The sequence below is a fragment of the Geitlerinema sp. PCC 7407 genome, from assembly GCF_000317045.1.
GTDB lineage: Bacteria > Cyanobacteriota > Cyanobacteriia > PCC-7407 > PCC-7407 > PCC-7407.
The window spans coordinates 169,053-224,075 of record NC_019703.1 but is presented as its reverse complement, the minus strand read 5'-3'; the positions used below and the strand labels follow the sequence as shown (position 1 = coordinate 224,075).

At 58.6% G+C, this 55,023-nt stretch carries 56 protein-coding genes and 2 tRNA genes (2 of these 58 running past the window's edge); 21 read left to right on the top strand and 37 right to left on the bottom strand.

The window, feature by feature from the left end; genetic code table 11:
- On the top strand, window positions 1-10 hold the end of the coding sequence (locus tag GEI7407_RS01025) for a CPP1-like family protein (protein ID WP_015170275.1). It extends 593 nt beyond the left edge of the window; 10 of the gene's 603 nt are visible here — the last part of the coding sequence; its start codon lies off the left edge, out of view; the stop codon is at window positions 8-10.
- Here the strand turns inward: GEI7407_RS01025 and GEI7407_RS01020 are convergent.
- The 3 genes from GEI7407_RS01020 to GEI7407_RS01010 form a co-directional block, all read right to left on the bottom strand.
- The gene (locus GEI7407_RS01020; RefSeq protein WP_015170274.1) at window positions 2-706 is read right to left on the bottom strand and encodes an HAD family hydrolase; all 705 of its coding nucleotides are present in this window, start codon (window positions 704-706) and stop codon (window positions 2-4) included. The two genes, GEI7407_RS01025 and GEI7407_RS01020, sit on opposite strands and share 9 nt — an antisense overlap.
- A 203-nt stretch (window positions 707-909) precedes the next feature.
- Window positions 910-2,025: a 4-hydroxyphenylpyruvate dioxygenase gene (gene hppD, locus GEI7407_RS01015; protein WP_015170273.1), complete on the bottom strand. Its 1,116-nt coding sequence runs from the start codon at window positions 2,023-2,025 to the stop codon at window positions 910-912.
- Window positions 2,026-2,296: 271 nt separating this feature from the next.
- The gene (locus GEI7407_RS01010) at window positions 2,297-2,731 is read right to left on the bottom strand and encodes a hypothetical protein (protein WP_015170272.1); all 435 of its coding nucleotides are present in this window, start codon (window positions 2,729-2,731) and stop codon (window positions 2,297-2,299) included.
- Between the two features lie 243 nt (window positions 2,732-2,974).
- On the opposite strand from GEI7407_RS01010, the gene GEI7407_RS19240 reads away from it, so the two are divergent.
- Window positions 2,975-3,952: a hypothetical protein gene (locus GEI7407_RS19240; protein WP_015170271.1), complete on the top strand. Its 978-nt coding sequence runs from the start codon at window positions 2,975-2,977 to the stop codon at window positions 3,950-3,952.
- Between the two features lie 23 nt (window positions 3,953-3,975).
- Here GEI7407_RS19240 and GEI7407_RS01000 read toward each other — a convergent pair whose 3' ends face one another.
- Window positions 3,976-5,487, bottom strand: coding sequence for a UbiD family decarboxylase (locus GEI7407_RS01000; protein ID WP_015170270.1), 1,512 nt, complete (start codon window positions 5,485-5,487; stop codon window positions 3,976-3,978).
- Window positions 5,488-5,597: 110 nt separating this feature from the next.
- On the opposite strand from GEI7407_RS01000, the gene GEI7407_RS21275 reads away from it, so the two are divergent.
- Entirely contained in the window at window positions 5,598-5,765 is a 168-nt protein-coding gene (locus tag GEI7407_RS21275) for a hypothetical protein (protein ID WP_015170269.1), read from the top strand.
- Between the two features lie 309 nt (window positions 5,766-6,074).
- Window positions 6,075-6,869, top strand: coding sequence for a hypothetical protein (locus GEI7407_RS00995; RefSeq protein WP_015170268.1), 795 nt, complete (start codon window positions 6,075-6,077; stop codon window positions 6,867-6,869).
- On the opposite strand, the gene GEI7407_RS00990 is transcribed toward GEI7407_RS00995, so the two are convergent.
- The gene (locus GEI7407_RS00990; protein WP_015170267.1) at window positions 6,781-7,554 is read right to left on the bottom strand and encodes a cation diffusion facilitator family transporter; all 774 of its coding nucleotides are present in this window, start codon (window positions 7,552-7,554) and stop codon (window positions 6,781-6,783) included. The two genes, GEI7407_RS00995 and GEI7407_RS00990, sit on opposite strands and share 89 nt — an antisense overlap.
- Before the next feature lie 275 nt (window positions 7,555-7,829).
- Between GEI7407_RS00990 and GEI7407_RS00985 the strand changes: the two genes are divergently transcribed.
- Complete coding sequence (locus GEI7407_RS00985) at window positions 7,830-8,714, top strand: alpha/beta fold hydrolase (RefSeq protein ID WP_015170266.1); 885 nt, start codon at window positions 7,830-7,832, stop codon at window positions 8,712-8,714.
- Window positions 8,715-8,840: 126 nt separating this feature from the next.
- Window positions 8,841-9,455, top strand: coding sequence for a DUF3318 domain-containing protein (locus tag GEI7407_RS00980; protein ID WP_041268571.1), 615 nt, complete (start codon window positions 8,841-8,843; stop codon window positions 9,453-9,455).
- Here the strand turns inward: GEI7407_RS00980 and GEI7407_RS00975 are convergent.
- Complete coding sequence (locus GEI7407_RS00975; RefSeq protein ID WP_015170264.1) at window positions 9,452-11,197, bottom strand: hypothetical protein; 1,746 nt, start codon at window positions 11,195-11,197, stop codon at window positions 9,452-9,454. The two genes, GEI7407_RS00980 and GEI7407_RS00975, sit on opposite strands and share 4 nt — an antisense overlap.
- A 207-nt stretch (window positions 11,198-11,404) precedes the next feature.
- Window positions 11,405-12,535 (bottom strand): TRAP transporter substrate-binding protein, encoded by a 1,131-nt coding sequence (locus GEI7407_RS00970; RefSeq protein ID WP_015170263.1) that lies wholly within the window; start codon window positions 12,533-12,535, stop codon window positions 11,405-11,407.
- A 56-nt stretch (window positions 12,536-12,591) separates the two neighbouring features.
- On the opposite strand from GEI7407_RS00970, the gene GEI7407_RS21270 reads away from it, so the two are divergent.
- The 3 genes from GEI7407_RS21270 (at window position 12,592) to GEI7407_RS00960 (ending at window position 13,417) form a co-directional block, all read left to right on the top strand.
- A complete protein-coding gene (locus GEI7407_RS21270) occupies window positions 12,592-12,750 on the top strand; it encodes a hypothetical protein (RefSeq protein ID WP_190274164.1) in 159 nt (52 codons plus the stop codon).
- Between the two features lie 44 nt (window positions 12,751-12,794).
- On the top strand, window positions 12,795-13,244 hold the full coding sequence (locus GEI7407_RS00965; protein ID WP_015170262.1) for a PPC domain-containing protein: 450 nt from the start codon (window positions 12,795-12,797) through the stop codon (window positions 13,242-13,244).
- A 100-nt stretch (window positions 13,245-13,344) separates the two neighbouring features.
- Window positions 13,345-13,417: transfer RNA gene (locus GEI7407_RS00960), tRNA-Phe, on the top strand.
- A 128-nt stretch (window positions 13,418-13,545) separates the two neighbouring features.
- On the opposite strand, the gene GEI7407_RS00955 is transcribed toward GEI7407_RS00960, so the two are convergent.
- The 7 genes from GEI7407_RS00955 to GEI7407_RS00930 form a co-directional block, all read right to left on the bottom strand.
- Window positions 13,546-14,463: a tyrosine-type recombinase/integrase gene (locus tag GEI7407_RS00955; protein ID WP_015170261.1), complete on the bottom strand. Its 918-nt coding sequence runs from the start codon at window positions 14,461-14,463 to the stop codon at window positions 13,546-13,548.
- Entirely contained in the window at window positions 14,447-16,849 is a 2,403-nt protein-coding gene (locus GEI7407_RS00950) for an AAA family ATPase (RefSeq protein ID WP_015170260.1), read from the bottom strand. Before GEI7407_RS00950 ends, GEI7407_RS00955 begins: the two co-directional genes overlap by 17 nt.
- 79 nt (window positions 16,850-16,928) lie before the next feature.
- The gene (locus GEI7407_RS00945; protein ID WP_015170259.1) at window positions 16,929-17,228 is read right to left on the bottom strand and encodes a hypothetical protein; all 300 of its coding nucleotides are present in this window, start codon (window positions 17,226-17,228) and stop codon (window positions 16,929-16,931) included.
- The gene (locus GEI7407_RS00940) at window positions 17,225-17,446 is read right to left on the bottom strand and encodes a hypothetical protein (protein ID WP_015170258.1); all 222 of its coding nucleotides are present in this window, start codon (window positions 17,444-17,446) and stop codon (window positions 17,225-17,227) included. Before GEI7407_RS00940 ends, GEI7407_RS00945 begins: the two co-directional genes overlap by 4 nt.
- Window positions 17,443-17,646 carry a hypothetical protein gene (locus GEI7407_RS20860; RefSeq protein ID WP_015170257.1) on the bottom strand — a complete coding sequence of 68 codons (204 nt, stop codon included), beginning with the start codon at window positions 17,644-17,646 and terminating at the stop codon, window positions 17,443-17,445. Before GEI7407_RS20860 ends, GEI7407_RS00940 begins: the two co-directional genes overlap by 4 nt.
- Before the next feature lie 34 nt (window positions 17,647-17,680).
- On the bottom strand, window positions 17,681-18,013 hold the full coding sequence (locus GEI7407_RS00935) for a hypothetical protein (RefSeq protein WP_015170256.1): 333 nt from the start codon (window positions 18,011-18,013) through the stop codon (window positions 17,681-17,683).
- A gap of 24 nt (window positions 18,014-18,037) precedes the next feature.
- The gene (locus tag GEI7407_RS00930) at window positions 18,038-18,265 is read right to left on the bottom strand and encodes a helix-turn-helix transcriptional regulator (RefSeq protein ID WP_015170255.1); all 228 of its coding nucleotides are present in this window, start codon (window positions 18,263-18,265) and stop codon (window positions 18,038-18,040) included.
- 106 nt (window positions 18,266-18,371) lie between these two features.
- Between GEI7407_RS00930 and GEI7407_RS00925 the strand changes: the two genes are divergently transcribed.
- Both GEI7407_RS00925 and GEI7407_RS00920 read left to right on the top strand, forming a co-directional pair.
- A complete protein-coding gene (locus tag GEI7407_RS00925) occupies window positions 18,372-18,602 on the top strand; it encodes a hypothetical protein (protein ID WP_015170254.1) in 231 nt (76 codons plus the stop codon).
- A gap of 105 nt (window positions 18,603-18,707) precedes the next feature.
- A complete protein-coding gene (locus GEI7407_RS00920; protein ID WP_015170253.1) occupies window positions 18,708-19,238 on the top strand; it encodes a hypothetical protein in 531 nt (176 codons plus the stop codon).
- Between the two features lie 67 nt (window positions 19,239-19,305).
- Here GEI7407_RS00920 and GEI7407_RS00915 read toward each other — a convergent pair whose 3' ends face one another.
- The 9 genes from GEI7407_RS00915 to GEI7407_RS00875 form a co-directional block, all read right to left on the bottom strand.
- Window positions 19,306-19,776, bottom strand: coding sequence for a hypothetical protein (locus GEI7407_RS00915; RefSeq protein WP_015170252.1), 471 nt, complete (start codon window positions 19,774-19,776; stop codon window positions 19,306-19,308).
- The gene (locus GEI7407_RS00910) at window positions 19,773-20,246 is read right to left on the bottom strand and encodes a hypothetical protein (protein ID WP_015170251.1); all 474 of its coding nucleotides are present in this window, start codon (window positions 20,244-20,246) and stop codon (window positions 19,773-19,775) included. Before GEI7407_RS00910 ends, GEI7407_RS00915 begins: the two co-directional genes overlap by 4 nt.
- The gene (locus GEI7407_RS00905; protein ID WP_015170250.1) at window positions 20,246-20,461 is read right to left on the bottom strand and encodes a hypothetical protein; all 216 of its coding nucleotides are present in this window, start codon (window positions 20,459-20,461) and stop codon (window positions 20,246-20,248) included. Before GEI7407_RS00905 ends, GEI7407_RS00910 begins: the two co-directional genes overlap by 1 nt.
- Before the next feature lie 2 nt (window positions 20,462-20,463).
- Window positions 20,464-21,030, bottom strand: a complete 567-nt coding sequence (locus tag GEI7407_RS00900) for a hypothetical protein (RefSeq protein ID WP_015170249.1) — start codon at window positions 21,028-21,030, stop codon at window positions 20,464-20,466.
- Between the two features lie 43 nt (window positions 21,031-21,073).
- Window positions 21,074-21,439 (bottom strand): hypothetical protein, encoded by a 366-nt coding sequence (locus GEI7407_RS00895; protein WP_015170248.1) that lies wholly within the window; start codon window positions 21,437-21,439, stop codon window positions 21,074-21,076.
- 98 nt (window positions 21,440-21,537) lie between these two features.
- A complete protein-coding gene (locus GEI7407_RS00890) occupies window positions 21,538-22,359 on the bottom strand; it encodes a hypothetical protein (RefSeq protein WP_015170247.1) in 822 nt (273 codons plus the stop codon).
- A gap of 2 nt (window positions 22,360-22,361) precedes the next feature.
- Window positions 22,362-24,734, bottom strand: a complete 2,373-nt coding sequence (locus GEI7407_RS00885; protein ID WP_015170246.1) for a collagen-like protein — start codon at window positions 24,732-24,734, stop codon at window positions 22,362-22,364.
- Entirely contained in the window at window positions 24,731-25,402 is a 672-nt protein-coding gene (locus GEI7407_RS00880; protein ID WP_015170245.1) for a hypothetical protein, read from the bottom strand. Before GEI7407_RS00880 ends, GEI7407_RS00885 begins: the two co-directional genes overlap by 4 nt.
- Window positions 25,403-25,412: 10 nt before the next feature.
- Window positions 25,413-25,742, bottom strand: a complete 330-nt coding sequence (locus tag GEI7407_RS00875; RefSeq protein ID WP_015170244.1) for a hypothetical protein — start codon at window positions 25,740-25,742, stop codon at window positions 25,413-25,415.
- Window positions 25,743-25,784: 42 nt separating this feature from the next.
- Here GEI7407_RS00875 and GEI7407_RS20855 point away from each other — a divergent pair, with 42 nt between their 5' ends.
- Both GEI7407_RS20855 and GEI7407_RS00870 read left to right on the top strand, forming a co-directional pair.
- On the top strand, window positions 25,785-26,126 hold the full coding sequence (locus tag GEI7407_RS20855; RefSeq protein ID WP_150109701.1) for a hypothetical protein: 342 nt from the start codon (window positions 25,785-25,787) through the stop codon (window positions 26,124-26,126).
- Between the two features lie 260 nt (window positions 26,127-26,386).
- Window positions 26,387-26,941: a hypothetical protein gene (locus GEI7407_RS00870; RefSeq protein WP_150109700.1), complete on the top strand. Its 555-nt coding sequence runs from the start codon at window positions 26,387-26,389 to the stop codon at window positions 26,939-26,941.
- A gap of 89 nt (window positions 26,942-27,030) precedes the next feature.
- Here GEI7407_RS00870 and leuS read toward each other — a convergent pair whose 3' ends face one another.
- On the bottom strand, window positions 27,031-29,628 hold the full coding sequence (gene leuS / locus GEI7407_RS00865; RefSeq protein WP_015170242.1) for a leucine--tRNA ligase: 2,598 nt from the start codon (window positions 29,626-29,628) through the stop codon (window positions 27,031-27,033).
- A 107-nt stretch (window positions 29,629-29,735) separates the two neighbouring features.
- Complete coding sequence (locus GEI7407_RS00860; protein WP_015170241.1) at window positions 29,736-30,635, bottom strand: M48 family metalloprotease; 900 nt, start codon at window positions 30,633-30,635, stop codon at window positions 29,736-29,738.
- Between the two features lie 502 nt (window positions 30,636-31,137).
- On the opposite strand from GEI7407_RS00860, the gene GEI7407_RS00855 reads away from it, so the two are divergent.
- Complete coding sequence (locus GEI7407_RS00855) at window positions 31,138-31,632, top strand: gamma-glutamylcyclotransferase (RefSeq protein ID WP_015170240.1); 495 nt, start codon at window positions 31,138-31,140, stop codon at window positions 31,630-31,632.
- 60 nt (window positions 31,633-31,692) lie between these two features.
- Here GEI7407_RS00855 and GEI7407_RS00850 read toward each other — a convergent pair whose 3' ends face one another.
- Both GEI7407_RS00850 and GEI7407_RS00845 read right to left on the bottom strand, forming a co-directional pair.
- Complete coding sequence (locus tag GEI7407_RS00850) at window positions 31,693-32,274, bottom strand: anti-sigma factor (RefSeq protein WP_015170239.1); 582 nt, start codon at window positions 32,272-32,274, stop codon at window positions 31,693-31,695.
- A gap of 163 nt (window positions 32,275-32,437) precedes the next feature.
- Entirely contained in the window at window positions 32,438-33,097 is a 660-nt protein-coding gene (locus GEI7407_RS00845; protein ID WP_015170238.1) for a sigma-70 family RNA polymerase sigma factor, read from the bottom strand.
- Between the two features lie 1,002 nt (window positions 33,098-34,099).
- Here GEI7407_RS00845 and GEI7407_RS00840 point away from each other — a divergent pair.
- Entirely contained in the window at window positions 34,100-34,735 is a 636-nt protein-coding gene (locus GEI7407_RS00840) for a L,D-transpeptidase (RefSeq protein ID WP_051030651.1), read from the top strand.
- Window positions 34,736-34,757: 22 nt separating this feature from the next.
- On the opposite strand, the gene GEI7407_RS00835 is transcribed toward GEI7407_RS00840, so the two are convergent.
- Window positions 34,758-35,315: a late competence development ComFB family protein gene (locus GEI7407_RS00835; protein ID WP_015170235.1), complete on the bottom strand. Its 558-nt coding sequence runs from the start codon at window positions 35,313-35,315 to the stop codon at window positions 34,758-34,760.
- Between the two features lie 357 nt (window positions 35,316-35,672).
- Here GEI7407_RS00835 and radC point away from each other — a divergent pair, with 357 nt between their 5' ends.
- From radC to GEI7407_RS00815, 5 genes are all read left to right on the top strand, one after another.
- On the top strand, window positions 35,673-36,404 hold the full coding sequence (radC, locus tag GEI7407_RS00830; RefSeq protein ID WP_015170234.1) for a DNA repair protein RadC: 732 nt from the start codon (window positions 35,673-35,675) through the stop codon (window positions 36,402-36,404).
- A 56-nt stretch (window positions 36,405-36,460) separates the two neighbouring features.
- A tRNA-Val gene (locus GEI7407_RS00825) sits at window positions 36,461-36,532 on the top strand.
- 344 nt (window positions 36,533-36,876) lie between these two features.
- Window positions 36,877-38,181: a hypothetical protein gene (locus GEI7407_RS20850; protein WP_015170233.1), complete on the top strand. Its 1,305-nt coding sequence runs from the start codon at window positions 36,877-36,879 to the stop codon at window positions 38,179-38,181.
- A 392-nt stretch (window positions 38,182-38,573) separates the two neighbouring features.
- On the top strand, window positions 38,574-41,039 hold the full coding sequence (locus GEI7407_RS00820; RefSeq protein WP_015170232.1) for a GH116 family glycosyl hydrolase: 2,466 nt from the start codon (window positions 38,574-38,576) through the stop codon (window positions 41,037-41,039).
- Between the two features lie 136 nt (window positions 41,040-41,175).
- Window positions 41,176-43,884: a zinc-dependent metalloprotease gene (locus GEI7407_RS00815; RefSeq protein WP_015170231.1), complete on the top strand. Its 2,709-nt coding sequence runs from the start codon at window positions 41,176-41,178 to the stop codon at window positions 43,882-43,884.
- Window positions 43,885-44,321: 437 nt separating this feature from the next.
- Here the strand turns inward: GEI7407_RS00815 and GEI7407_RS00810 are convergent, their stop codons facing one another.
- From GEI7407_RS00810 to GEI7407_RS00780, 7 genes are all read right to left on the bottom strand, one after another.
- Window positions 44,322-45,029 carry an HAD family phosphatase gene (locus tag GEI7407_RS00810; RefSeq protein ID WP_015170230.1) on the bottom strand — a complete coding sequence of 236 codons (708 nt, stop codon included), beginning with the start codon at window positions 45,027-45,029 and terminating at the stop codon, window positions 44,322-44,324.
- Entirely contained in the window at window positions 45,026-45,913 is an 888-nt protein-coding gene (locus tag GEI7407_RS00805) for a class I SAM-dependent methyltransferase (RefSeq protein ID WP_015170229.1), read from the bottom strand. Before GEI7407_RS00805 ends, GEI7407_RS00810 begins: the two co-directional genes overlap by 4 nt.
- A gap of 45 nt (window positions 45,914-45,958) precedes the next feature.
- Window positions 45,959-46,192 (bottom strand): hypothetical protein, encoded by a 234-nt coding sequence (locus GEI7407_RS00800; RefSeq protein WP_015170228.1) that lies wholly within the window; start codon window positions 46,190-46,192, stop codon window positions 45,959-45,961.
- 86 nt (window positions 46,193-46,278) lie between these two features.
- Window positions 46,279-47,280, bottom strand: coding sequence for an arsenosugar biosynthesis radical SAM (seleno)protein ArsS (gene arsS, locus GEI7407_RS00795; RefSeq protein WP_015170227.1), 1,002 nt, complete (start codon window positions 47,278-47,280; stop codon window positions 46,279-46,281).
- 42 nt (window positions 47,281-47,322) lie between these two features.
- Window positions 47,323-48,291, bottom strand: a complete 969-nt coding sequence (arsM, locus tag GEI7407_RS00790) for an arsenosugar biosynthesis arsenite methyltransferase ArsM (protein ID WP_041268221.1) — start codon at window positions 48,289-48,291, stop codon at window positions 47,323-47,325.
- 93 nt (window positions 48,292-48,384) lie between these two features.
- Entirely contained in the window at window positions 48,385-49,560 is a 1,176-nt protein-coding gene (bioF, locus tag GEI7407_RS00785) for an 8-amino-7-oxononanoate synthase (RefSeq protein ID WP_015170225.1), read from the bottom strand.
- Between the two features lie 129 nt (window positions 49,561-49,689).
- A complete protein-coding gene (locus GEI7407_RS00780) occupies window positions 49,690-52,158 on the bottom strand; it encodes an ATP-dependent Clp protease ATP-binding subunit (RefSeq protein WP_015170224.1) in 2,469 nt (822 codons plus the stop codon).
- A gap of 866 nt (window positions 52,159-53,024) precedes the next feature.
- Between GEI7407_RS00780 and GEI7407_RS00775 the strand changes: the two genes are divergently transcribed.
- A complete protein-coding gene (locus GEI7407_RS00775; protein ID WP_015170223.1) occupies window positions 53,025-53,738 on the top strand; it encodes a hypothetical protein in 714 nt (237 codons plus the stop codon).
- A 7-nt stretch (window positions 53,739-53,745) separates the two neighbouring features.
- Here GEI7407_RS00775 and GEI7407_RS00770 read toward each other — a convergent pair whose 3' ends face one another.
- Entirely contained in the window at window positions 53,746-54,576 is an 831-nt protein-coding gene (locus GEI7407_RS00770; RefSeq protein WP_015170222.1) for an SWIM zinc finger family protein, read from the bottom strand.
- Window positions 54,576-55,023 carry the final stretch of a DEAD/DEAH box helicase gene (locus tag GEI7407_RS00765; RefSeq protein WP_015170221.1) on the bottom strand. The gene runs 2,738 nt beyond the window's last position, so only the last 448 of its 3,186 coding nucleotides appear in the window; the start codon falls outside the window, past its right edge — the gene reads right to left on this strand; the stop codon is at window positions 54,576-54,578. The genes GEI7407_RS00770 and GEI7407_RS00765 overlap by 1 nt, the downstream gene beginning before the upstream one ends.

Here is a 55,023-nt window from a genome sequence, read left to right as displayed (position 1 = left end):
CCTACGCTAGTCGGGCAGACTGCAGGGCGCCGTCGAGGAATCGATCGAGCGCTTCGCTGAGGTCCTGAACAATGAGGTCAGGACCATGCTGCTCTAGGCGATCGCGATCGCGGATTCCCGAGAGGACGGCGATCGCCGGGATGTCTTGGGACTTGGCTGCCGCAATGTCAGCTTCGGTGTCGCCGATCATGCAGACATAGCTGGCGGGCGGCAGCTCCTCGATGGCGCGCGCCATCAGGAGAGGCTTGTCGCGTACGTCCCCGGTTTTGACGTAGTCATCGGGCAGGCAGTAGCGACGATCGGCGGGAAAAAAGCGGGCCAAGTCGTTCTCTTCGAAGGCGTGGTTCAGTTCGCGCACCCGACGCATGGTCATCACCACCAGGTCGATTCCGGCTTGCTGGATGCGCTCTAGGGAGGCGATCGCCGTTTCGGTGGGGCGATCGTAGCTGAGATAGGGCAGGGTATGGACCGTCTCGCGACGCAGGCGGGTAAACTCAAGGGCCTGCTGATCATCGAGGCCTGACATGCGGCCAATTTCTCGCTCAGGCACCTGAGCCCGCTTGCAGCGCCAAAATTCCGCCTTGGACAGGCAGCGGACCGTCTGCTCAGAGCGGCGAACCTCGTCCAGGCAGAACTGGTACACGCGATAGTAGCGCTCTGAAACGTCCATGATTGGACCGTCGAAGTCAGTAATAATTCTCAGCATGGGGCGGCCTAGAGCGAAGAGACGTTTAGCGACTTGCGCTTGGCGCAAAGCGTAAACTTTTATGACTCCACATTACAAAACTTCTCTCGCAAACCCCAACGTATTTTCCCTAGATTTGTACTTATAGCGCCGATTAGTAGGGGCTATCACGGTCTTGAGAGCTGTCCAAACAGCGCTTTAAAAGAAAGAAGAGTGATCACTCCTCACAAACTGCCGCGCTGCATTTGCTCACGCTCGATGGCTTCAAACAGCGCCTGAAAGTTGCCTTCGCCAAAGCCCTGCACTTGGTAGTGCTGGCCATTTTGCAGGCAGATCCGCCGCTCGATCAGCTCAAAAAAGAAGGTGGGCTGACCAAAAATAGGCTGAGTGAAGGTCTGCAAGAGCAAAGCTTCGGGGCAGTCCTCTTGCCAATCCACGAGAATTTGCTGCTCGGCGATCGCCCGCCAATCCACGGCGGGCAGCGGCTGATCGTAGCGCTGGTGGAGCTGTTGGTAGTAGGTCGGCGGGACAACAAGAAAGGCAAGGCGCGATCGCAGGGTCGCGACGGTTTGGATCAAGTTCGGCGTTGCCAGGGCAATGTGCTGAATTCCCGGCCCCCCGTGGAAGTTCAAGAATTCCTGCACCTGGGAATTGGGCGAGGTCGGCTCATTCACGGGTAGACGCATGCCGGAGGCGGGATGCATCAGCACCTGGCTCCGGAGCGACGATCGCTCCGTCTGAATCGCGAAGGACTGTTGGCGCTCAAAGCCCAGAGCCCGCTCGTACCAGCCCAGAGCCCGATCCAGATCCCCCGGCGCAACGTTTAGCACCGTGTGGTCAATGTGATCAAAGAGAGCAGCCTGGGTCGAGCTGTGGCGGGCGCGATCGCCTTCGAGGGGGTCTGCGATCGCGCCAGTCTCTAGGCCCCAGTCCGGCAGCAGGGGCGTGACGCCCTGGCGCTCGATCAGCGTGTGGCGCAGCGATCCCCAGCCCTGGATTTGGGCCAGTTTCAGGCAACCCTGCGAGGTTCGGGCTTCGGTCCAGGGGCGAGTCACCTTGGCTTGGGCGGCGATCGCCCGCTCCAGCACAGGATGCAGCGTCGGAACCTGCCAGGCCACATCGGCCACCCCTGGCGAATAGTGGTGCAGAAACGCCGCGACTGGACTGTCGAGAGTCACTGCTGAGGAGAGCAGAAGGGTAATGGGGCCGCTACGGACGACTTCCGTTTGAGAGTGGTCGCTAGAGCCCCGCGCAACGAACTGAAACCCTAAAACCTGCACAAACCAGTCCCGAGAGGCGATCGCATCCTCTACAAAAAAATGAACGTGGTCGATTTTCATGGTGGCTGGAAATTCAGTCTGAATGCTGCGCTATGTTCTAAATTTTGCGATTTTTATCAACTTTTCAGTTCTTTCCGAGGACAGAAACCTGAGCGCGAAGGCGATCGCCTCTGAGCAACTACACCCCCAGCATAGGCGAAGGATCACGGCTATCCCGGATCGCGGTTATCGCCATCACATTCTTCGCCCAACAAAAAAGGTGCGCAAATTTGCGCACCTTCACTACAAGGTTGGATGGATTCTTGAGATCCGCAGACTCGGCGATCGCACCTTAAGAGCGCTTAATGTCGCGAGCCATGTTGCGGAACATATCCATACTGGTATCAACGCGTCGGCGTGCCCCAGTTTCGCTGCTGGTTTCAATTTTTGGAGTCTGGGACTCAGGGGTCGGAGTCGGAGCCGCGGCCGCGGCAGCAGCAGCCTGCTGAGCCCGGCGCGTCATTTCCATCGAAGAAATCTCATCGGGCAGCTTATTTTCAAATTCAGAATTCAGCTTGCCCTTGGGAAACGTCTTTTTCACGCGCTTTGCAGTGCGCATGTAGTCGATGTCCCCGTAGGTTTTAGCAGCATCGGCTTCCAGGAAATAAGCACTCGCTTTTTCATTGGCTGGCTGGGCCGGAGCCGCTTGTTCTGCTTGAGGTTCTGGCGCTGCGGCTGCCTGGTCCTTCGCTTTTGAACCAAAAATCCCTCGAATAAATCCGGTCACAAGCGTCTCCTGAAGATTTGGGCTGAAGTTGATACTTTTTGTTAAATAGTATCAAGATTCATCTCAGCTTACGGCAGAAGTGTAGTGAACTCATGGAGCAAATTTCTAGTTCTCAGGCACAGGCAGCGAACTCTAGGCCCAGTTGCGAGCAAAATTTCGCTTAATTACGCCAATTTCGCCGCAGAGTGCGATCGCGCTTCCTGACCTGGGAACCCTAACACCAAGAGCTAAACACCTTGCATCATGACTTCGCCCAGTCTGTTGAAACAGGCCCAGGAGGGCGACCCGAGGGCGATCGCCGCCCTCCTCAATCAAGCCCTAAAAGCCAAAGGAGCCCACGCCACTGCCAATCTTCAAGGCACCTGCCTACGGATTTATCTAGAAGGGGCGATCGCCCCCGACCAGAGCCAATCAATTGCCCTAATCAGACAAGGACTGCAGCGCCTGCATCCTGATCGCATCCAAACCTTGCGGGTGTACGGTCAGGCAGCTGGGGCGGAGTTTCCAGACTGGATTGAGGAGGTCGTGTTATCAGAGCCGACGGCCGCCGTCCCCAGCCCAGCCCCCGAGCCGCTCCCATCTCCAGCGCCTCAGTACCCCACCGAGAGCGCCACGCGTCTCCAGACGCCTCAGCGGGCCAGTGTCTCCCGGCGTCCTGTGGTGCGACCTCGCGCCAAGCCACGCTTTGAGCTGCGCTGGTCAGACTTTGACCCAGCCAAGTTTGGCATCATGGTCTTCATTGCCATCTACGGCTTTTTGGGGGCGCAAAACCCAGGCTACGACGGGCCGTTTTTGTGGCTACACTACCCCGATCTCGCCATCCACGAAACCGGGCACCTGCTGTTCATGCCCTTTGGCACCTTCTTGCATATTCTGGGCGGGTCGCTGACCCAGATTCTATTTCCGGCGGTGTTTACGGCCTACTTTTTTGGGTCAGGTCAGCGTTTTTCCAGCGCTCTAGCCCTGTTTTGGACGGGCCAAAACTTTATGGACGTCGCCGTCTACATCGCCGATGCCCAGGCGCGCAACTTGCCGCTTACGGTTGATGATCCTGACGCCCACGACTGGTGGAATCTGCTGGGTATGATGGGCCTGCTGGAGCACGATCAGGCGATCGCCGCGGTCGTGCACGGTATCGGCGTCCTGCTGTACCTAGCCGCTGTAGCCGCCGGGTTCTACTTCGCCTACCTTGGTCCCCAAGCCAGAGCCCACCATTCCTGAGCAGGGGAGCTCTGTCCCGCGGCCTAGCGAATGTCGTAGCCAAACAGGTTGGGATCGACCTCGCCCAAACTCAGGTCTGCCAACCCATATTCAGCCCAGCGCCGCTCCACGAGCGCCGCCGTCTCCGGGTCCGACTCGAGGGGCTCATTCCAGACGCGATCGGTTTCGGGGTAGACCTTGGTCGTGGCGTCGATGCCCATGCGGCCGCCCAGACCGGCCTTTTCCGTCGCGAAGTCCAGCGAGTCAAAGGGCGTATCGGGCAGGATAAACACGTCGCGCGCCGGGTCGACTTTGGAGGCGATCGACCACACGACCTGGCGAGGATCTCGGATATTGATGTCCTTGTCCACCACCACCACGAACTTGGTGTAGTTGAACTGGGGCAGGGCGCTCCAGAAAGCGAGGGCCGCTCGGCGAGCCTGACCGGGATAGGACTTGTCGATGGAAATCACCGCGGCCTTGTAGCTGAGGGTCTCCATGGGCAAGAAAAAGTCGACGATCTCCGGCACCTGCTGGCGCAAAATCGGCGTGTAGATGCGGTTGAGGGCCAGGGCCATCATGGCGTCCTCTTTGGGAGGGCGGCCGCTGAAGGTGGTGAGATAGATCGGGTCTTTGCGGTGGGTGACGCAGTGGAAGCGAATCAGGGGCGCGGCTTCGTTCACGCCGCCATAGAATCCCATGTGATCGCCCGCGGGGCCGTCTACTGCCGTCTCGCCGGGGGTGATGGTGCCTTCGAGAATCATCTCGGCGTCGGCGGGCACTTCGAGGTTGAGGGTTTTGCACTTGGCGAGGTGAACGCCGGTCCCGCCATAGATGCCCGCAAACAGCCACTCCGAGAGGTCGAGGGGCAACGGAGTTGCGGCAGCTAGGATGATCAGGGGATCGACGCCCAGGGCGATCGCCACCTCCAGCTTTTGGCCCCGCTCGGCGGCCTTGCGCAGGTGCCGCGTCGCGCCCCGGATCGACAACCACTGCACGGTCATGGAGTTCTGGGACTGGAGCTGGAGCCGGTAGACGCCCACGTTGGGGATGCCGGTCTCGCAGTCCTTGGTGATCATCAGGCCCAGGGTGACGACTTTGTTGGCGTCGCCGGGGTAGACCCGCAGCAGCGGCAGCTGGGTGAGATCGACCTGGTCGCCTTTGAGCACCACTTGCTGGCAGACCGGAAACAGGTCGCGATCGGGTTTGGCCTTGAGGACATCAAAGAGGGCCTTGCCAAGGTCGATGGCCTGGGAGAGCTTTTTGGGGGGGCGGGGCTGGTAGAGCAGGGCGAGTTTTTTGCCGAGGCCTTCGAGGTCTTCGGGCTTGTCCATGTTGAGAGCCCAGCAGACGCGCTCGACGGTGCCCAGGAGATTGACGAGGACCGGCTGGGTTGAGCCCTTGACGTTTTCAAACAGCAGGGCGGGACCACCGGCCTGGAGCATTCGGTTGGCAATCTCGGCGATCTCTAAATCGGGATCAACCAGGGTTTTGATCCGTCGCAGTTGTCCGCGCTGTTCCAGCAGTTCGATGAATCCCCGCAGGTCTCTCGGCATGGTGAAGCAATGTAAAGCGTTTCCTTCCCCATTATGGCCATAGACGCGATCGCGGCTACTCTTGGGCTGTTGTTTGCTTAATTCTCAACGGGAACTTTATAGGTATTGAAGTGATTGCTAAAGTTTTGAGCGATCGCTTCCATAAAGGAGTCAGCCAAATCCTGAGGGAGGACTTGCAGCAGACCGGCACTTTCATCAAGTTTTTGCACTCTCATTCCAAACTACAAGTGACCTATACCGGCCAGCGCTGGCTGGTGGCGATCGCCCCTGGCCACTGAGAAAGTTTTGTTCGGCTCGCCAAACTAACAAGAATCAATGCAAAACGTTGCAAATCAAGGCACAACTGCACGGCCAGGGATAGCACCGGGAATAATGGAGTAGTGTCTGACCTCTAGAGGAGGTTTGAGGCCCCGGACAAAATCAGTGTATCGAGCAATACACGGATGAGTTTGTGGGACCGACGGCGCTGCTGCGGAGCTCTAGCATCCAAGCGCCGAGAGCTTTTCAGACATCCTAGGGGCTTCTTCTCGTGCCTGGAAAAAGTCGAGCAAGCGATCGCTACGCTGCACTACCGGAACTATCGGTCTATGTCCATCCAAAAAATTCCTGTTGACGCCATCCAGAAGATTCAAAAGTATGTCCAGCAGGTGTTGAATATTCCCGAATCCGAAAACCGTCCTCGGTTTCCTAGTTCCCTAGAAGAGTTGGACGACGGCGACGCTCCCGACTCCCTCGATGCCCTGGGCGACTGGTTCAAGGCAGCCAGCGTGATCGAGGCAGACAGTCCCGCGCCCAACGTAGAAGGCTCCTGGTTTTTGAGCAGCATCAATCCTGGCGACGCTCTGCTCAAGCTGCCCGGCCTCCGGCTCAAGCCGGGATTTCGGCTGGTCACCTACCTCAACCGCAACGGCAAGGATGGCGTGGGCGCAACGTGGGCTGTGCCTGAAGAGATGAGCACCACAGCGCTGCTAGAGGTGGCGATCGGGCGCAGCGGCGATCGCCATCAGCCGCCCCACCCCGAGGGCGCTTTGCCAGATGTCATGCTCGCGACCACCGGCGATCGCTCTCCGGCCTCCTTTGTGGTGGCCTCGATCCTGGCCCGAGAGCTGCGGGAACTGGGCGCGCTGGGGACTTCGTGCAACTGGAGCGTGCACCGGCTCGTGCAGGCACTGCCGACCCAGGTGAAATGGGACTGGCAGGTCGCAGCGATTCAAGACCTTTCGCCGAAGGTGCGCATTTTCCCCGATGGTCGAGCCGCAGTAGAGTTCTTCACCTGCCGAGTGGCTGCGCCGATCAACTTGTTTCGCCACCTCGATCAGTACCCTGCGAGCAGCTACCAGCCGACCCATGCAGACCGGGTCGTGGCGATCGCCACTCGCTGAGGAGCGCGGCGCTGCTCTCGCGAATCAGGGGCACTGCCCCCACCAAAATCAAAACGGACACCAGCAGGCTGACCGCGCCATCGGCCCACAGCCAGTCCAGCGCCCAAACCGCGATCGCCGCCACAATCACGCCCACGGAGCTCACGGCGTCGGCAATCACGTGCAAAAAGGCCCCGCGAAGATTCAAATCCTGGTGGCTGCTGTCGTGAAGCAGGGCAGCATTGAGGCTGTTGATGCCCAGGCCAAATCCCGCCGTCACCATCATGGGCACGCTCAGGATTTCGCTGGGCGGGGATTGGAGCCGCTCCACCGCTTCCCAGCCCACCCCCAGGGCGATCGCCACCAGTCCCAGGCCATTGGCCAAGGCCGCAATGGTCTCCAGCTGGCGCGACGCGGTTCCCAGCGCAGCTCGCCGAGTCAGCCAGGCCGCCCCCAAGGCCAGCCCCAGGGCCAAGCCATCGGCCACCATGTGGCCCGCCTCCGCTTGCAGCGCCAAACTGTGGCTAAAAAAGCCCACGGCGCACTCCACGCCCGCAAAGAGCAGCACCAGCCCCAGAACCGTTAGCAGGAGCCGAATTTTTTGGGGGGTGGCATTCTCCACCGCAGCGCGATGGCAGTGGGCACAGGCACCGCTAGCATCATGCTGCTGGAGCGCTATCTCGAAGGGATGATCGCTTTTCAACACGTTTTGTAAGCTGCGCAAAGGGTCAGGAAAAATTTCAAAAGCATCCGGAGCCGGGCGTGTCCGCCCCACTCCTCGACAAGGCGTCTTTTTTACAGTGTGCACCAGGGTGCACCAGCCCGTTTGGCGGCAACCGCCTTGCCCTGTCCCAGGCGATCGCCTAGGCAGTTTCATCGACTCTCGGGCCAGCACCGATTGTTCCAGGCCCCGCAAAGTCTCTCGTCGCCTCGGGAGCGCGGTAGAATGGGAGGAACTTTACAGTTCGTAATGTTCTAGTCATGCAGGCAACGATCGCTTCGGTTCCCGGTCAGCAATGGCAATGGCGCGGCCACTCGATTCACTACGTGCGGGCAGGCGATCGCCATCCTCAGCGGCCGCCGCTGCTGCTGGTTCACGGCTTTGGCGCCTCCACCGACCACTGGCGCAAGAATATTCACGAGCTAAGCCAAGACTTCGAGGTTTGGGCCGTCGACCTATTGGGGTTTGGCCGCTCAGCCAAGCCGAACCTGGCCTACAGCGGCGACCTGTGGCGGGATCAGCTGCACGACTTCATTGACGAAGTGATCGGCCAACCGGCGATTTTGGCGGGCAACTCCCTGGGCGGGTATGCCTGTTTGTGCGTGGCGGCCCAGCGATCGCCGTCAGCCCGTGGCGTTGTGCTGCTCAACAGCGCCGGTCCCTTCAGCGAGCCGGAGCCCGCGCCCCAGCCCAGCCCCTTCCGCCTGGCCATCCAGAAACTCACCCGCAACGTCCTGCTGCACCCCTGGGTCAGCTACTGGCTGTTTCAGTACACGCGGCGGCGATCGGTCATTCGCAAAACGCTGGAAAAGGTTTACTTGGATCCCAGCGCCGTGACGGACCAGCTGGTTGAGGATATCTATCGGCCCTCCTGCGATCCGGGCGCGGCGGAGGTGTTTGCGGCGGTGTTCAAAACGCCCCAGGGCGAAAAAGTCGATACGCTGCTCAAACAAATGGACTGCCCGCTGCTGATGCTGTGGGGAGAAGGCGACCCCTGGATGCGGGCGCGCGATCGCGGCGCTAAGTTTCGCCAGCACTACCCCGAACTGACGGAGCACTACCTGCAAGCAGGCCACTGTCCCCACGACGAGGTGCCAGACCAGGTGAATGCGCTAATTCGAGACTGGGTTCTCACCCTTGGCTAGGGCTGCGGCGGCTCCTAGAATCAAAGACAACCCCATCATCACTCAGCCAACGATGGCTCACCTCCTGCGCTAGGACGCAGGCGTGGGGCGATCGCGCAGCACCGTTGGCTTGTCTTTCCCACCATGATCAATCCCGAACCCGAAATTCGCCGCCTGCTGGACTTGATGCCCGCTTCCAGCCGCATGAGCACCAAGATCGTCAGCAAACCCACCCAGCCGCAGCTGATCAGCAGCCCGTTTCCGCTGCCGTGGACCCAAGACCGCCGGGTCCAGATCAACTTCGAGCTGTGGAGCCGCCTGCCGCGCCCCCAGCGGGACCTGCTGCTGCTCCATCAGGTGAGCTGGCTGGGCCTGATTCGCTGGTTCAAGCCGGATCTGTACCAGGGGCTGGCGGCGGCAGGAATCGCGGGGGCGGCCTTTGAGGTTTTTCAGGCAGATGCGGTGGGGGTGCTGATGGCGGGCACGATGACGGCGATCGCCGGTCTGCAAATTTGGCGGACCAGCCGCAGCTCTCGCCTAGAAATCGAGGCGGACGAGGTGGCCCTGCGGGTCGCCGTCCGGCGGGGCTACGACGAGCCTGACGCGGCGCGTCACCTGCTGGCGGCCATTGAGTCAGTAGTGGCCATCGAAGGGCGATCGGGCCTGGACTTCACGGAGCTGATTCGCAGCCAAAATCTGCGAGTGCGGGCTGGCCTTTCCGCGATGGAGGTTCCAGAGACGATCCGCCAAAGCTCCGACTAGGAGGCCGTTTCCGAGGGCAGACAGCGATAGTGCTGGTAGGCATAGCCATCTACGGACTGGCGGCCCTGGGGATCGGCCAAGCAGCGCTGGGCAGCGGGGTCATCTGGGGCGTAGAAGTTCACCAGCCAGAGGTCAAGGGGGCCAGTTTGGCGAGCGATCGCGGCTTCGAGGGCGCGGGTCGAGGCCTTGGGGTCGTCGTCCTGGTGGGCGAGCAAAAACTCCGGTTGCCAGGGGCGATCGCGGCGAACCAGCTCTAGGGCAATGCCCATCATTTCGCCAGTTTGCACGTGGGTTTTGTGGGTGGTGGCGATCAGCACCGGGCTATTGGTGATCTGGGCCTGCACCCGATCAATGAACAGCCCCGGTCGATAGTACTTTTGGTAGCCCAAATTGCAGCTGACCGTCAGGGCGCTGGCCACCCCCATCACCAGCATAAGGATGCCGACCTGCTTGCCGGTCAGGGCGGGCCAAAACCAGCGCGGCCGCTGGGGCGCTGACACCACAGCATCACCCGCCGACCACACCTGAGCTAGGGCCGCCCCCAGCAGGGCCAAGAGCCCCGGAAAATAGACGAAATTGTAGCGAGCGCCCCGCGTCAGGTCCGTGCCCAAGCCGTAGGTGATGGCGAAAATCAGGGCGATCGCCCCCAGCACAAACCCCGTCACAACGCGGCTCTCGAGCAGCGTCTCATCCTGGGTGACGCGCTGCCACCAAAAGCGCACCCACACCGGCGTCAGGCGCACAAAAAACAGCAGCATCAGCAGCCCCGACCCGATCACCACCGGCAGCGGGTCCGCCTCCACAGGCAACAGTCCCACCATGGTGATCCAGGCCGCCAGTGCCTGAAAAATCGGCGCCAAGCGGAACACCTGACCCGGCTCCGCATAGATCCACTGGGTCACTTCGCTGCCGTAGACGCGCTGCCACACCGGCAGCCAGGCCAGCACAGAGGCCAGAGTCCCCAAGGCCACGAGCGCCAGCCGTCCCCAGCCGACCCGAAACTTAGCCGCTAGATCGGTGGGCGATCGCCAGCGCAGCCAGACCCACCAGCCCGCCAGCACCAGCCCTTCCGCCGCCAGGGTCAGCACACAAAAGTAGTGCACCGCCACGCTGAGGGCATTGAGGCCGATCCACAGCGCCACCACCGGCCAGGCCAGCGGTCGCCGCTCCTGGAGCGATCGCGCGCCCTGCACCAGGCACGCCAAAGACGCAATCACCAGCAAGATCGCCAGCGTATAGTGGCGGGCCTCCTGAGCCAAGAAAATGCCGAAGGGGGACAGCGCCATCCCCAGGGCCGCGCTGTGACCCACTAGGGGCGATCGCCACACCCAGCGGCCCAGCCCATACATCGCCGGAATCGCCAGCACTCCCAGCAGCGCCGACAGCGATCGCGCGCCCCACACCGACGCCAGCCCATCCACCGTCGGGAGCAGCGACATCCACCCGTGAGCCAGCAAAAAGTACAGCGGCGGGTGCGTACTCTCGGACATCAGGTGCTGCACCACCGCCCCAAAATCTAGACTGGGCAGGGGCCGCAGCGGCGAGAGCAGCGTCTCTAGGGAAATGGGCTGGTCTAGGGGCACCGTCCGAAAAGTCCGGCCCAGGCTAAACACCATCGTCGAAAACTCATCGGTCCAGGGGGGCTTACTGCCCAGATTTAGAAATCGCAGCGCCGCCCCCAGCAGCGTCCAAACCGCAACCCATTTTGCCTCGGACTGTCGCTGATTCTGCTTTACGACCACCTTCTTTTTCTCCAGACCGGTTGCAGCGGCCCTCGTCCAGACCTCAGCGGTTTCACGTTGCTCTCACCTATGGCGATCGCAGGGCTCTTTTTCACTCTAGGCTAGGCCTTTCGGCAGCTCCAGCGCCCGATTCGCTCCCTGCCCTTTTTTTGTCGTCAGGCCCACCCCTCCAGGTTCCCCAAGTGGGATCCAGCGCTTTCGAAATGACTAGGACTGGGGCCGAGCCGCCGGGGCCGACGGCGCGATCGCAAAATTGGCAAAACTCAGCTCATTAATGCGGTTCCAGGCATAGATTTGGTCTCGGAACTGCTTCCACTGGTCATACACTTCCTTGAAGGTAGCGTCCTGGCTGGCGCTCTGCTCGTACAGCTCAAAGGAAGTCCGCTGGGCCGCCTGCAAGATCTCCTGGCTGTAGGGGGTGAGCTGAGTTCCGCCCGCAATCAGGCGCTGTAGGGCCTCGCCATTGAGCATGTCGTACTGGGACAGCATGTTGAGATTGGCCTCATAGGCCGCCGTCTTGAAAATCTCCTGATACTCCTTGGGCAGGCGGTCCCAGGCCGCCCGGTTCACCTGGACCTCTAGGGTCGGGCCAGGCTCCCACCAGCCAGGATAGTAGTAGTAGCGCGCCGCCTTGTTGAGGCCCAGTTTCTCGTCGTCGTAGGGGCCGACCCACTCCGCCGCGTCGACGGCTCCCCGATCCAGCGCCAAGAAAATCTCTCCGCCCGGCAGGACCTGAACATTCACGCCCAGCTCGGCCATAACCTTGCCGCCTAGGCCGGGAATGCGCATTTTGAGGCCGTTGAGGTCGGACACCGCGTTGATTTCCCGCTTGAACCAGCCCCCCATTTGCGCGCCGGTATTACCCGCCGGAAAGTTAATGATGTTGAAGTCGGAATAGACCTTTTGCATCGCCGCTAGGCCGCCGCCTTGGTAGAGCCACGCGTTTTGCTGCTGGGCGGTGAAGCCGAAGGGAACGGAGCACCCAAAGCCTAGGGCGGGGTTTTTGCCGACGTAGTAGTAGCTGGCGGTGTGGCCGCACTCCACGGTGCCCGCCTGCACTGCGTCCAGCACCTGCAAGCCGGGGACGATCTCGCCGGCAGCAAAGGGGGTGATGGTGAAGCGGCCCTCGGTCATCTCGCTGACGCGCTTGGCCAGAGTTTCGGCCCCGCCAAAGATGGTTTGAAGGGATTTGGGCCAGCTGGTGGCCATGCGCCATCGCACGGTGGGCTGGGTGCTGACCCCAGGGCTGGCGGGACGAGAGGATTGGCTGCAGGCAGCGAGGCCTGCGGTGGTGGCTGCGCCTAGGGCGACATTGGTTAAAAGCTTGCGCCGCTTCATGGGGTGGGGGACCAATAGGAACTGGCAGACAGTCGGCGTTTGGCGGGCGATCGCCCGTGACGCACTTGCAGAATCAGGGCGATTTTATCACCCGCTGTTCTCTCTGCTACAGCCCTGACGATCAACAGGCGATCGCACCAACGGCTCAGCGATCGCCTGTTGATACGATCGCCCTTTTTCACCCCTGCCGGAAATTCCGGATTCTCATGGGGTAGTAAGGCATAATTGAGCCATTCATCAAGAGTGTGGGGGGAGTGCTATGGCTGCACAGGCTTGGATTTCAGGGATTCGTCACCTACTGATCGTGCCAGGAGCGCTACTGACGATTGGACTCGGTGCCGAGCTCGCAGCGGCACAGCTCTACCAACCGATCGACCTGCCTGCCAGCAACACGGTCTCCGATATTCTGTCCAAAAAAGACATCCCAACGGGGCAGGGCGGCTTCGCGCGGGACTACGTGACGACGTTCCAGGAAGGAGATCAGATCGCCATTGATCTGGCATCGGATACGTTTGACACCATCGTGACGCTTCTGGCTGAGGACGGGACGACTGTGGCTGAAAATGACGACGGCCCCGACGGCACGACCAATTCGCTACTCTTTACTCGCATCACGAAAACAGGCACCTACATCGTGCGGGTGCGGTCTTTCGGCGAGGTGGCGGGGGGACCTTTCGACCTGAAGGTGACGCGCCTGCGCCCCATCTAAGGGCGATCGCCTGCTTTTCGCGAAAAGTTCCGCCAGACCACTTGCCAATTTCTTCTCAGTTTTGTTACCTTAGTTAAGCGCTCGCTGCAGTGCAGCGCTCGCCGGGATAGCTCAGTTGGTAGAGCAGAGGACTGAAAATCCTCGTGTCACCGGTTCAAGTCCGGTTCCTGGCATATTTTCAGCTTTGACAAATCGATAAGATGCGCTGATGTGAATGCAGTGGAAGCGTTCGCAACCGGGGTGAGGGGCTTAGGTCTCTTGCCCCATTCGCATTTTGGGCCACAGGCTACGGGGCTCAGCATCAAAACTCAGGGATGATCGGGCGGCGCGCGCGGGCGGCGTAGTGCTTGTAGATTACCGCCGTGCTCACTCTGGCCAGGTAGCTCACATCCTGCACGGTCATCCCCGCATCGAGGGCTCCGGTGATCCAGGTGTGGCGGGCGTGGTACTGGCTGAGGTAGAAGGCAACGTGACCAGCTTCTACCAGATCTTTCACGATGGGCCGCCAGTGGCGGGTCTGAAAGTTGGTGTAGTGCATGGGGCCGCCCTTCTGCCCAGGGAACACCCACCCGTCACGGTGGAAACCGGCTGCCTGCTGCTCTCGGAGCAACCGGGCCAGACGATCGCCGCAAGGGAACCGGGTAGAGCGGTAATTTTTGGTGAACTGGACTTCCTTTTGGCCCTGGGGGAGTGCCTCAGAAATCAGCAGCTCCCGACAGTCTGGGGACACATGGCCCCATTTGAGCGCGGCTGCTTCTTCTGGTCTGCATCCGGTCCAAAAGAGGAATCGTACCCAGGGACCGTAGTAGGGGGCGTGCACGTCGATCGCGGCAATGATGCGATCGCGCTCTTCGAGGGTGAACGCGGCCCAGTTGGTATCTGATGGGCGCGGGGTTCGCAGGTGGCGGCCAACCCCGGCGAATGGGTTGCACGGTAGCATATCGCTCTCCTCGGCCCATCTACAGGCCGCTGTGAACTGCTGAATGGTGCGCCGACTGGTCTCGACGCTGTAGTGCTCCAAAAGCCAATCGCGAATCGCAATGGCGTTGCGGAGATGGGGGGCCTCTTTCTGCATTCGCTTGAGGCGGCGGGTGAATTTTTCATAGTCACGGTCATAGGTCGATGGGGCAATCTGCCCACGGCGAAACTCGCAGTAGGCGGCCCATACCTCCACCAATCGGGTCAGGGGTATCGTCCACCGGTTAGGAGTCCTGGGCATTCAGTTCAACAGAGGGAGTATTGAGCGGCTGTAGCAGTTCGTTGTTGAACTGGCGTGATCCGAGACCAGGAACATGCACGCGAGAGGTCTCAGGCCCTTGTTTTTCAAGCTTTACAGCGGTTTCGAGTTGAGTGCAGTACAGCCAAATCTCTGGCCTTCGCTGATCAGCTGTTGAACTGTTGTTGAACTGCTGTTGAACTTTCAAACCCTTACGCTGCAAAGGTTTGGGCTCTGAGTTCAACAAATTAGGGGATGTGGGGGGTGTCGAGGGGTGATCATTTTTTTGATCACTTTTTTCGGATTGATCACTTTTTGGCAGGGGTGGGGGACTTACAGGAAGTTGTTGAACTTCTCCTCTATCGTTTGCCCCATCTGCTTTTGAGCTGTTCAACACAAGTTCAACATGTTGAACTTGTTGAACTTCTTCTTTGGCGTCAGGGGTGATCAATTTGTGATCAATTTGGGTGGGGGGGTGATCATCGCCCTCGATGGCGATCGCCTTTTCCAGCAGCTCAATCTGAGTAGCCGCTTTTCGCACATAGACGGCAGCTCGCTGTTCGCCTCGTTTTTCTATCAAGTCCTCAGCCTGTAGGCGTTTGAGCACTTCATAGAGAGATTTTTTCGGAAGGTTTGTGGCCTCCGCGATCTGGTCGATGCCCGCGCTGGCGACCTGGTTCATGTACGCCAGCACGCGATCCTTTTGGCTGACGTCGACGTTTGGCCCCATCCAGTTGCCTAGGAGCTGCCATTCGAGGGTGTTGGCGTCCAGGATGATTTGCAGGTCCAGCTTGCCCCAACCGTTCTCGACGGCGAGGCGGTAGTTTCGCTCATCGGCTGCCAGAATCAGCGTGCCGCGACAGGTGGCACGGATAGACGAGCTGCCCCGAATGGTGTCAAAGACGTCCACCTCCCCTGCATTTTGCAGATTTACCTTGCCGGTGTGGTGGACCAGTAGGCCGGTGCAGCGCTGTCGTTTGCACATCTCCTGTAGTGGCTCCAGGAGCTGCGACATCTCCGCGCTGCTCTCACTGATTGCGCTATCTCGAATCCGACTCAGGGTATCCAGCACCACTAGGCGGCAGCCCAGCTCTTCGACCAGCTGCTCCAGGTGGGGCAGCTCGGACAGCTTGAATTTGTCAATCCAGTAAACGGGCACACCGGGCGGCCACCCCTGCTTTAGCTCACGCTCTTTGGTTTTGGTCTCTGAGTCCTCGCAGCGGATGTACAGTACCGCTCCCTTGCTGGTAGGGCGCCCTAGGAAGCGCCCGCCGGTGGCTACTGCCTTGGCCAGGGTCATGGCCATCAGCGATTTACCGGCGCGGGGACTGGCGGCCAACAGAAACAGCTCGTCGGCGGTCAGGATGTCGTCAACGAGCCAGTCGGTGTAGTCGGGCGCGCGCTCTAGCAGTTGGTCGTTGCTGATGAGGCGGCTTCTCAGAGGGTTGTCGGCCTTGGGTTCCTCCCACGGCGTGGCGGTGGCGGCGGCGGTGGCCACCTGGTCAAATAGCCCCGCAGCGATCGCGTCGCTGATGTCCCATCCTTTGGGGGGTTCGCCCTGGGATGGGACGGTGGCCACCTTTGCCCGTTTCTTGAGGCGGGCGGCTACCTTCTCCGCGCCCTTGGCTCCTGGTGCATCGAGGTCGTAGAAGATCACCACGTCGCCAGCGAGCCGGTCCAGTTCGTTATCGGGGGGAATGTTGCCAGCGCCACAGGTAAAGCAGCTCACCTGTACGTCATTTTTTAGCTCGGAATGACGTACAGCCCAGCCCAGCGCGATCGCGTCCCATTCCCCTTCGCACAGCCAGGTCTGGCGGGGTTGGGCGGGTTGGTGGGTGGTATAGACCATCTGGGGAATGCCGTACTGGCTCCAGGCCTGATAGCCGTCGGGCCTGGAGCCAGCGGGCATCCAGGGGGCGACGCGCTTTTTTTGAAAGTAGGCGGTGCCGTCGGTGTTGGGGATAGGAACCGCGATCGCCGGGAGGTGAGCAAATTTGCTGGGCTTGCTGCTATCTCCGACGCGGCACCGCACCACACCCAGGCGGTAGTGCTCGATCATCTCTGGCGTGATGCCCCGGTCGATGAGCCACCGCAAGGCGTGGGTGCTCTGCTGCAACAAGCGATCGGTGGCCTCTTTCACCTTCGGCGGTGCCACCAGCACCTTGGCAGCAGGCCGTGCCGGTACGGTCGCCGGCGCTAGCGTCGATGCCTCCGCTACTCCCAGTGCGGCGCGAATCTGCTCCGGAGTGCACCCTCGAAAGCACTTGTAGGCCCCATCCGTCTCTGGCACCAGCGCCAAATTTTTCTGCCTTTTGCCCTCCAGCTCGCACACCGGGCAAACCGCTCTGCCCTTGGCATCAAATTCAATGTGATCTGAAATTCGAAACATCTTTGATTTCCTCAAAAAAAGGGGCCGTCGGTCGTTCGACGGCCCCCGTTAACTCGTCGTCACGGACAAACCTAAAAAGCTAGTTTTCGGTGGGTGATTGGAGCTCTGCCAGGATGGCGTTGAGCTCCTCTGTGGAGGGGATGCCCTCTGGGATCCTCACGATTTGGTCGATTAGGAGATGAGCCCGGTCCTCCTGATCCTCAGGGGGGATCTGCCGATGGGCCGCCGCGCCACACAGAAGCAGGAACCGGCCCCAGTTACCAGCCTCGCCCGGGGTGACATGGGCCAGGAGCGTGGCCGCCGTGCACAGGGCCTCACTCAAAATCCCGAAAATCTCCTTTGCTTCAGTCAGCTCTGCTGGGGAAAGTTGTTGTGTCATGCCGAAATCCCCGCAACGGTGACCGATGGCTGCTCGGGAGTGGGGGGAAGCTCTCCCGAAACGCGATCGCACAAAATCTTCCAGGTCAGCGTGGCGGCCTCGTCGACCAAGCTGATAATGTCGCCGCCCAGACTGAGCATTAGGATGTCGTCGTCCCACTGGGCAGAGGTCACAGCCTCTAGGTTGAAAATCATGTTGTCGTACTTCAAAAGCATCATTGGTATCGCTCCGTGGGGTCGAAGATGATCTCCATCTCAAAGGGGTAGGCCCGTTGCAGGGCTTGCTGCAGCCGGGTCGCCTGGGTCCGGGTGTGAAACCGGCCCATGGAAACCCGCTGGCAGTTGCGAAGGTGCCGGACTAGGACCCAGGGGGTGGCTAGGGTGCTATGGTGGCCGTTCTGTGTAATGTGGTGTTCCATCGTTTAGTTCCAAAAACGAATGAACGGCTGCGCCTTAGCGGGTGCAGCCGTTTTCTGTGAGGGCGGGCATGGAGAGGGCGGGCAGAATGCCGCCAATGTAGGGGACGGATTCGATGTCGACAGGGTGGGACAGCTCCCACCACTCACCGAAAATCGTGCAGATGTGGACCTGGTCCTCTCCAGGAATGAAGAACTTGGTATCGTCGACGGCTCCGTCTGCCAGCTCGCGGCAGATCTCCTGGTCAATCTCGTCAATCTGCCGCTGGGTGGCGGCGATCATGCCCTGGTAGTTGCGAATGCGATCGGCTAGCACCATGCGGGCATGGATGCGGCTAGTCATTTTGTCAGCGGTAAGATTTTGTTTCATGGGAATTGTGAAAAATCACATCTGCTACGAAGCTAGCGCAAGTTGTGATTTTTCACAATCTGTTTTTTTGCGGCGCAAGTTAACGGCTCTCAAAACCTCGTGAGGCTCCATATCAAGAGCATCCGCCATTCTGTTGATGGTTCGCTCTGTCATGAGCTGCCCTGAAAAGAACTTGCTGAGATTTCCTTGGTTAATCCCCGTAATCCTTGCCAATTCGATGATTTGAGTTTCAATGAAGGCTTCGATATCCATGTTGATTTTCACAACTCTACTCGGATTCTATCCCTTGAGTCGTTAATTATCACAGTTGTGAAAACTCACAATCCTAGGCCACTATTGGGATATACCCCTAGGTGCTATGGATCATCGACAAGCGTTAAATGAAACTCTGAGCCAGTTCGACCTGAAGGCAGCAGCGATCGCAGAGGCAGCCGGTATTGATGCGGGTCGGCTAAGCAAATTTCGCAACGGACATCACGACCTTCGGTCCAGCGCTTTGCAGCAGATTATTAACGCCTTGCCCGAAAAAGCACGTGCCTACTACTACCTGCTGTTGATGTCCAACGGGCACAAAATCCCCAGCAATTAAGATCTGACATTTTCCTGGTAGCCAACCAAAAATCTAGGGCACCTTACAAAAGACCCCCCATCCGAGCGTCTGGACGGGGGGTCAAAGTCTATCTAGGTGCTCATTATGAAGCTTCAAGCCCAAACCGTCGCCGCGCTTAGCGCCCTGGTCTTCACCACCGGATGCTCTGCCTTCTGCCAGGGCCGCAACGCCCCCGTGGTTGCCGCTCCCGAGTCTGGCGAAGAAGAAATCTATGTTGGCCAGCCAGGAAAAGTCTTTCCAAAGCGCATCGTCTACGGCGGCTGGGAGATCGTCGTCGAAGGGTCACGCGACGGCGGCCAGGTCTACAAGGATGATTACTCAGAGTATGAGGCGGTCGACACCTGGCATGTGGTGCAAATCAAGGTCACCAACAAAACAGGAAAACGCCAGAAATCTGATGATGCTCCTACCCCTTACGATTTCACCTACTTTGACACCAAGAACAAACCGTTTGAAGTGGAACAAACGATCTATAAGTTTGACTCGATCAGTCAGCCTGTGGACCCCGGCGACGTCTTGACCTATGAGGCCCTGATCGATGTCCCAAAAGGGACAAAGCTCAATCGCCTCTCAACCGATACCTACACCGACGGCAGCCCCCAGATTTCCTGGTAGTCAGCAAGTGCTCGGCCCAGTTGAGCTTGGGGGAGGATTCACCGGGGGCACATACTCGGCTCGCGCGTTAGACAGAACCAGAGCCGTCGACGCCCCCAGCATCACCCACAGTCCCGCGAGCAATAGTTTCTTGCACATCATCCAGCCTCCGATGCATCGCATCGATCATGTTCTCCAGCCGCGCCGCTCGCTCCATGAGATTGGCGTACATCGATGCCTGCGAAGATAGCGCCCGCTGCACATCATCCTTGAGGATCGCGCTCACAATCCTGATTTCCTGCTTCAGCTGAATCTGCTCTAGGAGCTGCTCGCGCCCCGCCTTCGCATCAGCAATCAGCGCCGAATTGCTCTCTCGCAGGTCCGAAATCAAAAGCTTCAGCAGGTCAGCTTCATCGGCCTCTCGCTTCTCGAAGTAGCGCCACAGGCGAGGGGCAATCCAGGCCACTGCGAGAGCAATAGCCCCCCAGCTCAGCGCTGGCGGCGGCTGCGGAATATCTGGCGGCGGCACCGGAGCACCCACCTGAGCCGTGATTCTCATAGCTGGTCGACCTTGAACTCTATCCGCGCCAAGTCCACCCTCACCGCCTGGATCAGGTCCTCCTCGCGGGTCGTCTCCTCGCCCCGGTACTCAAACAGCGAAACCTTGATATCCAGCAGCCACGGCGCAGGCGCAAACTTCATCTGGAACTGCGGAGCAATCTTCGGGAACACCAGCAGCGTAGGCCGCTCCAGCGGCACCCAAAACTTCTGAGCCTCGATCACCCCATACCCCGTGATGGGATTCGCCAACTGCTGATAGAGATACCCCGCCCGATACCAGTTGTCCTTGCGCCGATCGGTCTGAGCCCAAATCACATAGATGAACCGGTCAAACAAAAAAGGAAAATCCCACGGCTGCATCCAGACATCCTGCCGTGGGAACGCGGGGGCCGGGGTTTCCTTGTAGTCCTGATAGACCAGCTCAAACTTATTGGGATTACCCAGATCGGCAACTACCTGGTCAAGCATCAGATGTAGTTCACTCCCTGAGCCCAGTCGGTGGACGCCTGGATGACATCAACCCCTAGTTCATCCATAGCGTCCATCCAATCAGCTGTAGATATCTGCCCCATTTGCCACGCCCGCGTCGCATCAGCCCGCCGGAGCATCCGATCAAGCTCAAAGTCAAACTCGTCGGGGCCCTGATCGGGCGTAATAATCATGGGCGTCTCAAATGCGGCCATCTCTACGCCCCCGACTGCGTATACTGTTCCAGCCTCAGATACAGCCGCCCGTAGGCCCCTAGCTGCTCTGACTTAGCTGCTTTGATCGCGGCAAATTTGGTTCTGAGGTCGTCCACCAGTGGCGCAGTATCCGCCGCGCCCGCCGAAATTGGCGCAGTGTAATGGGCCTGGGACTCACCCTCGGTAGCCCCGGAGTAGCGAATGTATCGGCGCCCCGTGTTGTTGTAGGCCTGGACGGGGACTGGGGTGGGATCTGACGTCATGGCTTTTACGACGCTGGCTTTAAATCCACGCGGAGCATTCAGCGCCGACTCAAAGGCAAGCGCATCCTCTGAAAGCCCCAGCGCCGCCAACCCACCGAAGAAAGTCACAGCCTTGGTCGACGCCTGGAGCGCGAGCATAGGAGCCGCTGCACCAACCCGCAACAGTAGCGATCGATAGGCCACGCCCTGGCGCGGCTGCGCATCAACCGTCGCCTTAATGGGGCGATTGGCCGCGTTGGCATAGTATGCCTCTCGCGCCTGCACATATTCCAGCTCGCGCTGAACCTGCCAAAGTTTCTTAACCATCGTGAAGAGTCCTATAGAGGTGAACTAGAAACCAGGGAGGGCCCTAGCTATTCGGGCCGGTGACATTGTCGAGGTTCGCCGCTACGAGCACTCGCAGCTGGGCCTGCATCGAAATCTGCACATAGCCGCCAGCCTGAGTAGTGGTAGTCGGCAGCAGGAAGGCCCCTAGCCGCTCACCCGTGGCAACAGCAGTATTTGCCGTCACCTGGGCCTGGTAGCACGCATAGAACAGCTTGCCGAAGAACTCCAAGACACCCTGATCAGACAGAGCTCCAATAGCGTCCCCGGTGAGCTTCCCAACATTGATAACGACCTGCTCATTCGGAGCTGTGCCAGTCACCTCGATCGCGGTAGGGTCTTCCAAGGCATCTGCTACTTGCTGCCAGGTCAGGTCTGAAATAATCGCCATATCCAAGTACTCGTGAGAATGATTCCCTTATAGCTCGGAAATAGCTCAATTTTTCCAGCCGGATTCATATATGTCTCCGGGAAAATTTAGGGATTTTCCTAGCGAACCAGAGCAGTTCGGAATCGGCCAGTAGCATCGTAGATAGGGATTCCCTGAGGAATTCCATGGATGTGCAAAGCTGCATACCGAAATCTCACATAGGAGATGGGCTTCTCGATATATTTGCGTCGAGTTTTCCCGTAGATAAACTGAGTTCCTGGCTGTGTTGAGTACTCCTTTCTCGTCTCCGAAATAGTCATGAAGTCGTCATCAAATGGGTGGCCTTGGACATCCAAAACCTTACCGATCACCTCGCGAGCTTCTGATTCCGAGTAGGCCCACAAAAGTAGCCGATAGCCTCTCTGAAGATCCCGGTAGCTCACCTTCACTCGTCCCTTTCGCCAGCGATACCCACCGCTGGCCCCAAAGACAGTCTTGACCCGATTCCCCAGAGCCAGCGCTTCCGCCGGGGTAATGGTCTCGCTCGTCTCATTCATGAGGCGAAATGAGATCTCCGCAGAGGTGGGCGAGGCCCCCTCAGGCACTGAGCCAGCATCCTGGGAGAAGAACAGCATGATCTGAGGCCGGAACTGCACCTGGCGCTGGTACTCTTCCGCCGGGATGCCGTAGATCGGCGTCTGGAGAGCCTGAGCCCTACCCACCGTGAAGTAGAACAGCATCATCCGTGTCAGCACCTCTAGGGCTGAGTCCTCGTCTCTCACCGTGCAGGCAACGCGGAGAGAGGCCCTGGATGTGGTGATGTTCTCATCCCAATCCTCTCCCCCGATGTCTGAAAATTCCTCCCGGACATCGCGGTTGTAGGTCTGCATCACCACAGATTGCAGGTGTTCCCAGCGAGCAAAACCACCCGGTAGCGGCATATTTAAACCTCTGGCTTAGATAGATCGGCGGTGGAGATCGGCGGCGTAACGGATGAGGTTTTGCTGGCATCTGCCGCATCCTTGATCGCCTTATTTTCAGGAGTTGCAGGCCCCAACCCTTCCTCTACTGCCTTATCAAAATCGGTCCGCTGCTTCCCTAGATTGGTCACAGTCTCCTGAATAGAGAGAGTCTCACCAGCGACCGCATCGACCTGGCTGATCACCTCTTCAGTGGTGTTCAAGATGGTGAAAAAGCGATTCTGGAAATTGACCTGCGGGTTCATCCATCGATACGCCAATTCGCCAACCACACCGAATTTTTTCAGGGCGTTTCCGATAGCTGCAATCCAGTTGCCAATGATTTCCATCGCACCAAGGATGGAGTATCCAATCGACTGGATGCTCCACATGATATTGGCTGCAGCCTGATAGATTCGGTTGTATTTTTTCCAGGTCTCTTTGATGCCGTCCACGTTGTTTTGGCCAATCATCCCCGCGAAGAAGTTCTCGAAGTTTTGGCCCAGCTCCTGGGTGATATCGATGGGCTGATTGTTCTCGTCCCTTAACCCGAACACAGCGAGCGTGTTGGACATCATCGAGAAAAATGTCTGTGTCAGCGCGTTACTGAGCATGTAGGCATTGTGAACAGTCGCCACCATCGTCAACAGGTTCATGACCTGGCCCAGGCGCAGAAACTTGCCGACTCGCTGCAATAGCTGGAAGGTGTTTGTCGCGGTGGTCTGGATGTTGGTAGCTATGCCACGAACCGCTACCACGGCCCGATTGGCAGCGATCGCTTCCTTCGCTGCATTGAATGAGTTTGCAGCTGCGGCCCGCGCTGAGGCCAGGGATGCCTTGGTGTCGGCGATGTGCCCGGTCTGCCGATTGAGAATCTGCTGGATCATCGGCTTGATTGTTGGATCATTCACGGCGTCTTTCCCATCACGTCCATTGCGTCCAGCCAGACCAGGCAACCCATTGCGGCCATCTTTCCCCGCTGGCCCGCGCTGCCCAGCTGGCCCAGGTCGGCCATCGCGGCCAGGTCTTCCGTCCAGGCCGTTGCGCCCTGGCGTTCCCGGTCGGCCATCGCGGCCAGGTGGTCCTTGCAGCCCAGGTTTTCCAGATTTTTGAAGCGCCTGCTGCGCGAGCCGTTCCGCATTGGTCGCGCGCGAGTTGGCTATCTCGGATAGGCCGATCGCATCTGCAATCCGCTTGCGGAGTGGCGGCACCTCTTGGGCCACGCCATTGGCGATCCGCTTGGCCTCGTTCGCCGTTCCTTCAACGTTGCTGATACTGCGCTTGATGCCAGGAATCTCCTGAGCCACGTTGTCAGCAGTGCGCTGGGCATTGCGCGCTGTGCCCATGGCCTGATTGGCTGTACCAAATGCCCGGTTGGCAGTTGTGCCAGCATCGAGGGCGCTACCTAGTGCCCGATTCGCTACAAGCCCAGCGGCTATTGCTGCTACTTGTGCCTGTAGTGAGGTCCGTTCGGCGTTCACCGCCTTAATTGCCGCCAGTTCAGCCGCCTGTTGAGCTTTGAGAGCATCGGCAATAGCCTTGCCGCTCTGGCCCAGCGCCTCAAATGACTTTCTAAGGGCGTTAGCCGCTTCTAAAGCCGCTGCGTCAATACGCCCTCCCATCACCTTTAACTGGCTGCTCAAGCCATCAATTAGCCCCTGTAATCTTTTGATGCCATTAAGCGCCCCTGTAGCCAATGTAATGGCGTAGCTAGCATCAGCTCTAGCAGCGTCTGCCACGCGCTCAACCGCATCAATTCGCCCTCCTAGGATATGAAGAATAGCGATCGTGTCTGCAAGGTTAGCAATAAGGCCCAGCACGTCAAAAAGCGGCCCAAGTCTTACCAGCAAATCACCAAAATTCTTAAATAGAGCTTGCAGACCAGCCTTAAGGCCACCGACGTTATTTTCTAGAACATTAATTGCCCCTCGCAGCGGCCCAACCTTTGCTTCAGCGATCTCTCCAGCCTTCGTATTTAATCGAGTCTCCAGGCCCGGAACTTCGGTCCGATAGAAGACACCATTTAGCTTGTCTTTTACAGCATTCAGCTCTTCCTGTGCGTATCGCTTAAGCCTTCTGTTTTCGTCAACTAGCTCCTGATCAACCTTGTTGACGTTCATAGTCAACGCATAATTTTTCTCAAGGTGAGTTTTCACCTTAGGCAAGTCCTCTAGAGTAAGTGCTGCTGCCCCGACAGAGAAAGACCCTAAAACAAGAAGACCAATCTTGTCATAGTTGTCTTTCATGAACTGACCGAACTGCTCCTTTAAGACAAACTTGTCGGTATCAATTGCCTCTACCAGCCGCCTGATTTCTCTCAGCTCTTTCTCTAGCCGCTTGCAGCATTCATCACTCATTGCAATTGCCTCAATTTAGATTGAATTTGAGAACTGATAGAGAGCAAAGTTGATTGGTTTTTACAACACCCTCCACACGTCACCGTCACCTCAGGGCACTGACCCAGGGTTTTCTCCCAAATAATCCCGTTGCCATCACTGATAGTCGTTTTGCAAAGGCCAGTAGCGCTGACCGCAAAACTCATCCCGGCGGGATTGTTGTAAGGATTCCCCTCCCATCCGGGTGCGTTTATCCCCTCATATCTCAGGGTTACCGCATTACCATTTGCCACCCATGAAGTAATGGCGGGAGAGCCCCAACCAGCTTTGTAGAGGACTTCCTGGGAATTGGCATAGATACGCATTTCGTTATCTGCCATTCCTTGAAATTCCAGGAGAGTGCCCTCAGGAATATCAATAAAGTCGTAGAGATTAATGATTTCCTGCGACTTATTTTTAGGACTGGCGAAAGGCCCATCCCATACCCATTCAGTACCGGGCAAAGGCCCACCCCAAGCAGGGTGAGCCCACACTTTGATACCTACCTTCCCACTCCAAGAAAGCCGAATATTCCCCAATTCCTGAAGCACAGTAACGGGGGGTGACGTCGACTTGAATTTCAGGGGGAATCCATCACCAGCATCGACAATAATTTCAGCTTCTGAATCCCCGTTACAGTACTGTGTCATTTTTCAGGAATTAGTAATCGTCGGGGTCAATAGCCGTGTTGGTGTTCTGCTTCTCGAAATAGCAAGTGAGGCTTCTCTGCTGGTATTCCAGATTATTTCTTGTCACGATGGACGCGAATCCATCGTCTAGATAAACAACCTGATCAGGATTGCTATCTCGATTGGTGGAGTTGAGATGCTCCTTCCATTTCAGAAGCAGCGCGACCACGAGGGCCTCGGCACTATCGGTAGCATCAGCCGTTAGCCCCACGGAAGCTAAATCCGCTTTTTGAATAGTGAGCGAAGTGCTGGTCTGGGTAGCGCCAGCCCCAAAGACCTGAGTGAGAGTTGGTTTTGCCATAGGAATATCCAATGAATTAACGGACAATCCTAACAGTTTTCTATGGTTGGTTTGTACTGTGGGGGTTCCAGCAAGGCACGCAAAAATCCCCTGACTTCTGGGGCGAAATCAGGGGATAGGGGCCAGGATTTAGGCCAAAAATTAGGCAAGCCCGTCGATGCGGCTGCTAGGATGCTTATGCCGCAGTGGTTCTGGGCGGTTGATGGGTTGTCTGAAAATCCTCGTGTCACCGGTTCAAGTCCGGTTCCTGGCATTTTAATCAGGTCTTCTAGATCGCTCAAAACCTTCTCAATCAAAGGTTTTGAGCGATTTGGCTTTTTGGGGCGATCGCCTAATTTCGCCACGACAAGGCGCGATCGCCTAGGATTTTTAGGCAAGATTTAGGCAAGCTTCAACCAAAATTTAGGCCAAGATTTAGGCCAATTTTCAGACCAGTGATCACAAAAACTGACATTTTCTCGTTCGCGCACTAAAAATTCAGGGAATCTTGTAAAAGCATCTCTAGAACCCCTTCATTCAGTCAGTGGTGCTTAGCGCAGAAAATGACAAAAAAGCGATCGCTCTGGCCGGTTTGGCTGCCCTATCCCAGTTCGTGGCTACAAGCTCTCCTAATTTTGCTATTGGCTAGTCTAGGAACCTACTGCATGCGAGCAACGGGTCTTTTTGGATTGCGGCTGTCTGAAATGATTGAGCGGCCCGAACCTTTTCTGTTTTTCGGGATTTTGGCTTTGCTGTCCCCGATTGTGTGGATCACGCTCTGCCATCACCTGGTGCACTTGGCGATCGCCCGCTACCTTCCGTCTTTGCGATCGGGCGAGATGGGCGACCCTGTGAAAACCTGGCCAGACCTGATGAGCTGGTGGGACGGCCTTTATGGCTGGATGGTTGCTGCCCTTTCGACGATGGTTTCTTTGGGGGTTTTCGTGCTCTTTTTGCCCAGTATGGAGGTCGATTTTGTGGGCGATCGCCCCTATCTTGAATCATCGGACGCGATCGCTTCGGTGGCGGGCAGTGCGTGGCTCATTTGCGCGGCCTATCTCTATCAACTGGAAACCCTCGTTCAGCAAAGAATTCGGGCAGCTTCTCAGGCCCAAACAATGCCCAAAAGCCCCAAAGCATCGGTGAACACCCCAGACGTCGAACTCAATCGGCTTCGCACTCAAATGGGCCTGACAACCATCAAAAAATACAAGCGATAAAAGCAAGTTGAAAAGTCACAAAAAAGGGTGAGCCAAAGCTCACCCAAAATGATTCAAGAAACCAGAATTAGAGCCTAATTAAAGCCGGTCTAGCTCACAACAAAATTGACGAGTTTACCGGGCACAACGATGACTTTCTTGATTTCCTTGCCTTCGATGTAGCGCTGAGCGACTTCTGAGTTGCGGGCGTACTGCTCCAGGGCGGCTTTGTCCGCTTGGGCCGGGACCTGGATAGTGCCGCGGGTTTTGCCCAAAATTTGGATCACCAGCGTGATTTCGTCCGCCACGAGGGCCGCCGGATCGTACTGGGGCCAAGCCTGCTCGTGCACCGATACCTGGTTGCCCAAGAGGTGCCATAGCTCCTCGGCGATGTGCGGCGCAAAGGGCGCCAGCAGCAGCACCAGTGCTCGAATGCCTTCGGCATAGACGGGCGTGTCCTTGGCCGGGGCATCGCTCAGGGCATTGCTGAGCTTCATCATCTCCGAGACCGCCGTGTTGAACTGGTAGTCTCCCTCCAGATCCTCAGTCACGGCCTGGATCGCCGTGTGAATGGCGCGGCGCAAGTCCTTGTCTGCCTTCGTGAGGCTGTCGTTTTGGCCCTGGAGCTGAGCGGCGATCGCCGCGGCAGCTAGCTGGGTTTGGTTGGCGGCCGCAAACTCACTCACCAAGCGCCACACACGATTCAAGAAGCGGAACTGACCCTCTACGTCCGCATCATCCCACTCCAGATCCTTCTCCGGCGGTGCTTTGAAGAGGATAAACATCCGGGCGGTGTCTGCGCCGTACTTGGCCAGCACTTCCTTGGGATCGACGCCGTTGTACTTCGACTTCGACATCTTTTCGTAAAAGACTTCCAGGCGATCGCCCGTGGCCGGGTCCTTGGGGGCCTGAGGATCGCTGAAGTCGACCTCCGCCGCCGGGATATATTTGCCCGTGGTGGGGTTTTTGTAGGTCATGGCCTGGACCATGCCCTGGGTCAGCAGCCGCTTGAAGGGTTCGTCCACATCGACCAAACCGCGATCGCGCAAGACCTTCGTGAAAAAGCGCGAATACAGCAGGTGCAAAATCGCGTGCTCAATGCCACCAACGTACTGGTCGACCCCCATCCAGCGATTGACCTTGTCTTTGGCAAAGGGCTGGTTTTCATTGCGAGCGTCGGTGTAGCGCAGGAAATACCACGACGAATCGATAAAGGTGTCCATCGTGTCCGTTTCGCGCTGGGCCGGTTCTCCGCAGCTCGGGCACGGCACATTGATCCAGTCAGTGAGCTTGGCCAAGGGCGACGGACCCCGGCCCGAAAACTCCACATTCTCCGGCAGACGCACCGGCAGCTGATCCTCTGGCACCGGCACCGCGCCGCAGCTCGGGCAGTGCACCACCGGGATCGGCACCCCCCAGTAGCGCTGCCGCGAAATCAGCCAGTCCCGCAGACGATACTGAATCCGCGCCTTACCAAACCCTTGCTCCTCGGCATAGGCAACGATCTGAGTCTTACCTTCGGTGGAGGGCGTCCCGTCGAAGGTGCCTGAATTCACCAGCACCCCAGCCTCGGTGTAGGCTGCCGTGAGGGGTTGGCTGGCATCCCCGCCCGCCGGAATGACCACTGTCTTGATGGGCAGCTGGTTGCGTTGGGCAAACTGGAAGTCCCGCACATCGTGGGCCGGCACGCCCATCACAGCCCCAGTCCCATACTCATACAGGACGTAGTCCGCAATCCAGATGGGAATTTCTTCACCCGTAAAGGGATTGATCGCCTTACCGCCGGTCGAAATGCCGCGCTTGGGCTTGTCTTCGGCCGTCCGCTCGATTTCACTCTCGCTGGAAATTTCTTTCACGAAGGCTTCGACAGCAGCAGCGCGATCGGGCGTGGTCACCTGGGCCGTCAGCGGATGCTCCGGCGCCAGCACCACGTAGGTCACGCCGTACACCGTATCGGGCCGCGTCGTGAAAACAGCAATCTTTTCGTCCAGACCAACAATGGGAAACTCAAGGGTGGCTCCCGTCGATTTGCCGATCCAGTTAGCCTGCATGGTTTTCACGCGATCGGGCCAGCCGTCCAGCGTGTCGAGATCCGCCAAGAGCTGCTCGGCGTAGTCCGTGATCTTGAAGAACCACTGCCGCAGGAGTTTGCGCTCGACCTTGGCCCCCGATCGCCACGATCGCCCTTCATTGTCGACCTGCTCGTTGGCCAACACCGTCTGGTCGATCGGGTCCCAGTTCACCGCCGACTCTTTTTGGTAGGCCAGTCCCGCCTGGAAGAATTGCAGGAAAATCCACTGGGTCCAGCGGTAGTAGTCGGGTGAGCAGGTGGCGACTTCGCGGTCCCAGTCGTAGGACAGTCCCAGCTGCTGGAGCTGCTGGCGCATCTGATCGATATTCTGATACGTCCAGGTGGCCGGATGAATCCCTCGATCGATCGCCGCGTTTTCTGCCGGTAGACCAAAGGCGTCCCAGCCCATCGGATGCAGCACACGATGGCCCTGCATCCGCTTGAGGCGGGCGATCACATCCGTAATGGTGTAGTTGCGGACGTGGCCCATGTGCAGGTTGCCCGACGGATAGGGAAACATGGACAGTGCATAAAACTTGGGCTTGTCGCTTGACTCTGGGGCCTTGTCTAGACCTTGGTCAGCCCAGGTTTGTTGCCACTTTTCCTCAATGGCGCTGGGATTGTATCGGGACTCCACGAGCAGAACTCCTGCGAACTTCTCACGATTGGGTTTGCTCACCCATTCTAATTGAGACACTCCGCTCCACTGCGCCAGAGCGCTACCTTGCCGGCATCGAACCAGTTTTAGGCGGCGAGAGCCGGTGTATTTTGCGTTTCTTGCTGCTTTTCTTGGGCCAGCGCTTGCAGGCGGCGAATGCGCTCCTCGGTGGGCGGGTGCGTCATAAACAGCGCCATCAGGCCTTTTTTGGACAAGGGATTGACCGTGAGCAGCGGCACCATGGCCGGGTTGGCCCGCATGGGGAATTTGTGGCTGAGGCCTTCAAGTTTTTGGAGGGCGCTGGCGAGGGCAAGCGGATCGCCGGTGATGCCCACAGCGCCCAGGTCAGCTGCATACTCTCGCGTGCGGGAGATCGCCATCTGAATCAGGCCAGCAGACAGAGGCGCACCAATAATCAAGAAAAACAGGACGAGGGGATTATTGCCACGCTGGCCGGGGCGGCCGGAGAAAGGTCCGTAGAGCGCCCCTAGGGTCAAGATGCGGCCCAGGAAGGTGATACCGCCCGCCAATGTTCCCGCGACGGCCTGGATCAAGGTGTCGCGATTGCGGATGTGGGTGAGCTCATGGGCAATGACCGCTTCAATTTCTTCTGAGCTGAGGGAGTTGAGGAGTCCCTGGGTGACGGCGATCGTCGCGTGGTCGGGGTCACGACCAGTCGCAAAGGCATTGGGGGTATCGAGGGGCGCAACAAAAACTTTGGGCATGGGCAGCCCGGCGCGATCGCTGAGACGCTCGATAGTGCGATAAAGATCCGGCGATGCCTCAGGCGCTAGGGGCTGCGCTCGAAAGGAGGCGAGGGCGGCTTGGTCGGAGTAGTACCAGGAGCTAAAACTCATGAAAGCGGCGATCGCCAGCCCCAGGTACAGGCCAGACTCATTTCCCACTAGGTAATAGCTTGCTAAAACAATCAGGCCACTCAGCAACCCCAAGAGACCAGCTGTTTTGACTTGATTTAGAATTCGCATTTTTAGTTAAAGTTAAAATCTTCTAACTTTTAGATTTTTTGAACTATCTTTTCCTACCGTCTCAAATTTTGCGCAGGCTGTCTGTCCATCAGCGGATAGAAAACATTTGCGACTATTGAGACTTTCTAAATAGAGCGATCCAAGGAAGAATCAAGCACGAATTCAACCCTTAGCAAGCAAAAACCAAGAGTACATTAAACATAAAAAATCGCCCAAAGCGTTATGCTCAAGGCGATCTGTGCGTGCAGACTTAATCAAGTGATTGATCTTGTGCTAACTACGGTCAAAGAACTCAACGACTCAAAAATGAGGGCTTGAGTCTTTTGCCGGAGCCAATTCCTGATGTTTCAAACTTTAGGCGATCGCCCTTTTATCAACATCTGTCACAGGACGCATTTTGTCAGGAGGAGTCTCTGAGCCCTTTGGGTTCCTGCTGAACCGATCGCTTCTCAACCTATCTGGTACACCAGAAAGCGATACCTATTAGCGGCCCACAGACCCTATGAAACCCTCAGCGAATCTCGGATCAAGCAGTCCCCTGTCGGGGCTCTCTTCGGCCGCGTCTTCCGAGGCTGTGCTGCGCGTTTTTGTCTACGGCACGCTCAAACCAGGCGAGAGCAACTACCGCCGCTACTGCGAAGGCAAAGTCCTTGCAGCAGTCCCCGCGATCGCCCGCGGCCAGCTGTTTCATTTATGTCTGGGGTACCCCGGCATGAGCGCCGGGAATGAGCCTGTGTATGGGGTGGTGCTCAGCTTCGGCGATCGCCGCATCCTAGAAGAGCTCGATCGCCTCGAAGACTACGATCCGCAGCGCGAACCCGCAGACAACGAGTATCAGCGCTGCCAAATTGAAGTAACAGACATGGCAGGGCGATCCCTCGGGACGGTTTGGACCTATCAGATGTCCCCGGCCAAAATTCGCCTGTTTCAGGGCATTCATCTACCTGAGGGAGTCTGGGCAAGCGATCGCGTGAGCGCCGCACCGCCGCAGCTTTAGGCAAGGCCTTAGCGATCGCCTGTGAGCGATCGCTTGCTCAAGGGGCAGCCACTGGAACCGCTACTCTATGGGGCTCTGCCAGTCGCGAGAATCGCGAGACTCAGGCTGCTGATCCGGCGTAGAGACAGCGGCCTTCGGAATCTCGATTACAGGATGGTCGAGGGCAATCATCAGCGGCTCAGCCGTTTGGGCAGGCTGGTTCGAGCGCGCCAGCTGAGGCAGCAGCGGCGTGTCACTCGGCATCACCGATGACACAGCGCCGATAAACAGCGCCGCGATCGCCGTTCCACCCAAGAACAGCAAGTTTCGCGGGCGACGATCGACTCGTGCCAGCACCGCTTGCACCGTCTCTTCCACCGGTTGAGGCGAAGGTGGAATCGGCAAAGTCGTCATACCCTGACGCAGGCGCAGCAGACGATCGTAGAGCTTCTGCACCACAGGATCGGTCGCCAGCCAAGACTCAACCTGGCGGCGCTCCGCCGGGCTGACCTCGCCATCAAGATAGGCACTCAAAAGTTCAAAGCGATCGCGCTTCATAGTATTCAACGCACCCGTGGGCTGATTGCCACCCAGACCATTGTGCGAGCCAAAATCACCGGCAGCACCCTCATGGTCATGATGGGATTTGAAATTAGAACTCATCTCTGCATCACTCAGAAATCAAGAAGGGGAAGCACACTGAGTCACGGACTGCCATTGACTGATCCCGATCATAAGAGAATTCCCTGAGGGCGCAACCGCATCTACCAAAAATCTGCCGATTTCCAGAGGAGCTTCTATGCCCAAAAAATTCTCTTAACGCTCCCTAATCCCCAATCAGATAGGTCTGAAGCTGCATCTGCAGGCGCTGGCGAGCGCGGGCAATTCGGGATTTGACAGTGCCGAGGGAGACACCTGTAATTTCCGCAATTTCCTCATAGGCCATACCCTCGATTTCCCGAAGGACGATCGTTGTGCGGAAGACCTCGGGCAAATCCGCGATCGCCTCTCGGAGCTGATCGTAGAACTCCCGCGTGGTCAGGTCCTCATCAGGCCCTGGCTCATCCGACGCGATCTCCCAGTCCATCTCGCCATCTTCGAGGAGGCGGGGCGTATCGAGGGAAATCGGCGTACTGTTGCGCTTGCGCTTGCGGAGTTCGTCGTAAAAGAGATTGGTCGCGATGCGGCTCAGCCAACCCCGAAACTTGACGGGTTCGTTGAGTCGCTTGATGTTGCGATAGACCCGAATCCAAACTTCCTGAGCCAGGTCAGCCCGGTCTTGCCAGTCCGGAGCCAAGTGGTACAAAACCTTGTCGACGTGGGACTGGTAGCGGCGCAATAGCTCCGCGAAGGCTGCCTTCTCGGGGCGAAGGCCAGCCTGGCAAAGCAGAACCAGGTCGTAGTTAGAGAGTTTCTCGGGTGGCACGGATACTGGAGGAACTGCAGCCTCAGCCGCTGACCAGGATACAGAAAGCGAGTGACTCATTGGGAGAATCGGCTCTACTACATTCTCTCCTTCTAGACACCTTCAGTTTCAGGAATGTTCCCCGTACTGTTGGGCGCGAAGGGGCATCGAAAGTGCAGATTCTCAGTAGAGGCGCCCACAGGCAGTACCTGAAGGAACTGGGCACAAGACGGAAGACACGCAACCGGTCGCGACTAGAACGTGAAGATTGTATCTCTGGAAGCTTGGTTTCGGCAGTAGCCAGGGATAGACGCAGAGACTGGGCACGTGGGTTGCAGACTTTAGTGTAGAAGCTTGAGGCCCCCCAAGGCTTCACCCAACCGGAGGTTACCCGCGATCGCCTAGGGATGGCGCGTCGGCAGGTTCACATCGCGAGGAAGCCGCAGGGGCGCCTGGAGAGCAGAGGCCACCCGAAAGGAGAGGGATGCTGGCACGCTCGAGGGGTACCCTGGCGTGGAGGATAGGTAGATAGAAAGAGTGGCAATCGCGGCCAATAGTAACTTTTCAGACATCGCTAGCCCCTCCTTCCTTTTTTTATGAATTTGGCATTCGTGCCGACTCAGTATCCTTACTGAATAGGAATCACAGGCGCTTTCAGGAATTTCCGAAAGTTGCCATTATCTCAGCAAGTTATCTAGAGATAGAGTGCCCAATAACACTCAAAAATGATCATCGAGTATGTAGGTTAATTTTAGAGTTCAGCCAAAGTATAAAGAGTTAAAAATGAGCAATTTTGGACGATTTCGACCTTAGATTAGAGTTAAAAGGGCGATCGCCTAGGAGATTTCGAGCTATTTAGAGGGGAACTTTCAGCAAAATATTTTTGTAAACTTTTGTTGCCCAAAGCAACCCGACTTTGGCTGCTGAGCCCCTAAAAATCAAGGGGCATTGACTGAGCACAGCATTTTGAAGGTCGGATAGGGGCTCTCAGGCAATACTGGAATAGTGGTTCGAAGAATAGTGATGCAGAGGGAGTTTGGACGCAGCCGAATCAGGGCCGACCATCCGCTCAAGCAAAGTGTGATGCTGCTGAGCTTTGCGACGGCAGCGGTTTTGCTGGTTTTGCAGTGGCAAATTCAGCGATCGGCCGAGTCAGCAGCCAGTTCTGCTGTTTTTCGGCAGGATAGCGCTAGTGAGGCGTTGATTTTGATGGCACCGGCTCCTGACCCGAAGCCGTCTCTGGGGTCGTGGGTGACGCTGCCAGCGTGGGCCAAGCCATGGCAGAGCGATCGCCCCCCAGAAGCGACTCCGGCTCCCCCGCCGGTTCCCCAGCGCAACACCAAGCTAGTGGTGGACCTGAGCGATCGCCAGGTCACGGTGTACCGCGACGGAAAAGTGCGCGATCGCTACCCGATCGCCATCGGCCAAGCGGGCTGGGAAACCCCCAGCGGCACTTTTCATGTCACCGAAACCTTCGAGAATCCCGTCTGGCAGCATCCCATCACCGGCGAAAATGTCACCGGCCCCGACAATCCCCTGGGATCTCGCTGGATTGGCTTTTGGAGCGACGGCCACAACCAAATCGGCTTCCACGGCACCAATGAGGAGGCCTTGATCGGTCAGGCGGTGTCCCACGGGTGCGTCCGGATGCGCAATCAGGATATCGAGCAGATGTTTCGGGAAGTTGAGCCGGGAACGCCGGTTGTGGTCCAGCCCTAGGGCGTTGAGACGCTAGAGCGCCTTAGAAGCTAATAGAGCTGCCGCCAGGCTGCTCAAATCCGGGCGCGTAGGCCTTGAGCAGCGCGCTCACCTGGCCGAGCACATCGCTGCCAGCGCCTTTGTTGATGACCTGGCGCTCGGGGAAAAATTCGGGCTGGTTGAGGTTTTGGGCGATCGCCTCGCTCACGCGCTGGGCGATCAGCTCCTGCAAATCTTCCTTGGCGCGCTGGCGCTGGTAGGCGGCCCCTTCCTCCGTGGTGGCGTAGAGGGGCGGTAGCCGATTGAGGGCGTAGGCCGCAATATCCCCAAGATCGAGGGTGCGCTCGCTGGTGGCTTCGATTTCGGCCACGCGGGCGATCGCCTCCGTCAGCACTAGCTCTTCCATCACATTAATGAACTGCTTGCGGGGCACCGCGACCACTTCGCCGGTCAGCAGCGCTCCCATCAGGCGGTCTAGCGCCATATATTCCTCAATCGAGAGCTCCGCCGCTGTGTCGCACACTCGCCCTACCTCCGCTTCCATCGCCGGCGTGAGGTAGCCATCTTGGAGGGCTTGCTCAACAATCTTTTCGATACTCATTGGGATAGCTCACTGGCGTAGACGTGCTTCATCGTGCGAACCACCCAATCTGCAAGGAATCTGCAAAAACGGCGATCGCATCATCTCTTTGGGTCTAGTTTGGCGGTCAATGGAGGTGTTGACAAGGGAAAGACCTACCAACCTATCCATTCTTTCTTCGCGTATCAACAATCACAATCCAGACAAATTTGGATTTCGAAGCGGCCAACGCACCCAACAGCGCGTTCGCGCTCCTGAGGTCATCCTAGACGCTGGGGGAGCGCGTCTCCTTACTTCTGAGAAAAATTGTTGCGATCGCCCACATAAATGGGATGACTAGAGAAAATTCTTCTTCCTAGCGTCTGAGGGTGCGAGTCCATGACCTACTGCCTGCGCATTGCCGATCTGCCCACCACCGAGCGCCCCCGCGAACGCCTGATGAGCCACGGTGCCAAAAGCCTCGCCACCGCTGAGCTGATCGCCATTCTCTTGGGCACTGGCCAGGGTCCCGGCAAGCTGTCGGCGGTCGGCCTTGGGCAGCACCTGCTCCAGCAGCTCGGCAACCATCAGCGCGACCCGCTGGCCGTCCTGCGCGACATCCATATTCAGGAACTGACCCAGATTCACGGCATTGGTCCCGCCAAAGCAACCACGATCTTGGCCGCCATTGAGCTCGGCAAGCGAGTCTTTCAGGCGCGATCGCTCGATCGCGAACCCATCGAGAGCCCCGCCGACGCCGCCCTCTACCTCAGCCACGACCTGATGTGGCAGAGCCAAGAGCACTTTGCCGTGCTCCTACTCGACATCAAAAACCGTCCCATCAGCACCCAAGTCATTACCATCGGCACCGCCACGGAAACCCTGGCCCACCCCCGGGAAATCTTCCGAGAAGTCATCCGCCAAGGCGCTTCGCGGGTCGTCGTCGCCCACAACCACCCGTCGGGCAGCCTCACCCCCAGCCCCGAGGACATCAGCCTCACTCGCCAGCTCCTGCAAGGTGCCCAGTTCCTGGATATCCCCCTCCTCGATCACCTGATTTTGGCCCACGGCGAATTTTGCAGCCTGCGCCAAACCACCTCGCTGTGGGAAGAGTGCCCCCAGGGTGCCTGACCACCCGCTCCAAAAGTTGTGAAAATCCTCAAGACTGTGATACGCTAATAGCCCGCGGGCGATTAGCACAGTGGTAGCGCACTTCCTTCACACGGAAGGGGTCACTGGTTCGAATCCAGTATCGCCCATAGTTTTCAAAGACTGCTGAAGGCGTCTTACACAGCCTTCGAACGAGTAGCTGTGGCTTACCCAGAAAATTCTGGTGTCATCAGTTGGATTTTCAGTAGTTAATTTTCTAGAAACTTGAAAGTTACTGGTTCACGTCAATTTTGTTTAATTCAAAAACCATCTTCTGATCTCCTTAGAAAACATGTTCAAAGGTGACATCAAAGCTAGTAATAGTAATCAACGATTAATTAATTTTCGTTACAGATTTGTATATTATTCAATATTTTTGTCTAGTTCATAGTCTTTGTTAGTTTGATTAACCTCTTGGGAATTATTAAATTAATTACCTGAGAGGCTACTGACTATGACTGCCAACCAACCTAATCTCGTTCAGAGTGCTAAGCAAGGCAATGTCAAAGCTATTGAAGCATTACTCAATAGCTCACTACGAACTAAAGGTATTACAGCAAAAGCAAGCCTCAAAGATGGTTGTCTCCAGCTCGTGCTAGAGGCTAAAAAAGCTCCTGAACAGCAGGCATTAATAGCTTTCTTACAGAAAGGCTTAACAAACCTTGATAGTGCTGCATTCCAAACAGTCAAAATCTACGGAAAGCAAACAGACGAGGAATTTCCTAGTTGGATCAATAGCTTTGATTTAAGGAACAATTCATCAGATAAATTAAATCCACTTCAATCAGAACATACTGATCAAAAAATACAGCAGAATCAAGGCAAAAATTCATTAGAGTCAGAATTAGTTATTCTAAAATCTTCTCTAGCCTCGAAAAAATCGAGAACAGCAGCTTCCCAGAAAGTTCTCAAAACGCCTTCTAGAACAACAAGTCGTAAACAGCCTAACAATAATAAGCCTAGAGATTACGGTTATGAATCTTTAGAATTTTTATCTAATTTTTTAAAAAATTGGACATTATTAAAAACAGGACAAACTCTCATCATAGTAGGCGGAATTCTCTTAATCATTTCCCTTCCTTCATGTAATTCATCTACTAGTGTTTACAGTGGAATCAAGATTTTTCTTACAGCTTTGGTGCTACTAGGTCTTGGCTGCTATTGCTTGCAAATGGATAATCATCAGAAAGCCGAAAAAACAGTATCTAGTCTTGTCAAGGAAGCAATTAAAGAATTTCAACAGAAGGCGTCTTCTATTGAAATAGTGTCACCAAATGAATTTCGAGAAATAGACAATCTGAATTTTGCTGTTGCAGGCGTTTCGTATGAAGCCAAAATAGTAGCCTCTTACGACAAAGAATATTTAGGAAGCGTCGCTGTAGGAGATGAAAATTGGGCAGCCTCTATACCAATAGCCGGCAAAAAGCCCGTTCATATTGATATTACAGGTAAGGGTGTTGTTATTGAGATAACAGTTCATAATAATCAAAAGATTAATGACAAGCTCACTAGTCAAAGCTTTTGTCTAATAGATCAACATCTTAATCGATATTCAGAACATCCTATGTCTGCCTATGTTTCTACTATCCGACAAGGAATTACCAATGAAACAAATTTAAGACCCAACATGAAAGCAAAATATTTTGTTGTCTTTGATATAAATCCTGATTCAGTTGCATTAATGCTTGCGACAAGACTTGAGTCCGGAGAGCAGGAAATAGTTTTCTCGCTTGACTTAGAACAAAAGATAGTAACCTAGCTTATTTCCTTAAATAGTTGCCAATCTCTAGCCAACCAAGACTCAAAGAGATCGCTTAACTCAAGCGATCTCTGAAATCACGCTGCAGATATTTTGGAAGCGATCGCGCTCTAAGAAATGCAAAATTGATTTAGTCTTCTTCTTCAGAAACAGGAACTGGCTGAACAAGCAAAAGTTGAGGCGGCGATCGCGATTAGTTTGATGACGCTGTCTTTTCTGATCTGAGCTTGGTCGGCTTTGGTTGTTGGGCGGGGCGGCGGGAGAGCAACGCCGAGGCGACTTGGGGTGTCACAATGGGAAGCTGGCGATCGCCCTGAGGCTGGCTTTTGGTTGTTGGCGGCTCGGGGCGCAGTTCGCTGTAGTGCCCTTTTGACGCCGCTTTTAACGCCGCTATGGAATTTTCATCCGCTGCTGTTTCGTCTGCTGCTTGGCAACGCCCGCTGGGTTTGGGGTGGGAGCGACCTTATACGGTGCGCTACGCCAGTAATTTGGACGATGGGCCGTGGCACGGCATGCCCTTGGGAGGCTTTGGGGCGGGGTGTCTGGGGCGATCGCCCCGGGGCGACTTCAATCTGTGGCACATCGACGGCGGCGAGCATGTATTTCAGTCGATGCCAGCCTGCCAGTTCAGCGTCTTTGAGCAAGGGGCAGACGGCACCTCCCAGGCTTACGCCCTGTGCAGTGAGGCCCCAGCGGAGAGCCTCGGTCAGTGGCAGTGGTACCCGGCCTCCATGGCGGAGCGCTCCACCGGCACCTATTCGGCCCTGTACCCCCGCAGCCGCTTCGACTATGAGGGGGTGTTTCGCGCTCGTCTGGCCTGTGAGCAGTTTTCGCCGATCTGGGCCGACAACTATCAAGAGAGCAGCTATCCGGTGGCGGTGTTTGAGTGGACGGCCCACAACCCGACGGATCAGCTGCTGACGCTGAGCATTTTGCTGACGTGGCAGAACATGGTGGGCTGGTTTACCAATGCGCTGAAGTCGCCGGAGGTGAAGGTCCGCGACGACGGCAGCCCGGTCTACGAGTACCAGCCGCGCCTGGGAGAGAGCGAGGGCAACTTTAATCAGTGGATCGCGGAAGGGGCCTGGGTCGGCTGCTTGATGGATCGGGCGGGCCGCGCGGAGGAACCCCAGGAAGGAGAGGGTCAGTGGGCGATCGCCACCCAGTGCGAGGGGCCAGGGACGGAGATTTTTTATCACACGCGCTGGAACCCGGCTGGAGACGGGGGAGAGCTGTGGCGCACCTTTGCCCAGACGGGGGCTCTGGAGAACCGGATTGACGGGACGCCGGCCCAAGGCGAAGAGCAGATCGGCGGGGCGATCGCCCTGCGCTTCACTTTGGCGCCGGGTGAAACGCGGCGGGTGCCCTTTGTCCTAGCCTGGGACTTCCCAGTGACGGAGTTTGCGGCAGGGACGGCGGCCTATCGCCGCTACACCGACTTTTTTGGCCGCAGCGGTCGCAACGGGTGGGCGATCGCCCGCACCGCCCTCGAAGAGTATTCGGCGTGGCAGGCCCGCATTGCCGCTTGGCAGCAGCCGATTTTGGACCGAGCGGACCTGCCGAACTGGTTCAAGATGGCGCTATTTAATGAGCTGTACGACCTGACCAGCGGCGGCACGCTGTGGAGCGCTGCTAGCGATCGCGATCCGGTGGGCCAGTTTGCCGTTCTCGAGTGCATCGACTACCGTTGGTACGAGAGCCTGGACGTGCGGCTCTACGGCTCCTTTGGCCTGCTAATGCTGTGGCCAGAGCTGGAGAAGTCGGTGATGCGCGCCTTTGCCCGCGCCATTCCCACCGCCGACGATCGCCAGCGCGTGATTGGCTACTACTACACTCAGGGGACCGAGAGCCCCCTGGCCCTGCGCAAGGCCCTCGACGCCACGCCCCACGACCTCGGCGCGCCCAACGAGCACCCCTGGGAGAAGACCAACTACACCAGCTACCAGGACTGCAACCTGTGGAAGGATCTGGGCAGCGATTTTGTCTTGCAGGTGTACCGAGATTTCCGGCTGACAGGGTCGACGGACGACGCCTTCATCGCTGAGTGCTGGCCCGCCGTGACGCGCGCCCTGGCCTACCTCAAGGCCTTTGACCAAGACGGGGACGGCATTCCCGAGAACTCCGGCGCGCCTGACCAGACCTTTGATGACTGGCGCTTGCAGGGGGTGAGCGCCTACTGCGGCGGCCTGTGGATTGCGGCCCTGGAGGCGGCGATCGCCCTGGGAGAGCGACTTCAGCAGCACCCGGTTAGCGATCATCCTGAGCTGAGCCAAGGGGCGATCGCCCATCACCTGAGCACCTATCGCACCTGGCTGGCCCAGTCCCGCGCCGTCTACGACGACGCCCTCTGGAACGGGCGCTATTACCGCCTCGACAGCGGCAGCGGCTCCGAAGTGGTCATGGCGGACCAGCTCTGCGGCCAGTTCTACGCCCGCCTGCTGGACTTGCCGGATGTGGTGGCGAGCGATCGCGCCCTGTCTGCCCTGAAGACCGTTTATGATTCGTGCTTCTTACGCTTCCACGACGGGAAATTTGGGGCGGCCAACGGCGTCAAGCCCGACGGCTCTCCCGAGAACCCCAAGGCCACCCACCCGCTGGAGGTCTGGACCGGCATCAACTTCGGCATTGCGGCGTTTCTGGTGCAGATGGGTCTGCGGGACGAAGGCTTCCGGCTGACCCAGGCCGTCGTGGAGCAGATCTACGAGCACGGCCTCCAGTTCCGCACCCCCGAGGCGATCACCGCCGTGGGGACTTTCCGGGCCTGCCACTACCTGCGACCGATGGCCATTTGGGCGGTCTACGGCGTGCTCACGGGGTTCCAGAGCGCGGCCCCAGGCTCCGCACCTGAGCCCAAATAAACGTCGCAAACAAAAATCAGTGTGAAGTTTCGCCACCAAAGGCCCAAGCCCTTTCCAGAATGGTTGGAAGGGGCTTCATCCTGGGCGATCGCAGTCTGGGCAGAGTGCCCTCTCCCCGTCCAGACTCGGAGCCACCATGAATCGTTCTTTGCTTGGGCTGATCGCGCTCACCGGATTGCTGAGTTCGCTGGGAGTCGAGGAAGCGATCGCCTTTCCCGATCCCGAACCCCGGGCGATCGCCCAAGCGGCCAAGCCCAGCCTGCCCGCTGGCATGAAGCCCTTTGACCAAGTCATCAAGGACACCGAAAAGCTCGACGGCCTCTTTACCCTTTACCGCGACCAGGCCTCAGGCAAGCTGTACCTCGAAGTCCAGCCCCGCCAGCTCAACCAAACCTACCTGTGGATCAGCACCCTGGCCTCGGGCATCGGCGAAAGCGGCCTGTACCGGGGGACTCCCCTGGTGGAGTTTCCCCTGCGGCTCCAGCGGGTCGAAAACAAACTGCACCTGATCGTCCCCAACACCAAGGTCCGCAACAGCTCCGGCGACCCGGCCGCCGATCGCGCGCTGGCTGGGTCTTTTAGCGATTCGGTGCTTTATGCCCTCGACATTCAAAGCATCCACCCCGATCGCCAGAGCCTGCTGGTGGACCTCAACGACCTGCTGCTCAACAGCGACGACATTGCCGACTTCAAGACCTGGATACCACTGTTTCTGGAAGCGCCCTACAGCCTCGATCGCGACAAGTCCTACGTCAGCGAGGTGCAGGCCTTTCAGGAAAACCTGGAGCTAGAAACCGTTCAGAGCTTTTCGGGGTCCGGCAAGGACAACGACGACAACCCGACCTACATTCCGACCCTGCCGGACAGCCGGGGATTCTCGGTGCGGGTTCGCCACAGCTTCTCGGTCCTGCGCAGTAGTCCCAGCTTTGTGCCGCGTCTGGCCGATGAGCGCGTGGGGTATTTTCTCTCGGCCTACCGCGACTTCGGGCGGAGCGATCGCGATCCGTTTTTGCGCTACATCCACCGCTGGCACCTGGAAAAGGCCGATCCCAGCGCCCCCCTCTCGCCGCCGCGCCAGCCCATTGTCTTCTGGATCGAGAACACGGTGCCAGTCAAGTACCGGGAGGCGATCCGCGAGGGGGTGCTGATGTGGAATGAAGCCTTTGAGGCGGTGGGGTTTCAGAATGCCATCGAGGTGCGCCAGATGCCCGATGACGCCGATTGGGACCCGGCGGACGTCCGCTACAACACGATTCGCTGGTTCAATTCGCTAGATGCGGCTTTTGCCATGGGGCCGTCCCGCACCAATCCCTTCACCGGGGAGATTTTGGACGCGGATATTGTGATCGACGCCAATCTCCTCCAAAAATACGAAACCCTGATGGAACTTGGGGCATCGAGCGGGCAGGCTTCGCAGCGATCGCTCTGTGACGCTTTGTCGCTGGAGGACTCGGAATGGATGCGCGGGCAGCGGCGATCGCCCATGGTCGAGGAGATGATGGACCGCCATGACCTGTGTTTTGGCAACGAGGCGGCGCTCCAGTTTGCCCTGGGGTCCCTCAGCCTCGATCTGATCGACAATGCCCTGCCCAGCGGCGATCGCACCGCCGATTTCATGCACCAGTACTTGCGCTACATCACGGCCCACGAGGTGGGCCACACCCTGGGCCTGCGCCACAATTTCGAGGGGTCTACCCTGCTCACCCTCGAAGAGATGAACGATCCGGCGATCACGGCGGAGCAGGGGCTGGCTAGCTCGGTGATGGACTATCTGCCGGTGAATCTGGCCCCGCCGGGAACGCCCCAGGGGGACTACTATTCCCGGCGGATCGGGATGTACGACCGCTGGGCGATCGCCTATGGCTACACGCCCTTTGGAGCAGCCAATCCCCAGGCAGAGCGACGCGACATCGAGGCGATCGCTCGGCGCAGTGGCGAACCTGGGCTGACCTACGCCTCGGACGAAGACCTCTACGGAGCGCTCGATCCGTCAGTCCTAGCCTTCGACTACAGCCAAGAAAACCTGCGCTATTCCCAGTGGCAGTTGGAGATCGCCAAGACCCTGTGGGCGCGACTTCACCGGCGCTATCCGGCCCCCGGCGAAAGTTACAGCACCGTGCGCGATCGCTTCGAGACGATTTTCCAGTACTACCGTCGCCACGCCGTTTTTATCAGTCGGCAGGTGGGGGGCCGCCGCTTTTCTCGCAGCTACGCGGGCGATCGCGCGGGTCTATTGCCCTTCGAGTCGGTGCCCCTCAAGGAGCAAAAGGAGGCCCTCAAGCTCCTGGACCAGTACGTCTTCGCCGCCGACGCCCTCGACTTTCCCCCCGATCTGCTCAACAAGCTAGCGCCCGATCGCTGGAACGACTGGGCCAACACTCCCACCATCCATGCCGTGGACTACCCAATTCACGATCGCATTTTGAGCTTCCAGAGCCTGGTTTTGCAAGACTTGCTCCACGGGCCGCGCCTAGAGCGGATGCGGGACACCGAGCTCAAGAGCGCTCCCAACGAGGCGCTGTCTTTGGTGGATCTCTTTGAAAGTCTGCGCCAAAGCATTTGGTCAGAGGTGCTGGCAGATCCAGAAGCCACAGGGGCGATCGCCAGCACTCGCCGCAGCCTCCAGCGCACCCACCTAGACCTCCTCTCGGACATGGTGCTGCGCCGCTCCAGCGTCCCCGAAGACGCCCGCACCCTCGCCTGGGCCGAGCTGCGCACCCTGCGAGGCGCGCTGCGGGCCAGCCTGCGCTCCCAAAAAAATCTCGACCCCTACACCGAGGCCCACCTGGCTGAAAGCAGCGATCGCATCGAGAAAGTACTGGAGGCCAATCTAGAGAGCCGCTGAACGCCTTAAAACTTCCTGGAAACTACCGAACAACTTCCTTCGCCCCAGGAGTACTTTAGGGTCATAGAGCGATCGCCTAGAGCCCAAAGAAAAGATCAAAGAAGGACGAACTTTTCTGGCAATTTTGCGAAATCAGCGCTGTCTTGGTGTGGTTTCCCAGTAGGGGCCTAGGTTGGCCTCATTGCCACCTCAATCAACACAACCACGGAGGTCCCACCATGTTTCCCGCAGCACTGATTATCGGCAATCTTCTGGTTATCTACGTCCTCGCATTGGCCCAAGACATGCAGCGTAGCTACCGCTAGCTTCAGGAATCTGGTTCACGGCTTTTGGGTTCTCTCGTTTTTTTGCACCTCACGATTTAGATTCGATTAGTCGGGGCTCCTCACCCCTCAGCGAGCGAGCACCTCTTAGCGGAGCCCCTATCTAGACAGCCTTCAGGCAGCATTCGCGCTAAAAACTCGCCGCACATGCTCGAGATCCACCTCCGTGAGGTAGTCTACGACCCAGTTCGCGGTGCGGTGCATCATTTGAAAGGGATGGGTATTGGCAACGCCGAGCACCTGCATGCCTGCGCCCTTGGCGGCCCGAATACCGGGATAGGTATCTTCAATGGCCAGACAGTTTTGGGGCTGAAGCTGTAGGTCTGGCAACGCTGCATTGAGGCGATCGACGGCTAGCAGATAGCCCTCTGGATCGGGCTTACTGGCCGAAATCTCGTCACCGCCGACCATCACCGTAAAGTATTTGGCCAAGTGCGATCGCGTCAGCACCAGCTCAATTTCCGATCGCAAGGCCCCACTGACCACTCCCATGGGCACCCCTTGGCCCTGGAGCTTGAACAAGAAATCTTCTAGCCCTGGATAAATCGGCAGCGTCTCCAGCCCGTCGAGGGCCTGCCGGTAGGCCTGGGCTTTGCGGCGAATCAGAATATCCAGGTAGGCGTCGGTCACCACGCGCCCCCGCCGCTCCAGCAGATCTCGCAGACAGGCGCGATCGCTGCGGCCCAGACACACCTCTTGAAACTCCGCCCGCTGGGGGCGCAGGTTTTCTTCGATCAGCAACTGCTCCAAGAGCTGCTCGTGGAGCGCCTCATCGTTGATGATGATCCCGTTGAAGTCAAACAAAACCGCTTTAAGCATCATGCCAATGTGCCAAATGCTGGAAGAGAGCCATTTTCAAAATCTGAATCATAGCGTGACGTCTCTGCTGCTTCCCAGTCCGGGCGATCCTTCGGCTTGACCCCGCGACTGACCTGATTGAGCCACCAGTGGACCTGGGTCCGCACCGCCCCAAAGCCCGCCGCCCCTAACCACGCGTCCAGATTGCCCTCGGCGTAGTCCTGGATGAACGGCTCCTCAAAAATCTGGGTCAGCCACTCGGTTTGGCGCAGAGTCGCCTGATTGCCATCGAGAATCACTATCTCGCCGCCAGGGACCAGCAGCCGGTAGGCTTCGCGCAAGATCGCCTGGGTAACGCTGGGCGGCGTCTCGTGGAACAGCAGCGAGGCCGTCACCACATCCACCGACTGCGCCAGCAGGCCTGTGGCTGCCGCGTCCCCGTGGCGAAAGGCAATGTCTAGGCCTGCTTTGTGGGCTTTGTCCGTGGCGACGACCAGCATGTGGGGCGAGAGGTCTAGGCCGATGACCTCCGCCGCCGGAAAGCGCTGCTTGAGCAGGAGGGTGGTCGAGCCGGTGCCGCAGCCCAGGTCCAGAATGCGGCGGGGGCGAGCCTCAATGGCCTGCACCAGCCCCTCGCGCACCCAGGTTTCCTGGGGCGGCAGGACGTACTGGGTGATGGGGTCGTAGGTGACGGCGGCACCGGCAGTCAGATAGCCGCCCCGAATGCCGTGAAAGTTGTGGTTGCAGTAGTAGTCGGGATAGACCACTGCCGGGTTTTGCAGGCGATCGCACGCTGTTTCCCAGTCGATGCTGGCCGCATAGCGCCCGATCGCCGCTTCATCGATCAAAAACGTGCGAAAAACCGGCGCTAAAAAGCGCTCAAACAGAGTCTCTTGCTGCGCTGTCACAGATCCTCTCCCACAACTGCTTTGGACCAGAGCCGATCGCCTGGCCTAGGGGGTTTCACCCGCCTCGATTTTTTCCCGGGAGTCTCCCCAGTAGGCGCTGTAGGTCCAGACTTCTTGGCCGTCTTCCTTTTCGACCGTCCAGCGATACACCGCCGACTTGGGATCGATCCCGACTTCGATCAGCTTCGCGCCCATGTAGTACTCGACTTGGCGCCGGGTCATCGCTGACATACCGTTGCGAACTTTGCGGGAGATGTGGGCTTGGGTGTGCTTTGCCATGGCTTTTGTTGAATCGCGACTCGGAGAGCGATCGCCCCCTACAGCAGTGTAAGCAACCCTACCGATTTCCCGCAAAGTCCCCTGCCCTAGACCAGAGAGCCGCCACAGCTCGACCCTGCGCCCGCCGTGCAGCCGTAGCAGTAGTCCGCCGTCTGCACCCGCTCGATCCGGTCCAGGCTGTCTGCCGCCAGCAGCGCCTCCACCGTCAGCGGCTGACCGTCCGGCGTGCGGGCTGGTAGCCCCTCCATTTGGTTAAAGTCGCAGTCGTATACGCGACCCAGGTAGTCCACCGACAGCTCCTGCAAGCACATCAGGCCTGCCACCGTGTCAGGGTTGAAGTGGGTCTCCAGAAAGCGCAGATAAGGCGCGTAAAGCTGTCGGTGCTGCAAATGAAACTTGGTGCGGCCAATGGGCAAATTGGTGATGGTCAGCAGGCGATCGAACACCACCCCAAACTGCCCTTGGAGATAGGCTTTGTAGTCTTTTTCTAGCTTGGCCTGGTCGGGGGTCAGGGCAAACTTCTCGGTCTGGGGGACCTGGGGGTTGTAGACCAGATCCAGCATCAGCCGCGGATCCCGGCCATAGCCCGCCTGGTTGAGCCGCCGCAGCACCTCGATGGAGCGCTCAAAGACGCCTTGGCCCCGCATGCGATCGACGTTTTCGGCGCTGTAGCAGGGCAGCGAAGCCACCACCCGCACCTGATGCTGAGCGAAGTAGGCGGGGAGGTCTTCGTAACCGGGCTCTAGGCAAATGGTGAGATTCGAGCGCACGATCACGGCCTTGCCGCAAGCGCGGGCCGTCTCCACCAGCGCCCGAAACCCGTAGTTCATCTCGGGAGCGCCCCCCGTCAGGTCCACGGTCTGGATCTGAGGAAAGCGGCGAATCAAGGTCAGGAGCTGGTCGCACACCTCGGGAGAGAGTTCTTCGGTGCGCTGGGGGCTGGCCTCCACGTGGCAGTGGGAGCAGGCCAGGTTGCAGCGACGCCCGAGATTAATTTGCAAGACGGTGATGGTCTGCTTGGTCAGGGGCGCGGCGAGCTTGTGGGCGAAGGGGGTCACGCTCTCGGTCGGAAGATTGAGCTGGGTCATGGGGAATCGCGGGAAAGATCTCGGGGAGAAAACAGGAGAAAACTAGCAACAGCCGCCGCCGTCGTAGTGCCAGGTGGACGGGGTCACCCAGATCTCTTCGGAGGCGATCGCCCCTAGCTTGGCTGCCGTTTTGTCGCAGACCGCCGCCGGAACCCCTTTGGCGAGCACGTGGCCCGCCCCGTCATCAAAGCAAGATTCGGAACCGCTGTAGATGGCAGTTTTGCCGGTGAAGATGCAGGGGCCGTCGGGGGCAATGGGCACTTTGAAGGCCACCGAGTCCAGACTCTCGAGCAGGAGGGGCTCGTCGAGCTGGTAGGTCTGGCGATCGAGCAGGCGGTAGGGCCGACGGGCGCGAATTTCGACCTGGCCGAACCCGGCCCGAACAATGCGCTGGACGTACTGCTCGTAGGTGAGCGCTCCAGACAGGCACATCGCCCGCAGCCGCTCATCCTGCTGGAGGTGGGCCGGAATGGGCCGAGTGGCGATCGGGTCACTCATGATCAGGCGGCCGCCGGGCTTGAGGACGCGGAAGGTTTCGGCGAGGGCGCGAGAGAGATCCTCGGGCTCAAAAATATTGAACAGGCAGTTCTGGGCTACCACGTCCACCGAGGCGTCGGGCACGGGCAGGGCAAAGGCATCCCCGGCCAGGAGGGTGACGAAGTCCTCGGCAAACCAGGAGTTGGCCTCAGCGGCGATCGCCAGATTGCGCTGCGCGGCCTCCCGCATTTCGGCCACCGGATCGACGGCGATGACGCCCCCGGGCCGCCGGGAAAAATAGGCAAACTGGAGCGCCTCCAGACCACCGCCCACGCCCACGTAGAGTACCTTTGGCTCCCCCGCCAGCTCCGCCGGGTGGACCGTGGTGCCACACCCGTAGTTCATGGCCTGCATGGCCTCGGGCACCACCAGGTCAGGCAGCCGCAGGGGCGTGCTCTGGACACAGCACAGGCCAACGTCCGGGGTTTGGGCCACTTCGCTGTAGAACTGGGCCGTGGTTTCTAGATAGCTCACTTCAAGTTTCTCCCAAATCGACACGCACCCTTGGCGCAATCCCAGGCAGTCAGGATTAGCCACCAAGCTTTTTAACAAGGTAAGGGAAACCTTTCAAAGGTGCCCGAGAGCAAAGACAAGTTTCTCTAGGTGGGCTGGCTCGTGGGTGGCCATGACCGTCAGGCGCAGACGGCTGGTGGGCACCGTGGGCGGCCGCACCGCCGACACCCAGAGGCCCTGGCGGCGCAGATCCTGGCTAAAGGCGATCGCCGTGGCCGGGTCAGCCACCTGCAAGCAGAGGATCGGGGACTCCGACGGCAAAAGCTGGAAGGGCGATCGCTCCTGGGCCGCCAGATCGGCGATCGCCTGCTGAAGAAAGGCCACGTTTTGCCAGAGGCGCTGGCGACGCTGGGGCTCGCGCTCGACGAGGTCAAGGGCGGCGATCGCCGCGCCGGTGTCGGCGGGCGTGAGGCCCGTGGTGTAGATCCAGGTGGCCGCCCGATTGCGCAGGTAGTCGACGAGGGGAGCCGAGCCCGCCACGTAGCCGCCCAGGCTGCCCAGGGCCTTGCTGAGGGTGCCCATCTGGATCAGCGATCGCCCGCTGCAGCCCAGGTGCTCGACGCCGCCCGCCCCGCGATCGCCCATCACCCCGGTGCCGTGGGCCTCGTCCACCAGCACCATGGCCTCGTGAGTTTCCGCCAGCGCCAGAATTCCCGGCAGCGGACACAGGTCGCCGTCCATGCTGAACACGGTGTCGGTGACGATGAGGCAGCGCCGATGCTGAGATCGGTGCTGCTGGAGCAGATCTGCCAGATCGTCGAGGGAGTTGTGGCGGTAGTCGAGGACCGTCGCGCCGCTGAGACGCGCCCCGCTGCGGATGCTGGAGTGATTGTACTGGTCCGACAAAATCAGGTCTCGCGCGCCCACCAGCGCCGCGATCGCCCCCACATTCGCCAGGTAGCCGGAGCTGAAGACCACCGCGTCTTCGGTTTGCTTGAGGCGGGCGATCGCCTGTTCCAGATCGCGGTGCAGGTCGCGATGGCCGCTGAGCAGCCGCGAGCCCGTGGTGCCGGTGCCCAGGGCCTGGGTCGCCGCGATCGCCGCCTGCACCAAGCGCTCGTCCCCCGCCAAGCCCAGATAGTCATTGCTGGCAAAGTTGATCAGCGGCTGGCCCTCCACCATCACTACCGGCCCCGGACGGCCCGCCAGGGGCTGCACCGAACGGTACCAGTCTGCGCGGTGAATGGTTTCTAGGGATTTCTCGATCCAGTCATAGGGATTTGGGGCCATAGTCAGCGTTAAAAGAGCGCAGGGTGGGACGCAGCTTCCATCGTCTCCTATTGCGCCGCCCATGCCAAAGCCGAGGCCAACCTCCCTCGGAAGCCAGCCTCGGCCCTAGACTTTTGCCAAAGCGCCGAACTAGAGCGCTGAGACCGACTGGAGCACCGGCGTGCGAGCGCGCACCTGAACCTGACCATCGTCGTCGAGGTCCAGCACCGCCGTGTCGCCGCTGTGCAGCTGGCCCGCCAGCATGGCCTCGGCCAGGTGATCTTCCACCAGGCGCGTTACGGCTCGGCGCAGGGGCCGCGCGCCGTAGCTGGGGCTGTAGCCCTCGTCGATCAGGCGATGCTTCACCGCGTCGGTCAGCACCAGGGTGATGCCTTGTTCGCTGAGGCGATCGCCCACTTCCCGGATCAGCAGCTCGGCCACCTGAGCGAGCTCGTCGCGGGTGAGGCGGCGGAAAACGATGATTTCGTCGAGGCGGTTGAGAAACTCGGGCCGGAAGTACTGCTTTAGCTCTTCGTTTACCTGCGATCGCACCCGCTGGTACTGCGCCGTTTCCGCCTCGTCACCTGTGGCCGCAAAGCCCAGGCCCAGGCCATTCTTCTCGATCGCCCGCGAGCCCAGATTGGAGGTCAGGATAATCAGCGTATTTTTGAAGCTGACCACTCGGCCCCGGGCGTCGGTCAGTCGGCCATCTTCGAGCAGCTGCAGCAGCAAATTGAAGACGTCAGGGTGGGCTTTTTCGATTTCGTCGAGGAGCAGCACTGTGTAGGGCTTGCGCCGGACGGCTTCGGTGAGCTGGCCGCCCTCGTCATAGCCCACAAATCCCGGCGGCGAGCCGATGAGCTTGGAGACGGTGTGGGCCTCCATAAACTCGGACATATCCAGCCGGATCATGGCTTCCTCGGAGCCGAAAACCGTAGCCGCGAGGGCCTTGGCCAGCTCCGTCTTGCCGACGCCCGTCGGTCCCGAAAACAGCAGGCTGGCGATCGGCCGGTGGGGGCTGCCCAGGCCAACGCGCGATCGCCGAATGGCGCGAGCGGCGGCTGTGACGGCTTCCTGCTGGCCGATGACGCGCTCGTGCAGCGTGTCTTCGAGGTGCATCAGCATCAGAGACTCCGATTCGGTGAGGTGGTTGACCGGAATGCCGGTCCAGGCCGAGATCACCTGGGCGATGTCCTCAGCGGTCACCACGGGCCGGGGCTCGGCGTCGCGCTGGGCAGTGCGCAGGTCCGCGAGGGTTTGCTGCAGCGCCAGTTCGCGATCGCGCAGCTTCCCGGCCTGATCAAAGTCCTGAGCCGTTACGGCCGCTTCTTTTTCGGCGGTCACGGCCCGCAGATCCTGGCGAATGCGCTGGGCGGGCGAGTGGCGGGTGTGGCGCAGGCGCACCCGAGAGCCCGCTTCGTCGATCAGGTCAATGGCCTTGTCGGGAAGGTGGCGATCGGGAATGTAGCGATCGGACAGGCGGGCCGCCGCCACCAAAGCTTCGTTGCTGATGGTGAGGTGGTGGTGCTGCTCGTAGCGATCGCGCAGCCCCCAGAGAATCTCGATGGTCTCGGTCAGGGTGGGCGCTTCCACCTTCACCGGCTGAAATCGGCGCTCGAGGGCCGCATCCTGCTCGATGTGCTGGCGGTACTCATCAAGCGTCGTCGCGCCGATGCACTGGAGCTCGCCCCGCGCCAGCGCTGGCTTCAGCAGGTTGGAGGCGTCGAGGCCCCCAGCCGTCGCGCCCGCTCCGACCAGGGAGTGAATTTCATCGATGAACACAATCACGTTGCCCGCTTGGCGCACCTCCGCCAAGATCTGGGTCAAACGCTCTTCAAACTCGCCCCGGAAGCGGGCTCCGGCCATCAGCGTGCCCATGGCCAGACTGATAATCTGGCGATCGCGCAAAATCTCCGGCACGTCGCCATTGACAATCCGCTGGGCCAGTCCTTCGGCGATCGCCGTCTTGCCCACGCCGGGATCTCCCAGCAAAATCGGGTTATTTTTCGTGCGGCGGCCCAAAATCTGCACCACCCGCTCCACTTCGGCTTCGCGGCCCACCATGGGGTCCAGTTCTCCGGCGATCGCCCGCATGGTCAGGTTGATGCCAAACGTTTCTAGGGCGCGGCCCATGGGAGCCGCCGTCTGGGCCGATCGGCTGGGCTGGGCAAAGGCCATTTCCGCCGGGTCCGCCATCAGGGCCTGAAGGCGATCGCGCACCTCGGCCAGATCGACTCCCAGATTGGTCAGCACCTTGGCCGCCACGCTATCGCCCGCCTGGACCAGGCTCAGCAAAATGTGCTCCGGCGTCACGTAGGCCTGGGACTCTTGCTGCACACCCTGGAGTGCCTGCTCAAACACCTGGCGCGTGCGGGGCGTCGGCGGAATGTCCGCTGGCACTATGCCCGACCCCCGGCCAATAATTCCCTCGACTTCGCGGCGCGCTGCGGCAGCCGTCACGCCCATATCCGTCAGGAGACGAGCCGCCGGACTGCTTTCCACCCGGAGCACGCCCAGCAAGATCTGCTCGGTGCCAATAAAACTGTGGCCGAGGCGGCGCGCTTCTTCTTGGGCAAAGACAATGACTGCAACCGCTCTGTCGGTGAAGTATTCAAACATGTTGAGTTCCTCAAATGCGCCTGTCGAAGACGGGCAAAGTGACCAGCCAGCAATGAGCGAAGGCTATCGCGCGATCGCGAGCGTCTCAGGAAGCCCCCAGCCCTCAGAGCGCCGATGGACAGAGTAGGGGCGATCGCCTCTCGGCCAGCTTTTTTCAGCACTTCCGGGCACTCTCTGACCGGCCCAAAACCTGCACAAAATCAATAGACAAGCGTGATGCAAAGGACCTCCAAAGTACCGTCTAAGGGTTCGTTGATCCCGTGTCCTTACTTTAGCGAGGGACTTCTAATCTCGCAGGGAGGAAAACCGAAGAAAAAGGGGTCGTAGAAGCCGCCACGCCGGGAAATGGCTGGGAGATTCTGCTGGGCCGCTCTTGGCGACGCTGGAACGCTCGCGGCCTTGGGACAGGGCGTCTTTTCTATGGATTCAGTGGCCGGATTCGCGGTTTCGCCCAGCATCCCAAAGTCCAGCCGAGGGGCGATCGCCCCCTTGCCCAGCAGTCAGACCCTCAGGGGAGATTGGGTCTCTGAGTTTTTTCGCTTTTCTTAACTTTTTCAAATCGTTATTGAGCCATCTTCGATCGCGAAATGCGCCAGCGAAATCCCCAAGAAAACGGTTGATTTTTGCGTGCAAAAAAGGGTGTCTCCACCTCCTAGCCGTAAATTTTCGGTGAATATCAGGACTAGATTCTTAATTGGGGCATAATTTGCCCTTAACTTAGGGGAATAGTGGTTTTGAGAGTGGGGTTTGACCCCTCATGGGGTTCTGGTTTTTGGCAGGGGCGATCGCCCCAAGTCCCCGCCAGCGCCTTGGTCCCAAGACCTCTCGTCCTGGTTTAAGCAGACTTTTTGAATGAGATTTCCACAATGGCAAAAACGTTCGGCATTTCAGGAGTAGACGGCAATGCCAAAGCTCCCTCTGCCCTGAGAGGCTTGAAGCTCTCACCTCTTGTGTGGATTTTCGTCCCCGTTATTTTCTTACTCGCCGCTGCCCGGATTCAGACCTACGTTCCCTTGGGTAATCTCACCCGCGACCCGCTCGTGGTGGCTGATGCGCCCTTTTATACGGGCATTTTCTCCAACTTTGGGGTCCTGTTTTGGTGCGCTGGGGGGGCGATCGCCCTTTTCAGTGCGGCTGTGTGCCGCGCCCGCCCAGACAGTCAGGAACTGGGGCGCTTTTTCTTGGCTTCGGGTGTCCTGACCCTGGTTTTGATGTTTGACGACCTGTTTCAGCTCCACGAGGGCTTTTTGCCCTATCACGTGGGCATCTCGGAGGAGATTGTGTACCTAGGCTACGCGATCGCCTTTAGCTGGTATCTGTTTCGCTTCCGCAAAACCCTCAAGAAAACGCCCTTTGGCTACTTGGGACTGGCGTTTCTGCTGCTGGGCATTGCCCCCATTTTTGACAAAGAAATTCTGCCTTTGCCCGCCTCTTGGCTGACCAATGAGGGTATTTTCCTGTTTGAAGACGGGTTCAAGCTGCTGGGCGTTGTGGCGTGGTTTATTTATTTTGCCGTCAGCGGCAGTCAGGCTCTGATCGGCGATCGCCCGGCCCCAGAGCCGGAGGCAAAGCAGCCCTAGGCCGCCGCTAGTCCGCTGTGTCGTTCCCCACCTGCATCGCTGCCATGACGGCCTGCTGGCTGGCGGCTTGGTAGATCGCCTCGAGATAGTCCAGCGCAACCTGGGGGGCGATCGCCGCTGGTCCCTCCGCCGCCAGGGGAATCGGCCCCAGAGCCTGGAGCACCGTGTCGGCCCCCAGGGGCGGCGCGATCACCACCAGGGACGGCTCGAGCTGGGCATCGTAGCTCCAGAAACGCTCCAGATCTGGGGCCGCCAGCCCTTCGGGCATTGCCTTCTCAGCCTCAGCCACCGGCGCTTCGCGCTGGGCACCCCGCAGATGGCGCAGCCCCGCGATCACCTCTTCCTTGGTGCGGCCCCGCAGCTGAAACAGCACAAAAGGATCATCCCCAAAGCGATCGCCCAGCAGGTAGTACACTGCGCCGATGTGCTTGCAGGGATTGGCTTTGTCGGGGCAGTTGCAGCGGCTGTGGATATCAAACTTGGTCAGGGGAAACAGGCTCAGGCCGTTGGCCGTGAACACCGCCTCGATGTTGCGCGGCATTTCTCCCGCCAGCAGCTTGGCCGAAAACATTGCCTTCTGAGACATGGTCTCGATCACGTAGGACCACTGCTCATCGTCAAAGGGATCGAGGGAAATCGAGACCTGGTAGGGATCTGGGGCCGTCCCCTGGACCTGGGCTAGCACCTTGGGTCCGCGAAACTCGATGCTGAGGACGTTGCCTTCGCGGGCGTAGGTGTGGGCGCGGGCCGATCGCAGGGTCCGCCCAAAGGACTCCAGCACATCAAACCAGCGCTGAGCCCACCATTCCCGATTGGCCTGGGGATTGTAGCTTGCCATCACAGTTCCTCATCAATCACAGCGCTGCGATCGAGCAGCAGCAGGTCCCGGAGCTGATCGGTATTGAGCTCCGTCAGCCAGTCTTCCCCGGAGCCCACCACCTGCTCGGCTAGGGCCTTTTTGCCCTCGATCATGTCGTGGATTTTGGCCTCGAGGGTGCCGGAGCAGACAAACTTGTGGACCTGGACATTGCGCGTCTGGCCAATCCGGAACACGCGATCGGTGGCCTGGTTTTCGACGGCGGGGTTCCACCAGCGATCGAAGTGAAACACATGGTTGGCGCGGGTGAGGTTGAGGCCGACGCCGCCCGCCTTGAGGGACAAAATCATCACCCGAGGCGCTTGGGGGTCGTTTTGGAAGCGATCGACCATTTCCTCGCGCTGCTTTTTGCGGACGCCGCCGTAGAGAAAGAGCGCTTCTTGGCCCAAGCGCGTCTCGAGGTAGGGC

What these genes read in the sequence shown, in the direction of transcription:
- GEI7407_RS01020 (WP_015170274.1), bottom strand. Translation starts at nt 706, where the DNA reads ATGCTGAGAATTATTACTGACTTCGACGGTCCAATCATGGACGTTTCA.
- hppD (WP_015170273.1), bottom strand. Translation starts at nt 2,025, where the DNA reads ATGAAAATCGACCACGTTCATTTTTTTGTAGAGGATGCGATCGCCTCT.
- GEI7407_RS19240 (WP_015170271.1), top strand. Translation starts at nt 2,975, where the DNA reads ATGACTTCGCCCAGTCTGTTGAAACAGGCCCAGGAGGGCGACCCGAGG.
- GEI7407_RS01000 (WP_015170270.1), bottom strand. Translation starts at nt 5,487, where the DNA reads ATGCCGAGAGACCTGCGGGGATTCATCGAACTGCTGGAACAGCGCGGA.
- GEI7407_RS00995 (WP_015170268.1), top strand. Translation starts at nt 6,075, where the DNA reads ATGTCCATCCAAAAAATTCCTGTTGACGCCATCCAGAAGATTCAAAAG.
- GEI7407_RS00985 (WP_015170266.1), top strand. Translation starts at nt 7,830, where the DNA reads ATGCAGGCAACGATCGCTTCGGTTCCCGGTCAGCAATGGCAATGGCGC.
- GEI7407_RS00970 (WP_015170263.1), bottom strand. Translation starts at nt 12,535, where the DNA reads ATGAAGCGGCGCAAGCTTTTAACCAATGTCGCCCTAGGCGCAGCCACC.
- GEI7407_RS00965 (WP_015170262.1), top strand. Translation starts at nt 12,795, where the DNA reads ATGGCTGCACAGGCTTGGATTTCAGGGATTCGTCACCTACTGATCGTG.
- GEI7407_RS00955 (WP_015170261.1), bottom strand. Translation starts at nt 14,463, where the DNA reads ATGCCCAGGACTCCTAACCGGTGGACGATACCCCTGACCCGATTGGTG.
- GEI7407_RS00950 (WP_015170260.1), bottom strand. Translation starts at nt 16,849, where the DNA reads ATGTTTCGAATTTCAGATCACATTGAATTTGATGCCAAGGGCAGAGCG.
- GEI7407_RS00945 (WP_015170259.1), bottom strand. Translation starts at nt 17,228, where the DNA reads ATGACACAACAACTTTCCCCAGCAGAGCTGACTGAAGCAAAGGAGATT.
- GEI7407_RS00940 (WP_015170258.1), bottom strand. Translation starts at nt 17,446, where the DNA reads ATGATGCTTTTGAAGTACGACAACATGATTTTCAACCTAGAGGCTGTG.
- GEI7407_RS20860 (WP_015170257.1), bottom strand. Translation starts at nt 17,646, where the DNA reads ATGGAACACCACATTACACAGAACGGCCACCATAGCACCCTAGCCACC.
- GEI7407_RS00935 (WP_015170256.1), bottom strand. Translation starts at nt 18,013, where the DNA reads ATGAAACAAAATCTTACCGCTGACAAAATGACTAGCCGCATCCATGCC.
- GEI7407_RS00930 (WP_015170255.1), bottom strand. Translation starts at nt 18,265, where the DNA reads ATGGATATCGAAGCCTTCATTGAAACTCAAATCATCGAATTGGCAAGG.
- GEI7407_RS00925 (WP_015170254.1), top strand. Translation starts at nt 18,372, where the DNA reads ATGGATCATCGACAAGCGTTAAATGAAACTCTGAGCCAGTTCGACCTG.
- GEI7407_RS00920 (WP_015170253.1), top strand. Translation starts at nt 18,708, where the DNA reads ATGAAGCTTCAAGCCCAAACCGTCGCCGCGCTTAGCGCCCTGGTCTTC.
- GEI7407_RS00915 (WP_015170252.1), bottom strand. Translation starts at nt 19,776, where the DNA reads ATGAGAATCACGGCTCAGGTGGGTGCTCCGGTGCCGCCGCCAGATATT.
- GEI7407_RS00910 (WP_015170251.1), bottom strand. Translation starts at nt 20,246, where the DNA reads ATGCTTGACCAGGTAGTTGCCGATCTGGGTAATCCCAATAAGTTTGAG.
- GEI7407_RS00905 (WP_015170250.1), bottom strand. Translation starts at nt 20,461, where the DNA reads ATGGCCGCATTTGAGACGCCCATGATTATTACGCCCGATCAGGGCCCC.
- GEI7407_RS00900 (WP_015170249.1), bottom strand. Translation starts at nt 21,030, where the DNA reads ATGGTTAAGAAACTTTGGCAGGTTCAGCGCGAGCTGGAATATGTGCAG.
- GEI7407_RS00895 (WP_015170248.1), bottom strand. Translation starts at nt 21,439, where the DNA reads ATGGCGATTATTTCAGACCTGACCTGGCAGCAAGTAGCAGATGCCTTG.
- GEI7407_RS00890 (WP_015170247.1), bottom strand. Translation starts at nt 22,359, where the DNA reads ATGCCGCTACCGGGTGGTTTTGCTCGCTGGGAACACCTGCAATCTGTG.
- GEI7407_RS00885 (WP_015170246.1), bottom strand. Translation starts at nt 24,734, where the DNA reads ATGAGTGATGAATGCTGCAAGCGGCTAGAGAAAGAGCTGAGAGAAATC.
- GEI7407_RS00880 (WP_015170245.1), bottom strand. Translation starts at nt 25,402, where the DNA reads ATGACACAGTACTGTAACGGGGATTCAGAAGCTGAAATTATTGTCGAT.
- GEI7407_RS00875 (WP_015170244.1), bottom strand. Translation starts at nt 25,742, where the DNA reads ATGGCAAAACCAACTCTCACTCAGGTCTTTGGGGCTGGCGCTACCCAG.
- GEI7407_RS20855 (WP_150109701.1), top strand. Translation starts at nt 25,785, where the DNA reads ATGGTTGGTTTGTACTGTGGGGGTTCCAGCAAGGCACGCAAAAATCCC.
- GEI7407_RS00870 (WP_150109700.1), top strand. Translation starts at nt 26,387, where the DNA reads ATGCGAGCAACGGGTCTTTTTGGATTGCGGCTGTCTGAAATGATTGAG.
- GEI7407_RS00860 (WP_015170241.1), bottom strand. Translation starts at nt 30,635, where the DNA reads ATGCGAATTCTAAATCAAGTCAAAACAGCTGGTCTCTTGGGGTTGCTG.
- GEI7407_RS00855 (WP_015170240.1), top strand. Translation starts at nt 31,138, where the DNA reads ATGAAACCCTCAGCGAATCTCGGATCAAGCAGTCCCCTGTCGGGGCTC.
- GEI7407_RS00850 (WP_015170239.1), bottom strand. Translation starts at nt 32,274, where the DNA reads ATGAGTTCTAATTTCAAATCCCATCATGACCATGAGGGTGCTGCCGGT.
- GEI7407_RS00845 (WP_015170238.1), bottom strand. Translation starts at nt 33,097, where the DNA reads ATGAGTCACTCGCTTTCTGTATCCTGGTCAGCGGCTGAGGCTGCAGTT.
- GEI7407_RS00840 (WP_051030651.1), top strand. Translation starts at nt 34,100, where the DNA reads ATGCTGCTGAGCTTTGCGACGGCAGCGGTTTTGCTGGTTTTGCAGTGG.
- GEI7407_RS00835 (WP_015170235.1), bottom strand. Translation starts at nt 35,315, where the DNA reads ATGAGTATCGAAAAGATTGTTGAGCAAGCCCTCCAAGATGGCTACCTC.
- radC (WP_015170234.1), top strand. Translation starts at nt 35,673, where the DNA reads ATGACCTACTGCCTGCGCATTGCCGATCTGCCCACCACCGAGCGCCCC.
- GEI7407_RS20850 (WP_015170233.1), top strand. Translation starts at nt 36,877, where the DNA reads ATGACTGCCAACCAACCTAATCTCGTTCAGAGTGCTAAGCAAGGCAAT.
- GEI7407_RS00820 (WP_015170232.1), top strand. Translation starts at nt 38,574, where the DNA reads ATGGAATTTTCATCCGCTGCTGTTTCGTCTGCTGCTTGGCAACGCCCG.
- GEI7407_RS00815 (WP_015170231.1), top strand. Translation starts at nt 41,176, where the DNA reads ATGAATCGTTCTTTGCTTGGGCTGATCGCGCTCACCGGATTGCTGAGT.
- GEI7407_RS00810 (WP_015170230.1), bottom strand. Translation starts at nt 45,029, where the DNA reads ATGATGCTTAAAGCGGTTTTGTTTGACTTCAACGGGATCATCATCAAC.
- GEI7407_RS00800 (WP_015170228.1), bottom strand. Translation starts at nt 46,192, where the DNA reads ATGGCAAAGCACACCCAAGCCCACATCTCCCGCAAAGTTCGCAACGGT.
- arsS (WP_015170227.1), bottom strand. Translation starts at nt 47,280, where the DNA reads ATGACCCAGCTCAATCTTCCGACCGAGAGCGTGACCCCCTTCGCCCAC.
- bioF (WP_015170225.1), bottom strand. Translation starts at nt 49,560, where the DNA reads ATGGCCCCAAATCCCTATGACTGGATCGAGAAATCCCTAGAAACCATT.
- GEI7407_RS00780 (WP_015170224.1), bottom strand. Translation starts at nt 52,158, where the DNA reads ATGTTTGAATACTTCACCGACAGAGCGGTTGCAGTCATTGTCTTTGCC.
- GEI7407_RS00775 (WP_015170223.1), top strand. Translation starts at nt 53,025, where the DNA reads ATGGCAAAAACGTTCGGCATTTCAGGAGTAGACGGCAATGCCAAAGCT.
- GEI7407_RS00770 (WP_015170222.1), bottom strand. Translation starts at nt 54,576, where the DNA reads ATGGCAAGCTACAATCCCCAGGCCAATCGGGAATGGTGGGCTCAGCGC.